Origin of the sequence: Methylomonas sp. MS20 (assembly GCF_050275925.1) — a bacterium.
Lineage (GTDB): Bacteria > Pseudomonadota > Gammaproteobacteria > Methylococcales > Methylomonadaceae > Methylomonas > Methylomonas koyamae_A.
On the sequence record NZ_CP189962.1, the window covers coordinates 1,029,427 to 1,087,097 of the forward strand.

40 protein-coding genes and 1 riboswitch (2 of these 41 only partly in view) are annotated in these 57,671 nt (G+C 56.7%); of the genes, 24 read left to right on the top strand and 16 right to left on the bottom strand.

The window, feature by feature from the left end:
- The 11 genes from ACQE3D_RS04605 to ACQE3D_RS04655 all read right to left on the bottom strand — a co-directional run.
- Nucleotides 1-534, bottom strand: partial view of an HDOD domain-containing protein gene (locus ACQE3D_RS04605; protein WP_064026102.1) — the 5' portion only. 324 nt of this gene lie to the left of the window's left edge; only the first 534 of its 858 coding nucleotides appear in the window; it begins with the start codon at nt 532-534; the stop codon falls past the left edge of the window.
- A 5-nt stretch (nt 535-539) separates the two neighbouring features.
- The gene (locus ACQE3D_RS04610; protein WP_409521091.1) at nt 540-1,121 is read right to left on the bottom strand and encodes a lytic transglycosylase domain-containing protein; all 582 of its coding nucleotides are present in this window, start codon (nt 1,119-1,121) and stop codon (nt 540-542) included.
- A 6-nt stretch (nt 1,122-1,127) separates the two neighbouring features.
- Complete coding sequence (gene purT, locus ACQE3D_RS04615; RefSeq protein WP_313728946.1) at nt 1,128-2,330, bottom strand: formate-dependent phosphoribosylglycinamide formyltransferase; 1,203 nt, start codon at nt 2,328-2,330, stop codon at nt 1,128-1,130.
- Nucleotides 2,330-3,922, bottom strand: a complete 1,593-nt coding sequence (locus ACQE3D_RS04620; RefSeq protein WP_064026109.1) for a MutS-related protein — start codon at nt 3,920-3,922, stop codon at nt 2,330-2,332. Before ACQE3D_RS04620 ends, purT begins: the two co-directional genes overlap by 1 nt.
- 36 nt (nt 3,923-3,958) lie before the next feature.
- Nucleotides 3,959-4,936: a ferrochelatase gene (gene hemH, locus ACQE3D_RS04625; protein WP_313728945.1), complete on the bottom strand. Its 978-nt coding sequence runs from the start codon at nt 4,934-4,936 to the stop codon at nt 3,959-3,961.
- A gap of 1 nt (nt 4,937) precedes the next feature.
- Nucleotides 4,938-5,483, bottom strand: coding sequence for a GTP cyclohydrolase I FolE (folE, locus tag ACQE3D_RS04630; RefSeq protein WP_064026113.1), 546 nt, complete (start codon nt 5,481-5,483; stop codon nt 4,938-4,940).
- Between the two features lie 40 nt (nt 5,484-5,523).
- Nucleotides 5,524-6,510, bottom strand: coding sequence for a tRNA dihydrouridine(20/20a) synthase DusA (dusA, locus tag ACQE3D_RS04635; protein ID WP_313728944.1), 987 nt, complete (start codon nt 6,508-6,510; stop codon nt 5,524-5,526).
- A gap of 127 nt (nt 6,511-6,637) precedes the next feature.
- Complete coding sequence (locus ACQE3D_RS04640; RefSeq protein WP_313728943.1) at nt 6,638-8,017, bottom strand: DUF1302 family protein; 1,380 nt, start codon at nt 8,015-8,017, stop codon at nt 6,638-6,640.
- Nucleotides 8,018-8,082: 65 nt separating this feature from the next.
- Nucleotides 8,083-8,985, bottom strand: a complete 903-nt coding sequence (locus ACQE3D_RS04645) for an outer membrane lipoprotein-sorting protein (protein WP_313728942.1) — start codon at nt 8,983-8,985, stop codon at nt 8,083-8,085.
- A 9-nt stretch (nt 8,986-8,994) separates the two neighbouring features.
- On the bottom strand, nt 8,995-11,709 hold the full coding sequence (locus ACQE3D_RS04650; RefSeq protein ID WP_313728941.1) for an efflux RND transporter permease subunit: 2,715 nt from the start codon (nt 11,707-11,709) through the stop codon (nt 8,995-8,997).
- 386 nt (nt 11,710-12,095) lie between these two features.
- Nucleotides 12,096-14,579 (bottom strand): penicillin acylase family protein, encoded by a 2,484-nt coding sequence (locus ACQE3D_RS04655; protein ID WP_313728940.1) that lies wholly within the window; start codon nt 14,577-14,579, stop codon nt 12,096-12,098.
- 884 nt (nt 14,580-15,463) lie between these two features.
- On the opposite strand from ACQE3D_RS04655, the gene ACQE3D_RS04660 reads away from it, so the two are divergent.
- From ACQE3D_RS04660 to ACQE3D_RS04690, 7 genes are all read left to right on the top strand, one after another.
- Nucleotides 15,464-16,468 (top strand): hypothetical protein, encoded by a 1,005-nt coding sequence (locus tag ACQE3D_RS04660; RefSeq protein WP_313728939.1) that lies wholly within the window; start codon nt 15,464-15,466, stop codon nt 16,466-16,468.
- A 151-nt stretch (nt 16,469-16,619) separates the two neighbouring features.
- Nucleotides 16,620-17,600 (top strand): hypothetical protein, encoded by a 981-nt coding sequence (locus tag ACQE3D_RS04665; protein WP_313728938.1) that lies wholly within the window; start codon nt 16,620-16,622, stop codon nt 17,598-17,600.
- A 200-nt stretch (nt 17,601-17,800) separates the two neighbouring features.
- The gene (locus tag ACQE3D_RS04670) at nt 17,801-18,748 is read left to right on the top strand and encodes a HEAT repeat domain-containing protein (protein ID WP_427551413.1); all 948 of its coding nucleotides are present in this window, start codon (nt 17,801-17,803) and stop codon (nt 18,746-18,748) included.
- 796 nt (nt 18,749-19,544) lie between these two features.
- Entirely contained in the window at nt 19,545-20,135 is a 591-nt protein-coding gene (locus ACQE3D_RS04675; protein ID WP_313728936.1) for a hypothetical protein, read from the top strand.
- Nucleotides 20,132-20,527, top strand: a complete 396-nt coding sequence (locus tag ACQE3D_RS04680; RefSeq protein WP_313728935.1) for a hypothetical protein — start codon at nt 20,132-20,134, stop codon at nt 20,525-20,527. The genes ACQE3D_RS04675 and ACQE3D_RS04680 overlap by 4 nt, the downstream gene beginning before the upstream one ends.
- A gap of 140 nt (nt 20,528-20,667) precedes the next feature.
- The gene (locus ACQE3D_RS04685; RefSeq protein ID WP_064026125.1) at nt 20,668-21,642 is read left to right on the top strand and encodes a hypothetical protein; all 975 of its coding nucleotides are present in this window, start codon (nt 20,668-20,670) and stop codon (nt 21,640-21,642) included.
- A gap of 388 nt (nt 21,643-22,030) precedes the next feature.
- A complete protein-coding gene (locus ACQE3D_RS04690) occupies nt 22,031-23,104 on the top strand; it encodes a HEAT repeat domain-containing protein (protein ID WP_197471732.1) in 1,074 nt (357 codons plus the stop codon).
- Nucleotides 23,105-23,195: 91 nt separating this feature from the next.
- On the opposite strand, the gene ACQE3D_RS04695 is transcribed toward ACQE3D_RS04690, so the two are convergent.
- Nucleotides 23,196-23,402, bottom strand: coding sequence for a hypothetical protein (locus ACQE3D_RS04695; protein WP_313728934.1), 207 nt, complete (start codon nt 23,400-23,402; stop codon nt 23,196-23,198).
- A gap of 514 nt (nt 23,403-23,916) precedes the next feature.
- Here ACQE3D_RS04695 and ACQE3D_RS04700 point away from each other — a divergent pair.
- From ACQE3D_RS04700 to ACQE3D_RS04765, 14 genes are all read left to right on the top strand, one after another.
- Complete coding sequence (locus ACQE3D_RS04700; protein WP_313728933.1) at nt 23,917-25,494, top strand: fatty acid--CoA ligase; 1,578 nt, start codon at nt 23,917-23,919, stop codon at nt 25,492-25,494.
- Between the two features lie 119 nt (nt 25,495-25,613).
- Nucleotides 25,614-26,510 carry a TauD/TfdA dioxygenase family protein gene (locus ACQE3D_RS04705; protein ID WP_217631657.1) on the top strand — a complete coding sequence of 299 codons (897 nt, stop codon included), beginning with the start codon at nt 25,614-25,616 and terminating at the stop codon, nt 26,508-26,510.
- A gap of 64 nt (nt 26,511-26,574) precedes the next feature.
- A complete protein-coding gene (locus tag ACQE3D_RS04710; protein ID WP_313728932.1) occupies nt 26,575-27,468 on the top strand; it encodes a TauD/TfdA dioxygenase family protein in 894 nt (297 codons plus the stop codon).
- Nucleotides 27,468-28,013 (top strand): FcoT family thioesterase, encoded by a 546-nt coding sequence (locus tag ACQE3D_RS04715; protein WP_071155185.1) that lies wholly within the window; start codon nt 27,468-27,470, stop codon nt 28,011-28,013. The genes ACQE3D_RS04710 and ACQE3D_RS04715 overlap by 1 nt, the downstream gene beginning before the upstream one ends.
- Before the next feature lie 400 nt (nt 28,014-28,413).
- Nucleotides 28,414-33,579 (top strand): non-ribosomal peptide synthetase, encoded by a 5,166-nt coding sequence (locus tag ACQE3D_RS04720; protein WP_313728931.1) that lies wholly within the window; start codon nt 28,414-28,416, stop codon nt 33,577-33,579.
- A 75-nt stretch (nt 33,580-33,654) separates the two neighbouring features.
- Nucleotides 33,655-38,667 (top strand): non-ribosomal peptide synthetase, encoded by a 5,013-nt coding sequence (locus tag ACQE3D_RS04725; protein WP_313728930.1) that lies wholly within the window; start codon nt 33,655-33,657, stop codon nt 38,665-38,667.
- A gap of 1 nt (nt 38,668) precedes the next feature.
- On the top strand, nt 38,669-39,676 hold the full coding sequence (locus ACQE3D_RS04730; protein WP_313728929.1) for an ABC transporter permease: 1,008 nt from the start codon (nt 38,669-38,671) through the stop codon (nt 39,674-39,676).
- A gap of 421 nt (nt 39,677-40,097) precedes the next feature.
- Nucleotides 40,098-40,174, top strand: a riboswitch (cyclic di-GMP riboswitch).
- Between the two features lie 100 nt (nt 40,175-40,274).
- Complete coding sequence (locus ACQE3D_RS04735) at nt 40,275-41,045, top strand: hypothetical protein (protein WP_313728928.1); 771 nt, start codon at nt 40,275-40,277, stop codon at nt 41,043-41,045.
- Nucleotides 41,046-41,178: 133 nt separating this feature from the next.
- Nucleotides 41,179-41,964 (top strand): VPLPA-CTERM sorting domain-containing protein, encoded by a 786-nt coding sequence (locus tag ACQE3D_RS04740; protein ID WP_313728927.1) that lies wholly within the window; start codon nt 41,179-41,181, stop codon nt 41,962-41,964.
- Between the two features lie 28 nt (nt 41,965-41,992).
- Nucleotides 41,993-42,853, top strand: a complete 861-nt coding sequence (locus ACQE3D_RS04745; protein WP_313728926.1) for a hypothetical protein — start codon at nt 41,993-41,995, stop codon at nt 42,851-42,853.
- Nucleotides 42,853-44,535 (top strand): sialidase family protein, encoded by a 1,683-nt coding sequence (locus ACQE3D_RS04750; RefSeq protein ID WP_313728925.1) that lies wholly within the window; start codon nt 42,853-42,855, stop codon nt 44,533-44,535. Before ACQE3D_RS04745 ends, ACQE3D_RS04750 begins: the two co-directional genes overlap by 1 nt.
- 539 nt (nt 44,536-45,074) lie before the next feature.
- On the top strand, nt 45,075-45,281 hold the full coding sequence (locus ACQE3D_RS04755; protein ID WP_064024387.1) for a DUF6494 family protein: 207 nt from the start codon (nt 45,075-45,077) through the stop codon (nt 45,279-45,281).
- Nucleotides 45,282-45,405: 124 nt separating this feature from the next.
- On the top strand, nt 45,406-46,941 hold the full coding sequence (locus tag ACQE3D_RS04760) for a cation:proton antiporter family protein (RefSeq protein WP_313728924.1): 1,536 nt from the start codon (nt 45,406-45,408) through the stop codon (nt 46,939-46,941).
- Nucleotides 46,942-46,992: 51 nt separating this feature from the next.
- The gene (locus ACQE3D_RS04765) at nt 46,993-47,370 is read left to right on the top strand and encodes a VanZ family protein (protein WP_313728923.1); all 378 of its coding nucleotides are present in this window, start codon (nt 46,993-46,995) and stop codon (nt 47,368-47,370) included.
- Between the two features lie 4 nt (nt 47,371-47,374).
- Here ACQE3D_RS04765 and ACQE3D_RS04770 read toward each other — a convergent pair whose 3' ends face one another.
- Nucleotides 47,375-48,727: a DUF3999 family protein gene (locus ACQE3D_RS04770; protein ID WP_427551414.1), complete on the bottom strand. Its 1,353-nt coding sequence runs from the start codon at nt 48,725-48,727 to the stop codon at nt 47,375-47,377.
- Entirely contained in the window at nt 48,724-51,246 is a 2,523-nt protein-coding gene (locus tag ACQE3D_RS04775) for a DUF2339 domain-containing protein (RefSeq protein ID WP_313728862.1), read from the bottom strand. The genes ACQE3D_RS04770 and ACQE3D_RS04775 overlap by 4 nt, the downstream gene beginning before the upstream one ends.
- A 253-nt stretch (nt 51,247-51,499) precedes the next feature.
- Here ACQE3D_RS04775 and ACQE3D_RS04780 point away from each other — a divergent pair, with 253 nt between their 5' ends.
- Both ACQE3D_RS04780 and ACQE3D_RS04785 read left to right on the top strand, forming a co-directional pair.
- Nucleotides 51,500-53,107: a methyl-accepting chemotaxis protein gene (locus ACQE3D_RS04780; RefSeq protein WP_313728861.1), complete on the top strand. Its 1,608-nt coding sequence runs from the start codon at nt 51,500-51,502 to the stop codon at nt 53,105-53,107.
- A gap of 208 nt (nt 53,108-53,315) precedes the next feature.
- A complete protein-coding gene (locus tag ACQE3D_RS04785; RefSeq protein ID WP_064024374.1) occupies nt 53,316-54,218 on the top strand; it encodes a DMT family transporter in 903 nt (300 codons plus the stop codon).
- 10 nt (nt 54,219-54,228) lie between these two features.
- Here ACQE3D_RS04785 and recN read toward each other — a convergent pair whose 3' ends face one another.
- A complete protein-coding gene (gene recN, locus ACQE3D_RS04790) occupies nt 54,229-55,908 on the bottom strand; it encodes a DNA repair protein RecN (protein WP_313728860.1) in 1,680 nt (559 codons plus the stop codon).
- 1 nt (nt 55,909) lies between these two features.
- Nucleotides 55,910-56,797 (bottom strand): NAD(+) kinase, encoded by an 888-nt coding sequence (locus ACQE3D_RS04795; RefSeq protein WP_168031899.1) that lies wholly within the window; start codon nt 56,795-56,797, stop codon nt 55,910-55,912.
- Between the two features lie 380 nt (nt 56,798-57,177).
- Between ACQE3D_RS04795 and hrcA the strand changes: the two genes are divergently transcribed.
- A protein-coding gene (gene hrcA, locus ACQE3D_RS04800; RefSeq protein WP_313728859.1) for a heat-inducible transcriptional repressor HrcA crosses the window boundary here: on the top strand, nt 57,178-57,671 show its beginning. 547 nt of this gene lie beyond the right edge of the window; the window shows 494 of its 1,041 coding nt (coding positions 1-494); it begins with the start codon at nt 57,178-57,180; its stop codon lies off the right edge, out of view.

The window sequence follows — 57,671 nt, forward strand, 5'->3', positions numbered from 1 at the left end:
GATAATCTGGTATTCGAAGCCGGGTACCAAGCCGCGGTCGTGGTTGGCCGCCAGCAATACGGTCCGTGCCGCGTCCGGCATTCGTATATACAACACCAGCGAGCCGATGTCGTGCAGCAGGCCGGCCAGAAACAGCCGCTCGGCGTGTAACACGCCGCTGCGTTTGGCGAGCAGCCGAGCGATGACGCCGCAGTGCACGCTGCGCATCCAGTAGGCGGTCATATCCACCAGCTCGCAGGGAATCCGGCTGAATTCGTCGACGACCGACGTTGCCAGGATTAGATTGTTCAGATCGTCGACGCCGATAATGGTGATGGCGCGCGAAATTGTGTCTACCTTGGACTGAAAACCGTAAAACGGGCTGTTGACGATGCGCAGCAGCCGGGCGCTCAGTGCCGGGTCCTTGGAAATCACCTTGCCGAAATCCGTCATCGTGTAACGCGGATCGCGCACCATTTCGTTGAGTTGGAAATAGATGTCCGGCAGCGAGAACAGCTTGGTCGTGTCGTTGACCAGACTTTGTAGCGAGGACACGGGCACTAGCCTTTTCCGTAGAGCGACATCACATGTTGGACATAATTTTGAGTCTCGGGGTAGGGCGGAATCGTGTAGTTATACTTCATCACCGCACCTTCGCCGGCGTTGTAACCGGCCACGGCCAATTTCAGGTTGGAATTGAACATCGCTAATAGATCCTTCAGGTAGCGGGTGCCGCCGTCCACGTTTTGTTCGGCGTCGCGCCGGTCGCTGACGCCGTAACGCCGCGCGGTGTCCGGCATCAGCTGCATCAAGCCGACGGCTCCGGCGGACGACACGGCATTGGGGTTGTAGGCCGATTCGGCCTGAATCACCGCATGCAACAATTTGGGGTCCATCTGATGCTTGGCGGCGGCTTTGGCGATCAAGTCGTTGAACTTGCTTTTGTTCGCCGACAGATATTTTAGATCGTGATTGTAAGTTTTGGGGCGGGTGCGGATGATCAGCCGGTAGTCGAAGCCTTTTTTCGGCTCGTCGGTGTAATACACCCGGCCGTCAGGCGCGACGTATTTGTAGATATCGGCCTGACCCGACCCGACGGCGAACAGCAGAAACCAAGCGGCGGGCAAGCGTTTCATCGCCATATTCGGCTAATCCGCCGCTAAGATCCTGATCGCGGCGGCGGCCCGCACCGCGTTGGCGGTGGCTTCCTCGACATCGGCGGCGGTCGCCAGCGCGACCCCCATCCGCCGGGCCGCGAAGGCTTCCGGTTTGCCAAACAGTCGCACTTCGCTGTCCGGCACCGCCAATGCTTGCGCCAAGCCGTGATAGACCACGTTTTTCGCATCAATGCCGCCCAAAATGACCGCGCTGGCCGCGACCTTGTCCAAGCCGGTGTTGACCGGCAGACCTAAAATCGCTCTGGCGTGCAAATCGAATTCGCTCTGGCGTTGGCTGACCATCGTTACCATGCCGGTATCGTGCGGGCGCGGGCTGACTTCGCTAAACCAGACTTGATCGCCGCTGACGAAGAGTTCGACGCCGAACAAGCCCAAGCCGCCCAAGGCTTCGGTGACGTTGCCGGCAATCTGCCGGGCCAGTGCCAGCGCCGCGTCGCTCATGGCCTGCGGTTGCCAGCTTTCCCGGTAGTCGCCGTTTTCCTGGCGGTGGCCGATCGGCGCGCAAAAATGGGTTTGGACGGTACCGTCGGCGTCCAACGCGCGTACCGTCAGCAAGGTAATCTCGAAATCGAAATCGATTTTGGCCTCGACGATGACCTTGCCGGTATCGGTTCGGCCGCCGGCCTTGGCGTAATCCCAGGCGGCCTGGAGTTGATCGGCGGATTTAACCATCGATTGGCCCTTGCCCGACGACGACATGGTCGGTTTGATGAAGCAGGGATAGCCGATACCGTTTTCGACCGCTGATTTTAACTGTTCGAAGGTTTCGGCGAAGGCGTATCGGGACGTGGGCAAGCCCAGATGCTCGGCGGCCAGTTGGCGGATGCCTTCGCGGTTCATCGTTAGTTGGATCGCCCTGGCGTTGGGTACCACGGTTGCCGAGCCTTGCGCTTCGATGTCGGCCAGGGCGCCGGTGGCGATGGCTTCCAGTTCCGGAATGATGTAGCGCGGCTGCTCCCTGGCGATCAGGGCCGTTACCGCCGCCGCGTCGGTCATGTCGATGACGTGGCTGCGATGGGCGACCTGCATCGCCGGGGCATTGGCGTAGCGGTCCACCGCGATGACTTCGACGCCGTAACGTTGCAGCGAAATTGCGATTTCCTTGCCCAATTCGCCGCTGCCCAGCAACAGGGCTTTAGTGGCGGCGGCGCTGATGGGGGTTCCTAGTGTCATCACGATTGGGCTAAATAGTGGTCGATATCTTGTTTGGAAAAGCCGATTTTCTTGGCCACCCGGTCGGCATGGCTGATCCGGGAAATGCCGGCTACCAACTTGAAGGTCGGCAGATCGTCGGCGAATTCGACTTGTTTGGGATCGGCGATTTTGCGTTTGACGAATTCGTCCACCAGTTGATGGTTGTGGGTAATCAGGATCGTACTGTTGCCTTTGCGGTAAAAACCGTCCAAGACATCGATCGACGATTGCATCTTCTCTTCAAAAGTAGTGCCTTCCGCCATTTCGTCAAGCACGACCAAGCTTTTCGCACTGCTGGCCAGGAAAATGTCCCGGGTGCGTTTCAGCTCGGTGCCGAAGCGGCCCTCGCCGTCGTCGAGGTGGCTGATTTCCGGCGCCTGGTAGAAAATTCGGTCGGCGACGCTGAGTTTGGCCGACTTGGCCGGTACGAAGCAGCCCACCTGAGCCAACAACTGGATTTGGGTAACGGTCTTGCAAAAAGCGGTCTTGCCGCCGCTGTTCGGTCCGGTGACGCAGACCAGACGGGCTTGATCCATCGTAAAATCGTTGCCGACATAGTCCGGGTTTTTATTGCCGAGTACCGGATTTTTAGCGTCGGTCAATACCATGTCGTGGCGCTCGCCGCCGTGCAGTTCCGGCAGCACCATATCGCTGCCGTAATGTTCGGCGTATTTGATGAAGGCCAGCAATTCGTCGAGTTGGCCCAAGGCGTCCAGCAAATCGCCCAGCGCCTTGGATTGGCGGAAGATATTGCGCAACGGAATGATGCAGTTGTCGCGGTCGTAACCGCCGACCACCGGAATATACACCAAGGCCAGCGGCAAAAAGAATACCGAGGCGATCGACAGGCCGTCGCGGGTCACTTCGAATATATTGGACGGGAAGACTTTGGTTATGCCCCAGATCACCGCGACGATCATGGCGATCAGTAGCGGCTTGAACAAGGTCGGTCGGAATATCGTCGCCGGCGCGAACGAGTGCTTGCGCTCTTCCTTGCTTTGGATGCCTTTTTCGCTGTTGTACACCGGGCCGACCATTAGCGAGTATTCGTTGCTGTCGGCAAACGCGGCGATTTTGTCGAAGATGGCTTGCAAGTACGGTGTTTTCGGCTTTCCGGAATTGTGGATGGCGCCGACCAGTTCCAGCGGAAGGCGGATGCCGCGACTATAGGGTTTGTAGCCGTAGCCTTCGATTTGATGGTCTTGGCGGGCGGTGCCGAAACTGCCCAGAAACTCGCCGAACAACAATACGTAGAGGCGTTTTTCGGTTTCGGCGGCGCGGGCCACGATCGTTTCGATGTTGTCGCGTACCGCCGGATTGTCCTGAATTTCCCGCACCGCCGCTTGTTTGGCGGCAATCGCGTCGGCGTCGGCCAACGGCTGGGTCAGCGAGCGGTACAGCACCGATTGGCCGGCGGTCGTCGCGGCGTAATTGACGTGGTCGAACAATTCGTCCACTTCGATGGTGTTGAACGCGCCTTGGTCGATGACGCCGGCGCCGGTCGGCGGCGGGGTGCTGGATCGCACCGTGGGCCATTGGTCATTCCAGCTTTCTAAGATATTCGCTTGCATGCTGCCTCCCCGGTTTTATTTTATGGTTCCGCGTTTCTAACGCGCGGTTTCGATCAAAGCTTGCATCACCTCGACGTGGGCGTCGCTGTCGTTCAAGGCCGGAATATAGCGGTAGGTTTCGCCGCCGGCTTCCAGAAAAATCTCCCGGTTGGCGATGGCGATTTCTTCCAAGGTTTCCAAACAGTCTACCGAGAATCCGGGGCACAGCACATCGATGTTGCGTATTCCCTGGGTCGGCAGTTCCGCCAAGACTTCCACGCAATAAGGTTTCAGCCATTCGGCGCGGCCAAAACGCGATTGGAATACCAGACGCCATTGGCCGTCGGCCAGTTCCAATTGCTCGGCAATCCGTTTAGCGGTGGCTTGGCATTGGTAAAAATACGGGTCGCCGAGTTCGGTCAGTTTAGCCGGCAGGCCGTGGAAGGACATTAGCAGACAGTCGGCTTGGCCGTGTTCGGCCCAATGCGTGCGTACCGAATCGGCCACGGCCCGAATGTAGGCCGGGTGTTGGTGGAATTCGCCGATAAAACGCAGCGACGGCAGATGCCGCCAGCCGACGAAGACTTCGGCGACCACGTCGAAAATCGACGCGGTGGTGGTCGAGGAATATTGCGGATACAGCGGCACGACGACGATGTCTTCGACGCCGTTTTGCTTGAATTCGGCCAGTTTCTCGGCCAGCGCGGGTTTGCCGTAACGCATCGCATATTCGACTTGAATGTCGGTGCCGGCCAGGCGCGCGGCCAGTTTTTCGGCCAGCCGTCGGGTGAACACGATCAGCGGCGAGCCTTGCTCGGTCCAGATCGCGCGATAGGCGTGGGCCGATTTTTTCGGGCGGAACGGCAGAATGAACAAATTCAGGATCAGCCACCACAACGGCCGAGGCAGATTGACGACGCGCGGGTCGCCCAGAAACTCGCGCAGAAAGCGGCGCACGTCGCCGATCTTGGTCGAGGCCGGCGAGCCCAGATTGACCAGCAGAACGCCGGTTTTGCGTAGCGCTTGCCGGCTCATGTTATTTGCGGTTGATCAGATTGAGGAATTCGGAACGGGTGCTGATTTCCTGACGGAAAATCCCGGTCATTACCGACGTGGTCATTACCGAGTTTTGCTTTTCGACGCCGCGCATCATCATGCACAAATGCTTGGCTTCGACAACCACCGCCACGCCGCGCGCGCCGATCGCGGTTTCCACCGCCGTGGCGATCTGCCGGGTCAGTTGTTCCTGGATTTGCAGGCGGCGGCCATACATGTCGACGATCCGCGCCAGTTTGGACAGTCCCAGCACCCGGCCCTGCGGCAGATAACCGATGTGGCATTTGCCGATGAAGGGCAGTAAGTGGTGCTCGCACAACGAATACAGTTCGATGTCCTTGACGATGACCATGTCCTCGGTGTCGGCCTGAAAAATGGCATCGTTCAGCACGTCGTCCAGCGTTTGCTGGTAGCCCTTGTTCAGGAATTTGAAGGCTTCGGCGGCGCGTTTGGGCGTGTCGCGCAAACCTTCGCGGTTGACGTCTTCGCCTATCGCTTGAATGATTTTGGAAAAGTATTCTTCCATTGCCGTCCCCCAGGTAAAAAAATGCGGTGAGTATACCGTATCACCGGGTAAATTCTAAGGCGTCCAGCAAGACCCCGGCGCCGGCGCCGGGTTTGTTGGCATTCTCGCTGAGATGGCGCCGCCAGGCCCTGGCGCCGTCGACCCCGTGGAACAAGCCCAGGATATGCTTGGTGATCGCGTGCGGGCGCACGCCCAACCCGGCCTGTTGTTCGAGATAGGGCAGCATGGCTATCGCAATCTCGCGGCGGCTGGGAATCGTGCCGCTATTCCCGAACAGCTGGCGGTCGACTTCGGCCAGAATATAAGGGTTGTGATAGGCCTCGCGGCCCATCATCACACCGTCGATTTCTTGCAATAACTCGGCGGCGCTGTCCAGCGATGTCACGCCACCGTTGATGGCGATCGTCAAATGCGGAAAATCCTGTTTCAGTCGAAACACCACGTCGTATTGCAGTGGCGGAATCTCGCGGTTTTCCTTAGGCGACAGGCCCGACAGCCAGGCTTTGCGGGCGTGGACGATGAAGGTTTCGCAACCGGCAGCCGCCACCGTCGCGACGAACTGCGCGAGCTCTTCATAGGAGTCCCGGTCGTCGATGCCGATGCGCGACTTGACCGTTACCGGTATCGTCACCGCCGCGCGCATCGCCGCGACGCAATCGGCCACCAGTCCCGGCTCGGCCATCAGACAAGCGCCGAATCGGCCGTTTTGGACCCGGTCGCTCGGACAACCGACGTTCAGATTGACTTCGTCGTAGCCGTAGTCTTCGGCGATTTTTGCGCACAGCGCCAAATCGGCCGGATCGCTGCCGCCCAGTTGCAGGGCCAGCGGATGTTCCTCGGCGTTATAACGCAAATGCCGCTCCCGCCCGCCCTGCAAAATCGCTCCGGTGGTGACCATTTCGGTATACAGCAAGGCCTCGCGGGTCAGCAGACGATGAAAGTAGCGGCAATGCCGGTCGGTCCAATCCAGCATAGGCGCAACGCTGAAGCGGTGACTTGCGAACGGCCGGTTTTCGGTGTTTTGCATTCCTCAATATTCCACGAAATTTCAGACTAAGGGGGACAATCGTATCGCAACACGGTGCCGCCTACCGAAACTGGCGCGTTTAGTTGTCATCCGCGCGGGACCGCGCCGGCTTGGCGGGCAGACGGCTTTACAGCGAGTAACTGATGCTGAATCCGAGCCTGACGTCCTGGTCAAGAACCGGTAGCGAGCTTTGTTTGTTGGCGAACGTGCCGACTACGGTACCCATCACCGACCAATGGTCGTCGATCGAATAGGTCAGCATCGCGCTGGTCAAGGCTTGGCCGGCGTTGAGCGTGCCTTGGTTGTAGGAGATGAAGGTTAGGGTGTCGTTCCAAAAGCGGCAGTTGTAGCGTATCAGCCAGGTACCGAAGATGTCGCCGTTGCTGGTGCGCTCGCTGGCGGCCAAGCCGGTGTCGTGGTCCAGAAACGAGCGTGCCTGTACCGAGGCATTGATGTTCTGGTCGTTGGTCAGCGCGTAGTCGAAGCCGAAGGATGCGCCGATTTGATCCTTGCGCGCGGTCGAGGTATGCGGGATCGGCGCAAGGATGTTCGTGTCCTCGAGCAGGCCCACGCTGTAGGCCAAGTCCAGCTTCAGCAACAACTTGCCGATGGCCCGGTTGGCGCTGGCGCCCAGCAGCCAATAACCGTTGTTCTTGGACTGGATGTGGCCGTTCAGCGTGGTCGGCGTCAGATAATGCAATTGGTTTTCCTGCAAATAGGCCGCCATCAGGGACAGGTCGCTGTGTTCGACCGACCATTGCATCCGCGCGCCGACTTCAATCGGGTGCCGGTCCGGGCTGGGATCGTCGATCGGAAATAGCGGTGCCGAGTAAGCCGGGCTGCCCTGACGCGGCAGCGGATTGAATTGCGGATTCAGATTGACGAACATGGCCCACCGCCGATTGGCGGCGAAATGCTCCCAAACCGCGAACCATTGGTTGATGCGGGCGTCCTCCACCTCTATCGTGCTCAGGTCGCGGTATTCCAACACGTTCAAGGTGTCCAGCACCGAATTGCCCTCGGCCTCGCCCCACACCAAGGTCTGTCTGCCCAGCTTGAAGGTGTGGCTGCCGAAGGTCTTGCTCAGATACAACTCGTTTAGCCGCATTTCGACGTTGTCCAGGCGCTGTTCCATTTCGATGGACTGGCTGCTCAAGCCCTCGAAATCGTAATCCGACGGCCAGTACAGCTTGGCCTGACCGCTGCCTTGCAGATTCCAGCCGGGGGCGAAGGGGTTTTGATATTTGACCAGCAGGCCGAGACGGTTGTCTTCGACGGTGGCTTGTTTGTGGACGCCGGAACCGGTTTTGTGGTCGTGAACTTGCGCGTAAAGCAGTTGGGTGAATTTGAAGGTAAATCGGTCCAGCCAGCCTGAATCGGTATCGGCCGGCGGCGATGCCGAGGCGTCGTCGAATGCTAGCGAGCCAGTGTCCGGCAAGTCCAGCACCGGTTCGGACGCCAACGCCGCCGCGCCGGGTTCGGCTCTCGCCGGGAGCGCCAGACTCAAGACGACGGCCAAATACAGCCGTGACCGCTTAGGGCCAGGTTTGCGCGGTGGGCAAGCAATCACCGTCAGTTCGTTTGGGCCCGCAATTGTTCCAGCGTGGTTTCTCTAAAAGCCACGTCGGTTAACGTGCGCTGGGTCAGAAAGTCGTCGGGGATTTTTACGCTGCTGTTGATTTCGCTGCGGGCCATATTCGATAAACGATTGGTGACCAGATTCATCATGGTTTGCGAACGCGCCGTCCAGACGCCTTTGATTTCCTCGACCTTGGAAGTCAGCAGGCGCTTGATTTCCTTGTTTTGCTTGTCGTACAGCTCGACCCGCAACGACACGTAGCGCTCCTTGTCGACGTACATTACCCGGCGGCCGTAACGGGTCTTGCGGGCGCGCTCGGCATTGGGGATGGTTTCGATTTTCCAGACCGGCCGGCCCGCTTCCACGGTGTCGCCGAGCACGTTGATCGTGTAGTCGTCCAGTTTGCCGGTTTCGGTGTCCTCGGTGGTGAATTCCGAGCCGAACAGCGAGGCCGGTTCGGAATCGTCGTCGGAATTACCGCTGGCAATACGCTTGACCTTACCCAGCGCCGACAGGTAGAGCCAGGTTTCGTTGTCCTTGCCGGTTTCGTCGTAGGTGTAATTCAACATGCCGACGCCTTTTTCGGAGGCCGGTTCCAGTACGATGGTCACCGCCTTGGTGTCTTTTTTGTTCTTGCCGTCGTTGATGCCGACCGCTTCCAATAGTTTTTCCCGAGGCGTTTCGGCGCAGGTGATTTTGTTGTCCTTGATGCCGTACTGGCAACTGGACAGGCGCGATTTGACGAAGGCCGAGTCGGTGATGCTGCGCTGGTAATCCGACAGTTTTTCCAATATGGCCCGCCCGTCCGGCGCGCCGCCTTCCTCGGCCGCCGCCGGCTGAGCCAGTAAGGCGCAGACAGTCGCCAGAATCAGCCGATTTGCAAAGCGATTACACATGCTTGAACCTCATAAATTGACGGTCGTATCGACCTGTTTGAGACCGAATTTCGGTTTGAAAGCCACCAGCAACGCCGGTAGCAAGAACAGTTCGCACAAGATGCCGACGAAAATCGCCAAGCCGCCGAAGATGCCCATCTTCGCGGTGCCGAGGTAGTCGGAAAAACCTTGAATCGAAAAACCCAAGCCCAACACCATGCCGGTAAACAGTATCGATGGGCCGACTTCCTCTATCGTCTCCCGCAAGGCTTCGGCCATGTGCCGGGTCTTGATCAGCGCCTGTCGGTAATGGGTCATGAAATGGATGGTGTCGTCCACCGCCAAGCCGATGATGACCGGCGCCAACAGCAAGGTGTCGGTATCGAGCGGTATGTCCAGCAAGCCCATCAGGCCGTAAGTGAACAAGGCCGGAATCACGTTGGGAATCAACGACAGCAAACCGGCCTGCACCGAACCCAGCGTCAGGAAAATGATCACGCTGATGACGCCCAGCGCCAACAAAAAGCCGTCGTATTGCGAATGGGCGATGATGGCCTGGGTGCGCATCGCCAGCGGAACCGTGCCGGTCAAGGTGACTTCCAGATCGGGAAACTCGTTCTTCACGTCGCCGAACACTTGTGCAATTTCCCGGTTCACTTCGTCGAAGAAGGCTTGATATTGCGAAGAACCGGCGCTGTACACGTTGACGCTGATATGCGACTGGCTATAGTCGTCGGACACGATGCCGCGCCGATCGGCCGGATTGACGCTGTTGAACAGATACAACAATTGCGCCACCATCGTTTGGGAATCCGGGATACGGTAAAACTCCGGCCGGTCTTCGTTCAAAACCCGGTATGTATCCTTGACCAGATTCGCCAGCGAATACGTCCGGCTGACCTTGTCCGGATATTTTTCGGCGATTTTTTGTTGCAGGCTATCGATGCGGGTCAGGATTTTCGGGTCGAGAATGCCGTCCGCCGTTTTGGTATCCAGCATGATTTCCATGTTTTGGGTGCCGGCCATCTTGCCGTCGGCGGTTTGGTAGGCGACCCGGATGGCGCTGCCCTCGCGGGTCAGTTCGGTGACGTTGGAGTCGATGCGCAGCCGGCTTTCGCCGTACCAGCAGGCCGCCACCAACGCGCCGAACAACAGCAAGGACAGCCGAAATTGCCGCGAGGCCAAGCGCGGCACGGCGCTCAACAAACGTTTCTGGCCGCGGATCACCGCGTAGGTCAATACTGAAATCAGCGCGATATAGCCGCCCACGCTAAAGCCCAAGGCCAGCATGACCAAGCCGACGTAGGCAATGGTGCAGACCGAGCGGGTCGCGGTAGACAATGCCAGCCAACGATTCGCCATGCGCCGCGGCCAGCCTGGTTTGACCGACGCGTCGGCCACGCCGGGATGCCAGAAATCCAACAGGATCGGCAACAGCAGCACCGAAAATAAGTAGGCCAGCCCGACGCCCAAGGTGGACATCGCGGCGAACACCCGGATCGGATAAAGCTCGGACGAAATCAGCGAAAAAGTACCGGTCATATTGGTGATGCTGGTAATCAACATCGGCAAGCCGGCGGTCGCGTAGGCATCCGAGAGCGCCTGTCGGTGGTGGTCGCCTTGCTGGCGGCGCGCTTGGTAAATGCTGATGACGTGGATGCAATCGGCCATGCAGCAAACGAACACCAGCATCACGGTCAGACTGATCATCGTCGATAGACTCTTGCCGGCCCAGGCGACCGCGCCGGTGACCCAGACGATGCTGAACAACACGATCAACACCGGCCACAGCACCGCGCTGAACGAGCGGAACAGCACCCACAGCAGTACCACGTTGATCAGTATCATGCCCAGATTCAAACCGGCCGATTGCTGCAGCACTTGCTGAACGAATTCCATCAGCGGCGGATAACCGACTGAATAAAATTCGAAGTCGTGGTCGTAGCGTTGGTACACCGCTTTCAAGGCCTTGACGAAGCGGGCGTAAACAAAATTATCGACCTTCTCGTATTGGATGGCCTGCACTTCGGCACTGTCGTCGAATTTCAAGGTTTCGGCGCCGCCGGCCACATCGCCGAAGCTGTCGTCCAAGGCCACGCCGTCGGCGTTGACCTTGGGCACGTAGTCCTTGACCGGTATCGCGCCGAAATCGGTTTGGATCAACACCGCCGCGTATTGGCCGTCCGGCGAGTAAAACGCCAAGCGATAGTCTTTTTGCGCCAGGGCCTGGGCTTTGATTTCGGCCAATTCGGCTGGATTGTCGGGCAATTGGCGCGGCACCAAGCGGTTGGAATGCAGGGTATCGCCGTCCGCGCTCTGCACGCGGAGGTTGCTTAAGGATTGTACCCGGCGAATATGGCGCAGTTCGTCCAAGTTCGCGGTCTGTCCGCCGGCATCCTTGACCTTGTCGCCGAGTTCACGCCAGTTTTCCAAGTCGTCGGTCAAGGTTTGCAAGGCGGCCAACGAACGCCGCGAGAAGACGTCGCCGTCCTTGGCCCGGTAAACCAAAAACACCGAGTCGTCGCTACCGAACTGGCGGCGAAACTTATCCAAGGCGACGATGGCCGGGTCGCTTCTATCCAGAAAGCTGTTCGCGGCGGTGTTAATGCTGGTGCGGGTCAGCGCCCCGAATAGCAAAAACAGGGTTAGCGCGAGGGTTGACAGCAAAATCCACCATTTAAACCGTATCACCCGTGTCGGGACACCGGCAAAATATCCGTTCAGACTGTCGAACAATTTTTCCATCGCTACTCCATTGCGCCGCTGCCGAAAGCGGGGAATCGATTTCGGCGGTTAAGTTTTTAGGTGTCTGAAGGCGCGGGTGTTGCCGGGGGGGAGCTGAAAAAAATCGCGCCGCTTACGCCCGCAAGCAATTACCAAGCCAAGCAAAAGGCACCGAATAGCAAGGCTTCCGGACTCTCGACGGGTGTCCGAATCACTAAACTACGTTATTTGACTCAGGCAGCGCGTGAAATGGCGCGATTGAGCGGCTAGGAATAATCGATGAGCTGGGTTGTGCGCGGCCCGGCCAGCGGTTTGGAGTACAAGCCGAGGTTTGTACTCCGCCGTTCGTCGGCGCCCATCGGGCATAGAGGCGACACCACTCCGCCTCGAAGACGGTAGGACCGGTGTTACGGCGTTGCTACTTGGTAGCGCCGCAAGCTCGGATCGGCTTCGATATCGGCATCCCGGAACAAACAAGGTCGCCAGCCTTTCTTGGAGAACAATTCAGTCTGGTCCGCGAAATGCGGCGACTCGGGGTCGGTCGATTGCGAGAAGGCCAGCACCGCTTGACCATGCGGGCCTTGCGGCGTTAATTCGACAGCCAGCAAAAACGAGGTGCCGTAATTGACCACGTAGCCTTGGTCGGTCAAACCGGTGGCCGGATTCAGCACTTTTCCCCGCTGGGTACCCGGTAGCAAGGTGTCGTTCGAGCCGCTGTAAGCCGCCATGTTCAAAATGCCTTCCTGGCCTTGACCACCGTGGATAGGAATCTTGGCGGCGTTTTTCTGGCTGAATTGCAGATCGCCCAATTTGGCATCCAATGCGATGCCGGCTTGCCGCAGCGTCTGCACGGCCTTGCCCAGCGCCAGCAGCGCTGGGTCCGGACCGTGTTTCGGCGCGGGGGCGAGGCCGTCGGGCGTCGTGAGCGGCGCGGCCGGGTCGAAGGCCCGGGCAAAGATTTTGTCCTTGGCCGACATCATCGTGTCTTCGTGGCCGCCGGCTTCCGGGCGAAACGTGCTCAGAAACTCGCGAAACAACACCGCGCCGCGGCTTTCCAAATCGAAGCGTTCGTCCCAGTTGGCCAGTATTCGGCACGCTTGGCTCAAATCGACGCGCTCGGTGCCGATTTTGACCGATTTGGCGGCGCGGCAACGCTCCACCAGGCCGGTTCTGAACAAGCGGCCGGCCAGCGATTGGTTGGACAAGGCCGCCTCCTTGACCGATTGCAGCGAAAATTTGCCGGTTTGCCGGGTCAAGGCCAGCGCGTTCATCCGGGTCCGCAGCGACGGCGGCTGACGCTCGTCGCCGTACAGCGCGTAAAAGCCTTCCAGCGGCTGCTTGGGATTGTTCAGCCAGTGGCTGTCGTTGGCGTTGAACACGAAATCGCTACGCAGCAGTTGCGGCGCGCGCTCGAACGGTAGCAAGCCCGGCTTGCGGGCGGCCGGGGCGTTAAGCCATTCGTCGCGCGATGTGCTGCCGTCCAGCAAATAGATGCCGTGAAACGCGTATAGCGCCGCGACACCCGGATCGCTTTGCTTGGCCTGTTGCCAGGCCTGCAACGCGGCCGGCGACAAATGCGGTACCGGCGAACTGTCGGCGTACCAAGCTTTGCCTTCCACGGACGTGGCGATGGTGTTCGAGAACGGTATGCTACCTGCCCAACGCCGGTGGGCGTCGATCAGGCCTTCCAAGTTCGTTGCCTTGGCCATGTCGAAAAATTGGGCGAGCATCGAATCGTTGTCGATATTGGCGTCGCGGTAAGTCAGAACGTGTTGGTTATTCCATGCCAGATCGGCCATGCCGCCGGTCAAGGCGGCCGGAATAGACAGGATCGGTCCGTAGTGGCTGCGCCACAGCTTGCGGGTTCTGGGTTCCAGTACGCCCGCGCCGTTCAGCACTTCTATCGTGTAATCGGTCGATTCCATCGCCTTGATTCCGTCGTCGTAACGATAGCGAGTTGGATCGCCCGGATCCAGCGCTAATCGGTAGAGCGTGGCTTTCGGCGACGTCGTTACGGTCAAGGTCCAGGCGACCGCGGCATTGAAGCCGACCAGCGTGTTCGGTACGCCGGGGACGGTAATGCCGTAGACGTCGAGTTTGCCCGGCACCGTGACGTGCGACTCCCAAGCCTGCAATGCGCCTTCCCACGGAAAATGCGGTTGGGCCAGCAATAGGCCGTGGCCGGACTCGCTCAAATCGCCGCCGATCGCCCAGCCGTTGCTGCCGGGCTTTGCCGAGTCGGCCGGGACTGCCGGTGGCGATACCGGCGCGCCGGCCGCTTGCGGCGGTTGGGCGTTACTCAGAAAGGAGGTCAGAAACCGGCCGCTTAAAAAGATGCTGAAATCGGTGGCAATCGCCAACAAATCAGCTGGCGTAACCGTCACGTGCCGCTTCGGGTCGCGGCAGGCGCCGGGCAATTTACCGGAATCGGCGACAGCCACAAAACGGTTGATGCCGGCGGCATGCGCGGCCAGCATGTCTTGAATATCCGCGGGTAAGCCGGCCAATTTTTTTTCCGCATCGGCCACTAAACGCAGATGTCGGTAAGCAAAATCGCTTTCGACGTTAGCTTCGTAATCGCCGGCGCCGAAATAACGCGAACGTTGGCCGCGCACCTTGATGACTTGATCCAGCAACACGCAAATCCGGTCTTCGGCCATCGCATAGCCTTGGCCGAACCAGGCGCCGGGTAGATCCGGGGCGGAGATGTGCGGAACACCGTAACTGGTGCGCCGAATGGTTGCCGAATAGGCGCGTTCGCCGACCGTGGTCGGCATGGTGTTAGGTTCCATGTTTTTCAACGACTCCGAATGACAGGTACCGCTTAAAAACGGAATGAATATAAAAGCCGCCAACGCGCAAGCGTTTGTAAATGATCGATTGGCATTCATGGTTTCTCAAGAAAACTATAAAAAACGAATAATTGAATAAGCGCTTATTTAAAGCGGGAAAGTTTTTTCGTAATAAATGATGAGGTGATTATAACGGTCCTGGATGGATCTCGTTCTGAAAATAGCGTGCGGCTGAATTGTAGTTAAATTTTTGAAAGTCATCAATCGCGGCTTTAAATTCATAACAGCTGGCGGATTAAGAATCGATGCTGAGTTTTCGCGAAAAAAATTAGCTTTTAAGCTCAGCGATTGTTCTTGATTTTAGTTGGGTGTCGCTAGGCGGCTGGGCGCCGGTAACAACAATATCTGGTGTGCATGGCGGGCTAAAAGCTGTTCGTCCTAAGCCGGCAGTAGAGCATCTTACATGGCGTATAGAACCGGATCAATCCGAATAGTCATTCTGATCTCGGCGGCCGTCGGCTGGTGTTTTCCGGTTCAATTGTCTCCGCTTCAAGCCGTCTTGGAGCAAAAAAACGACGGATTCGGCGATGCGTGTCGGCGTTTTTTTAGCACTAGGCAGGTTCGACGGAAAAATAAATTTAATATTAAATGGTATGGCATATGCCGCAAAGCGCTAAAAATTGCGTGATATGCCTTAAAAAATATTAACTTTTTGGTCAAATAAACTAGTTATTTAACACAGATTTTTAGTCGGTATGCGACAAATCGCCGCGCGACAATTTGTCTCATTGCGAATTGTTTATTCTCGCTTGAAGATGCGCCCGGCTCGAAAAAAGCCAAAGAGAGTGTTAGAGGTGTTTTTTGAACGATTAAGGGTTCTGTCTTTAAAATGCCGATTAATGCTGATTTTATTTAAAGCTGTTTAAATTATTTTTGATAATCCGCGCGCAAGCGAGCAGGTTATTCAAAACCAGGAGTTATAAATGAAAAAAAGCAATAAAATCAAAGTAGGAATATTCGCTTTAACCGCGCTATCCAGTGCATTGACGGCGATGGAGGCGAATGCGGCGATATGTACGAATGGCTCCACGAACGCCGCGACGATCACGCTAAATCAAGCGGTATTAGCCACGATGCAAGGCGATGCGTCTAGGCGAGTCCCCGCCGGAGGCACGCTTGAAACGCCTTCCGACTCGGACGTACCAACCCGGCCATGGAACGCGGGGACTAACGACTACGGCGACCGTTTCATCTACCTCAATAAGTTCTATGCCGATAGCGCATTTTCCTACGCGACTGGCGTCTCTAATACCTACCCCACCAATTACACGACCGTGACTCCTGACTCCGGTACTAAAACCCTGCCTGTCGTATGTACAACCGGCACTCCAGGTTACCAAACAGGCAATGTCGTATCCACCTACAACGGCACGTCGGGCAAGCTTGGTTTGGCCGGATTGTTTAAATTGCGTAGCTCCTTTCAAAACCCGACCTTGTCGAATCGCTTCGGGAAACTGAATTTGAGATACAACAACACGGCAGGCAGCGGATGGGAGCTATGGGAAGGCATTTACGGCGAGAGCTTTCTCAAACTAACCGAAGTCTATGAGTCTAAGTCTCCGGCGGGATGCGTGGCCGGTACCGGCGCTTGCACGCTGACCTTGAAGGCTAATCTGCGCTTCGCCAACGGTGGGGCCGCGGCCAACGCGACAGGCTGGGGCAAGTGCTATGGCGGCTTTGCCGGAGGAAATGCCGTTTGCTTGTCACCCGGCGGTGGCACAGGTGCCGGTTGGTGGATAGGTTTGGGCTTGGATACTTCTTATAACATCTTATTGATGGGAGCCGGAACCGGCACCATTACGCCTACTTCCACTGGCGTATTGAATACCGGCGTAAGCCCGGCGAGATATTGGAACGGCACGACGTTGCCAACCGGAACGGAAGCCCAGGCCTTGGTGGGAAGAATTGAAGTGACCACCAAGTATTAATCTAGGCGGTTTGCTTCGGCGATCCGGGCATGGTCATCCACCCGGATCGTTCGTTTGCCAATCAATCGCCTGGGTAAACATGCCTGTCTACTCGGGCGATTTCATCGCCAGCATCGAACTTATTAAACTCACAAGCTAAGCAGTCGCAATCATGGAAACTACAAACAAGCACACCCTAAATGCCATTACCTTCGTCGCACTGGCAACCCTAAGCATCTCCGCCAGCGCGGATATTGCCTTCTCCGGTATCGTCGACGGCACCGCCTATCTGACCTACGATCAAGCGGCCTGGGCGACGATGAAAGCCTTGTCGCCCCGCCTGGATATGAAAGGGCTGCCCATCGGCGTCAGCGAGGCGGAACCGGGCGGTCATTTGGAACAAACTTCAGATACTTTCGGAAACCGCTTCCTATATCCGCAGTTGTTTCGCTATCACGACGAGTCAGCAAGCATAAAGCTATCCATGCTGGCGTCGGACAAAAAAATCGCCGACGGCACGGCCGATCCCGAAGCGGTTGCGCAGTGGCGGCTTTTCGACCCAGCGCAGCGCGTCCCGACCGCTCAGCCGGTTGGGGGCTGGGCGATGCCGATAGATTCGTTCAAGCAGGGGCTGGATAGCTTAGATTACGTGTCAAGTATGCCCGAAGGCTGGGGGAGCGGTTACAACCCCAGTAACTACAACCCTGAACCTGGTGCTTCGCCTACACTTTCGATCAGCCTAGGCGGCTCCATGCGGGTTGCCAGCGATTTCATCTCCCCAGGTGGCTCCATCTGGTTTGCCGGATTGGATGTGCGCTTGGACAGCTGGGCGACCGGAGAGCCGAAGTGGTACATAGGCAGCAATGCCTACGCACTGTCGTCAGGCTCTATTTTCGAACTCATCAATCCGGTATTCGGCGTTAATGAATTAGGACTGATGACGCTGGAAGCGGACTACAAATGGGGCGATTCCGCTTGGAGTACTTTCCTGCAATTTGTCGGTAATCCCGAAATCGATTCAAAAGTGCTGGGCCATATTTCGTTCAATCCCGCTGCGTCAACCGCGCCGGTGCCATTGCCTTCGGCGGTTTGGCTGTTCGGCAGCGCGCTGCTGGGTTTGATCGGAGTCAAGCGGCGCGGCTATACGGGATGATTCGACGGGTTTTGGGCGAGGATAACCGTTAGTATTCTTTGTTGGAGTTAATACCAGACATGCGACGATTCAACATTTTTTTCCTCCCGGTTTTCCTGGTGGCGTGTTTGTCGATTTATTGGCTTGGCGGTAGCGGGTTCGATCGGCCCAATCCGCAACCAGCGCAGTCGGTAAAGCCGAGCATAGGACAGTTCAGCCCATTGGACAGGATTGTCCGGCTTGGGCCTAAAAGCCTGGCATTGCCAAGCGAGCAGGCGCTATCCGAATTGACCGACTTATTTTCCGATAGTGCCGAACCCGATGCCGATGGTGCCGGAAAAGTCCCGGATACGAGCGAGTTGCTGGCGGTATTGGAAGAGCAAGCCGCTCGCGGTCTTAGCTACGAGGACTTACTTAGCGGCAAAGAACTGCAACAGTTATCCTCTCGGCTACAATCGGATTCCGCGGCTCGCGGCCAGGTGTTAGAACAGTTTATCAAAGCCAGCGGTACGCCTTTGGGCAAGGCGTTAAGCCAAACCTTGGGAATGGTTGGCGCGGCTAACGATATGCCGGAACTCAAGGCGACCGCCGTTAAATTATTACAAAACGGTTCGGCGGAGCAGCGCTTTGATGCGTTGAGAATGCTGGGGCAGACAGTGAGTTATGATTCCAAAACGCGCGCTACCGTGCTGGATGTGTTGCGGCGGGACGCTACGACCGACCCGGAGTTGGCGATAGCGGCAATGGCTAATTTAAACCTGCAAACACCGGCATCGAAAACCGAGCAACAAGAGATCGTTAAAGCGGTTTATCCGTTTATCGGCAGCGACGACCCGCAAGTGCGGTTGAGCAGTTTGCAAGCGCTTTCGCAATGGGTTGGCGATGATCAGGACGCCATCCAGGTCTTCGCCAACGCGGCGAACGATGCGGACCCCAATGTCAGGCGTTGGGTGATTGCCGCGATGGGCAATGGCGAGTTTGCTTACGACAGCGTGCGCGAGCCGTTGCTGGCAACGTTGCAAAATCCGGATGAGGACCCGGCGGTGAAAGCCGTCGCGCAGCGGGCGCTGGAACGTTTTCCCTTGGACGAACAGGCGCAACAAATTTACCAGGAACATTTGGCTAGCGAATCTTACCAGGCGCCTACGGGCGGGTTTGGCTTCAATTAACGGCCTTGGCTGCATGCGCGTCTTTTCTTGATGCCACTACCATTATCAAAAAGGCCATTTCCTTGAAATATAGGGAATGGTGTTATTCCAGGAATGGTGATATAAAACTCAGTATTAATAGTTAAAACGCTGCTAATGTAAATGGGTGTTTTATTGTATTAAACGGTTTAACGCTTCACTCGTTTTTGCTGATTTCCGAGTTTGGCGTCCTGTTATTAATATCATTCAGTAAAGCGGTAAGTATTGATTTCAATTTAAATAAATCGCCGCCTTCCTCAAGTCTGAAAAGTCGTCATTGAATAATAAACATTAGCTCTTAAGCTGCGTTAACCAGTTGAGGCCGGTTGTCTACAATTCGACTATTCCAGCAGAATCGGGTCGAAGAGACGATCACGATTCATCCGCCAGGGCATCGTTTTTGGCGTTAGCTTGTTTCAGAAGTTGTTGGGGGTAAAAAATATTTTCATAATCAAAAATTCGCCTGTCATTGGTAATTGCGGCATATGCCGTAAAATCGACCGAAATTGCGGTATATAAAATAGTTATTTAACACAGTATCGATATTATGGCTGAGATAATTTGTCCTGCGACAATTTGTCTCATTGCGAATTGTTTATTCTCGCTTGAAGATGCGCCCGGCTCGAAAAAAGCCAAAGAGAGTGTTAGAGGTGTTTTTTGAACGATTAAGGGTTCTGTCTTTAAAATGCCGATTAATGCTGATTTTATTTAAAGCTGTTTAAATTATTTTGATAATCCGCGCGCAAGCGAGCAGGTTATTCAAAACCGGGAGTTATAAATGAAAAAAAGCAATAAAATCAAAGTAGGAATATTCGCTTTAACCGCGCTATCCAGTGCGTTGACGGCGATGGAGGCGAATGCGGCGTGTACGACGGGTAATAACGCCACGCTCACCTTGCATAAAACCGCTTTAGCGACGATGGCGGGTGGGGGCAGGGCCGGTGGCCTGACGCTACCGTCTGCGGACTCGGATACGGGGCAGGCGCTTTGGGGAGGGGTGGATTACGGTAAACGTTTTATCTATCTCAATGCATTTCTTGCCGATAATGCTTTCAGCTACTCCACTCTGAATAATGCCACACCGAGCACCGGTACCGGCGGAGCTGCGGTGGTTGCGGGCACGACGACCTACAATGCTCAGACTTTGCCTGTGGTCTGTGCGACCTCGGCGACACCCAATTACACCACTACGTTTCAAACCGGAAATAAAGTCTCTACATGGAATAACGCTTCAACGGGCATAATCGGTTTAGCAGGGGTGTTGAAGGTGCGTAGCGCATTTCAAAACCCTGCGTTATCGCTCAGATGGGGTAAGCTTTCCCTGGAGAATACGGGCAATACGGGGGGGGCAACGGCACTTGGGTGTTGAAAGAGTATTTGACGGGTAATACTCTTTTCAAACTGACCGAAGTCTATACCTCGCTGTCCGGAACCACCTTGACGTTGAAAGCCAATTTGCGCTTTGCCAATTCCAGCACTGATACCGATGGAACCGATTGGGGAAGATGCTTTAAAGGGACGAAGACAGGAACGGTTTGCGATGACTTCTACGGTATCAATGTAGCGCCGGCCAATGGTGCCAATTGGTGGCAATATACGGCCGATTCAGTCAATAACATGACCATGTTGACCGGTAGCGGTACTTACACCACTCCAACCTCGACAAAATCCGGCACTCCGGCTGTGTATGGTTCGCCGGCGCCAACAGGCTCTGAGTCGCAAGCCATCATAGGCACCATCGAAGTAACCCATCAATATTAACCATTGAAAGCGTGGGCGGCGATGGGTGACTAAGGCTACCTTCGCCTTCGTTGATAAGCATCAGGGAAAGCCTTTCGCCGCCCCTGATGGTTTTCCGGTAACAGTAAAGATAAAAAAATTTGATATTCAGGAAGAACCGCATGAAAAAACAATTACCTAACGTTAAGAAAATAACCCTGCTTTCCGTCAACCTGGCCGCGTTGATGATTCTATCCGCGCCCGCTGACGCCAGCACCTTGAACGGCACTATCGGCGGTATGGCTTACTTGACTTATGACCAGCAGGTCTGGGCGACGATGAAAAGCGAGTGGTTTCGAAGCGATATACACGGTATTCCGTTAAATAATGGTGCCATGGAGCCCACCTCCAACACCTACGGCAACCGCTTCTTTTATCCGCAATTGTTCGTTGGCAACGAGGTGCCGTCCGAAATTCCCAATTCGATAACCGCCTCGGATCGATCTATTCAGCGTGGCCAGTCCACGCCGGAAGCTATCGCGGCTTGGCGGATTGACGACCCAGCGCAGCGAGTGCCACTCGAGCAGCCGGTTGGCGGCTGGGCGATGCCGGTGGAATCGGCCGATTCGCCGGGGTTGGATCCTGGTTGGGGGGCAGGGTATGCGCCGGGTTCGTACGGGCCGTTGATGGCCGACGGCATGGGTTATAGCGATCCCGACTTTCCGGATTTTGTCCATTACATTAGCTTGGGCGGTTCCTTGCGCTTTGCCAGCGACTTTGCTGCGCCTGGCGGTACGCTCTGGCTGCGGGGTATTGATATTCGAGAATATCAAAGCGGTGATACTAATAGATGGTATATAGGTGCCAGCGGCCATGCGGAAACAGCCAAATATACGGCATTCCAGCTATTGAACCCTGTGTTTGGCGTTAATGCCCAAGGCATGCTGACCCTGGAATCTGATTACATTTGGGGGGACAGTTCGTGGGCCAGCTTTTTTCAACTTGGGGATCCAGAAGTCAATTTGGTTCTGGGTCACCTTTCCATCAACCCCGATGTTACCTCTACGCCGGCGGTCCCGGTGCCGGGAGCGGTCTGGCTGTTCGGTACCGGCTTGCTGGGGCTGCTAGGCCTTAAGAGGCGGGGCCGCGCCGGCTAAGCGTCAAAGCCGTGGGACGTGCTGAACGACGCGCGGCACACCCTATAGGCTGAGTCGTAAGCAATCATAAGCGCGCCATCGAAGTAAGCTATCAATATCGACCGTTGAAAGCGTGGTGGGCGATGGGTGGCTAAGGCTCCCATCGCCTTCGTTGGTAACCGCCAGGGAACTCTTTCGGCGGGGTCGAATAGATTTTATCGTTCCCACGCACCTGCGTGGGAATGCATCCCCTACCTCTCTAGTGGTGCGGCTTGGTACGCAGGAGCGTCTGTTTTGTGTTCCCACACTGGAGCTGGGAACACAATAAATTGATGCGGGGTGCTTGCTGCCCGCTAGGGCGCGGGCAATCTGGCTTGGGTTGAGTTCTTTGATGGAGTTAAAACTAGACATGCGGAAATTCAGTGTTTTTTTTGTTCCGGTTTTCCTGGTGGCGTGTTTGTCGATTTATGTGCTCAAGGGGGCCGGGTTTGATCGGCCTGAATCGCAGACTGGGCAACCGGCCGGTTCGGCGACTGCTCCGCTGAGCCAATTGCTGGATGTTAACCCGCTTGGGCCTAAAATCCGGACCTTTACCGACGAGCAAGCCTGGCTGGATTTTTCCGACGACACCTCCACCGACGAGGTTGCCGACACTCAAAGTACAAGCCAGTTGCTGGTGGCATTGGAAGACAAGGCTGGGCAAGGGCTAAGCTACGAAGTGCTGCGGGACGGCGAGGAATTTCAACTGATCATGGCCCAGATCCAATCCGACCCCGCCGCCCGGCAGCAAGTGTTGGCGCACATTATGAAGTTCAGCGGCACGCCGTTGGGCAAAACCCTGAGTTTGGCCTTGGCGACCTCCGGTGCCGCCGTGGGCATGTCGAAGCTTAAAGCGGCGGCCGTCCAGTTATTGCGGAAAGGTTCCGAGGAGCAACGGCTGGATGCCCTGCAATTGTTGGGCGCGACGGCCAGTTACGATGCTCCGACCCGCGCCGGTCTGCTGGATGTATTACGCGGAGACGGGGCGGCAAATTCGGAATTAGCGGTGGCGGCCATGGCTAATTTGGTTAAGCAAAGTGGAGGTGCTTCGCCGGCCGAGCAACAAGAGATCGTTAAGGCGGTTTATCCGTTTGTCGGCAACAGCGATCCGCAACTGCGGCTGAACGGCCTGCAAGTGCTGTCCAAGCTGGCGGGTAGCGATCAGGATGCCCAGCGGATTTTCGCCGAAGGGGTCAACGATGCCGATCCCGAGGTCAGACGTTGGGTGATTGCCGCGATGGGCAATGGCGAGTTTGCTTACGACAGCGTGCGCGAGCCGTTGCTGGCAACCTTGCAAAATCCGGATGAAGACCCGGCGGTGAAAGCCGTCGCGCAGCGGGCGCTGGAACGTTTTCCGTTGGACGATCAGGCGCGACAAATTTACCAGGAACATCTGGCTAGCGAGTCTTACCAGGCGCCTACGGGCGGCTTTGGTTTCAATTAACGGGTTTGATATCCAGTCCGGTCAGGCGCTGAAAACGCCAAAATGCGAATTGGGTTTGCCCAATATCGTTTATTGAGGTTCTTCCGCCTTTTCAAAATGAGGATCGAAGGGGATATATTTGGAAAATCTCTCCAGCCCTCTTTTGCAAAGAGCGGAACAAATGGCGGGAGTTTTCCTCCGGAAGGATGACGATTAACAAAAGACTCGCCTGCCAATAATCAGCTTCACCCACTGACAAAGCGCCGCAGCTGCAACGGCTGGCGGCGTATGTTTCGTCCATCTCTTTTCGGTTGGTCATTTACCTCTTCTCCGGCAACACCTTTCCGAGTTAGTTAAGCCGGTATGACTCACATCAATGGGCCTTCGAAATTCCCGGGGCAGTTCACTCTGTGTTGTCGTCCGATAGGCGTTGACTACAAAACGCGGCGCATCAGTGTCTCATCGCGATTGGGTGCGGTGCCAGACCGCGACGCAATTCGTCGATTATCCTGGTTTTGTGAGAGTCGCGTTGAATAAGGCGGTAGGTTGAAGGGCTCAAACGCTCGGCGAGGTTTCTTAAGCTATGTGTTTTAACGCAATAAAAACAGGTGAAATCACTTACTTTTTTTACTAGTCGATTCGCAAAGCATTTCAGCAAACCCATTTTACGGTTTTGCTAGGCGAACATAGGGGTTTTTGGTAGTCTTTATTTAAAAAAATACACTAATTTTCAATTGGTTATATTTTTGATGATGGCTCGGTTGTTTCTTGTTTTTCTAAGTGGCGCGTTTGTTGCATTTAGTTGAAGCAATCTTATTGCTGCATAGATAACCATGATCTTAACGTCGCCTCAAACTCTCGCCGAAATCTCTACATGGCAAGCGCAATACCAGGGGAATTCAATTGCCTTCGTATTCGAAGAGCAGAGTTTGACGTTTCGCGAATTCGATCAACGGGCTAATCAAGTAGCGGCGGGGCTGTTAGCTGTCGGGATAGAGCCTGGGGCGCGCGTTGCGATATTGAGCAAGGACAGTATTAATAGCTACGAAGTGCTGTTCGGTTGCGCAAAATCCAGAGCGGTTTTAATCGGAATTAACTGGCGGCTGACGCCGCAGGAAATTCATTACATTCTGCAGCACGGCAACGCCGAGATTTTGTTTGTCTCTAGGGAGTTCTTAGAAAGAATCGAGGCCGTTAAAAGCGAATTGCCGAGTTTGCGCAAGATTATCGTATTGGATGGCGAATTCGAGGATTATTCGGGTTTCCAAAATTGGCGGGATCAATTTTCGCCGAATGGCGTCGGTCTGACTTATTCGCCGGATGAAGTCGTTGTGCAAATGTATACCAGCGGCACTACCGGCCATCCAAAAGGCGTGCAACTGCCGAATTATTCGTTCTTTAGATTGATGCAGGGAATGCGCGAGCAAGGCGATCATTGGATGAACTTGAATCCGGACGACAAATTGCTGATTTCGCTGCCGCAATTTCACATGGGCGGAATTTGGTGGGCGATTCAGGGCTTCATCGCCGGCGCGCAAGGTTTCATTATCGATACGTTTATTGCTTGGAAGGTGTTGGAACTGATCGAACGTCACCGGATTAGCAAAGTGCCGATGGTACCCGCGATGATTCAAACCACTTTGGCGGAACCTTCTTGCGAAACCACCGATTTATCGTCGGTACGGGGTTTTTTATACGGTGGATCGCCCATCGCGCCTGCGTTGCTGCAAAAGGCGATGCAGCGTTTCAACTGCGGATTTTTCCAAATCTACGGTATGACCGAAACCGGCAATATGGCGGTTTGCCTGCGCCCCGAAGATCACTCGCCGGCACATCCAAAACGTCAAGAATCCGCGGGCAGACCTTTGCCCGGTGTGGAAATACGCGTATCGGATATATCAGGAAATGCCTTGCCGGCTAATGCGGTCGGCGAAATCTCGATTAAGTCGCCCGCTAACATGATTGGTTATTGGAACAACGACGAGGCAACCCGGGAGTGCCTGTCCGAAGGCGGATGGATTAGAACCGGAGACGCCGGTTACGTCGACGAGGAAGGCTATTTGTATATCTGCGACAGGATCAAGGACATGATTATTTACGGCGGCGAAAACATTTATCCCGCCGAAATAGAAGCGGCGCTGTGCGAGCACGAAGCTGTCGCCGAAGCAGCGGTCATCGGTATACCAGACGAGCGTTGGGGCGAGGTCGTCAAGGCGTTTGTCGTATTGCGGCCCGGCCAAGCGATTAAGGCGCGCGAACTGATTAACTTTACCCGAAATCGAATCGCCGACTTCAAGGCGCCAAAGTCGATCGATTTTCTCGAAAAGCTGCCTCGGAACCCGAGCGGCAAAATATTAAAACGAGAATTAAGAATGCCTTATTGGGCTGGCCAAGTTCGGCAAGTCAATTAGCGCGAGGCGGATTTTCGCCGCGACCGGGTTTCGTTAAAGCGTATTGGCGGAGCATTTTATGAGCTGTTATCCGCCGGGAAATTTATAAAACCTTCACCTTTGGTTAGAGGAGAGTATGTATGAGCGTTGAGACCTTGGAAATGGAAGTGATCGAATCAAAATCCGGAAAAATAGGCGCCGAAATCCGTGGCCTGGATATCAATGGGTTGGCGGATGACGCGCCGGAACTGGGCATGATTCGTAGCTTGATCTACAAGAATAAACTGGTTGTACTGCGCGATCAGGAATTGGATGAACAAAAATACGTTGCATTCGCCCGTAAACTTGGGCGGCCGCAAGTCTATTTTCAGCCGCAATATCATCATCCGGATCATCCCGAGATATTTGTTTCTTCGAATGTGCCGGACCAAAACGGTAACAAAATCGGCGTTTCCGGTACCGGAAAATATTGGCATACCGACTGCGCGTTCGAAAAGAACCCCTTGTCGTTTACCTCGGTTTATCCCTTGATTTTCCCGAAAATGTCTAGGGAAACCTCTTACATCGATATGGTAACGGTATTGGAAAATCTGCCTACGGATTTAAGACAGTATGTCGACGATAAAATCTATATCCATGCGGGGCAATTACGATACAAAGTTCAAGCGTCCGATATCGATAAATCGCTGGCCGAGCTTCTCGATAGGATTAATAGCGAGGTGCCGCCGGTCGAGCATCCCGCCGTTATTCAGCACCCGGTAACCGGTGAGTTTTCGCTTTACATCAGTAGCGGCTTTACGACAAAAATCGCAGGATTGACTCACGAGGAAAATCAGCGCGCGTTGACGGCGCTATTTGATTTTATCGAACGTCCCGAACACGTGCATACTCACTATTGGGAAGAAGGCGATTTGATTATATGGGATAACCGCTCGGTTATACACAAGGCATCCGGCGTCAAGCCGGGAGAAACCAGCAAAATGTATCGGGTCGGTATTTACGATGACTTGCCGTTTTACGTGGGTATCGGCAATTAACATTCGATACGGTTAGTTTGGTCGAAACTTGTTCTATTAACATTACTATTATTAAGGGTAGCGCATGATTACTAAGAGTAAGGGATTGGAAATTAACGAAGCGAAACAGGGTAAAATCGGTGCGGAAATTATTGGCTTGGATGTCAATAGTTTGTCCGAAAACGCGCCGGAACTGGCGCTGATTAGACAATTAATATATAAAAATAAATTGGTGGTCTTGCGCGGTCAGGAGCTGAATGCCGAAAGATATGTTGCATTCACTCGGAAACTCGGTCGTCCGCAAGTGTATTTCCAGCCTCAATACCATCATCCTGATCACCCGGAAGTATTCGTTTCGTCGAATGTGATCGAAGCGGACGGCAAAAAACTGGGCGTTTCCGGCACGGGGCGGTATTGGCACACCGATTGCGCTTTCGAAAAGCATCCATTGTCGTTTACTTCGATTTATCCGTTGGTTTTTCCCAAATCGGCGAGAGAAACCTCTTACATCGATATGGCGGCGGTTTACAGAAAACTGCCGGATGAACTCAGGTCTTACGTCGAAACGGCTACCGCGGTTCATGAAGGTAAAATGCGCTATAAGGTTCAAGCGTCGGATATCGACAAATCGCTTGCCGAATTGCTCGATCGTATTCACAACGAAGTCCCGCCGGTTAACCATCCGGCCGTAATCCAACATCCGGTCACGGGCGAGAAAATCCTATATATCAGTAGCGGCTTTACCACCAAGCTGGCCGGTCTGAGTTACGAAGAAAATGAACGGGTGATGCAGGCCTTATTCGACTTTGCGGAAAAACCGGAACATATTCACACGCATTATTGGGAAGAGGGCGATCTGATTATCTGGGATAACCGACCCCTGGTACACAAAGCGTCATCCATACAACCCGGAGAGAAAAGCAAAAGTTACAGAATCGGGATTTACGACGACTTGCCTTTTTATGTGGGAATTAACTAATGACTTCTATTTTGGAATTGCCGGAGCGGGAAGCGCTCAGTTTAACGGATATTGACGCTTCGTTTGTAAAAACGGTGTTGACGCCTTATCGGGAGAGTTGTCGGTACTTAAAAAAGGCGTATTTTCAACAGCAGGAAGACTTGGGTATTCAGGGTATGCTGATGAATGGCGAGTTTTCAATTCCGGAGTCTTGTTACATCGACGATACCGGGCATTTCAATGCCGTAGAATATAATATCTGCTACAACCAGATTGCTTACGTTCATTTGGGTTATTGCATAAAAAATGGATTAATTCCGGAGTTGGGCGACTACGATCCCGATTTGTTTTTTGAAAAACAGCTTTCGAATTTCTTGATTGCCAATCTTAATTCCGGTTTTCAAAGTCTGATTAACGCGAAGCACTTCTACGGCACATTCGGTATTCATACCGTAAAAAAAACGTCCCGCTGTGTGTTTCTGAAAACATTTTGTCATTTTCACGATGACGAGGTCGGTAAATCCAAGGGTGAAGTGATGCTGGCTATATTGCGTCCCGGTCCTTAATAGCGTGAGCTCCGGCATTTTCTGACTATAGCTAAAGGTGCTTCGAAACATTGAAAGCCGGCGGAATTAACGCGAGCAATGGTGTATCGGCAAAGGCTTGCTATCCGGGTTGGGACTGTCGCGATTTTGATGTTGGGGTATGAATAGCTTCCGGCATGGAATTCAAATTAAAACGGTATCGGATATGGCTAGTTATTTGCTGTTTATTTTTGCCGGACTTGGCATGGGTTGAGCGATTAATTTCCGGCGCCTGGTGAACAGATAACCGTCCGCACGCCCGCGTTTCAAGCTGCTTCGTATTTTGCCAAGACGCGCCAATGTGGCGGTCATCTTTAATTCGGGTTTTTTAGCTGTTTTCGCGCTAATTTTCGATCATTCTTAAATTATTTACTTATATATCATGGGGACGGATATACAGTTTCCGCGAACGCGCGACGAGTTCATCGACGCCAGCAGCGTTTTAGATCGGCTCGCCGTCGCGGGTTCCGGTTCGCGCCAAGCCCTATTGACCGACTTCATTCGCGATTTGTTGGTTGAGTTTCTGGAGTTGGACAGCCCCAACGAGGTGGCCGACGATCAGAATTTCGCAGCCTTGGGCGCGGATTCGATGCAGGCGGTCGACTTCAAGGTAGAGCTTGAAAAGCGCTTGCAGTGCGCTTTGAGGTCGACGGTGCTGTTCGATTATCCCAGTTTGGATTTGCTCACGCGGTATTTGCTGGATGAGGTCTTGTCCTTCGGCGACGTTTCGTCGGTTGACGATCCCTTGGAATCAATCCCGACAGCCGTGAAGGGGCAGGGTCCCGAGCTCGATCCGTTCGCTATCGCCGTGATAGGCATGGCCGGCATATTTCCGGAAGCCGAGAATGCCGCCGCGTTGTGGCGGAAAGTCATTTCAGGTTCGCCGTTGCACGTCGCCAGCCATCCGGGAAAGTCGGAATTGACCTATGCTCGGGTCGATCCGGGCAGATTGCAGGCCCTGGAATGCGTGAAGATGTCGCGGGCCGACTTCGCGGCTTTACCGCGTCAGGAGCAGTTACTTTATCAATGCATCGAAGACGCGTTGCATGACTATCGGCTTGATCTGTCCGCGCTGATAAAAAGTACGACTGCTGTTTACATCGGCAGCCGGGATACGGTGCCGACACCGGACGTGGCCTACCAAATTCCGCTCGCCAACAAGGTTTCGTTTCAATTGAACCTGAAAGGTCCCAGTGAAACGATCAACACGTTTTGCACCAGTGTATATGTTGCCTTACATCGGGCCATACAGAGCCTGCGAGCCGGCGAATGTCAACAAGCGCTGGTCGGCGGCGTCAACGTGATCGGTGCCGACGAATTTACCGAAGCTTCCCGTCAGGGTCTGTACCGGGACATCTTGAGTCCGGACAATCAAACCAAAAGCTTTGGCGATGCCGCCAACGGCTATTTGCGCAGCGAAGGGGCCGGGGTGTTGATCGTAAAACCGTTGGCTGAGGCGGTGCGGGACGGCAACACGATTCTGGGCTTGGTCAGGGGCTCGGCGGTTTATCACGGCGGCCGAGGTTATTCGTTCGAGGCACCGAATTCGCAGGGTCTTAAGGAAGCGATACGCTTGTGCTTAACGCGTGCCGATCTGGACTCGGATTCGATCGACTATGTCGAAGCGCACGGCATCGGCAACCTGATGGCCGATGCGCTGGAGCTAGGCGCTATCGATCAAGCTTACCGGCAGGCCGGCGCCGATTCCGCCAAACGCTGGCATATCAGCAGCGTGAAGCCCAGTATCGGCCATCCGGAAGCCGCTTCTGGTATCGCGTCGATCATCAAGGTGTTGAAAGCCTTCGAGCACGGAGTGCTGCCTGGCGTGGCCGGCCTGGACGCGATCAATAGCGACTTTCCCGCTGGGCACGCCTTGACGCTGCAACACGAAAATCGTCCTTGGCCGGGAGCCGACCGGCCGAAACGCGCGGCCCTGAATAGTTACGCCATCGGTGGGGTAAACGCTCACATTGTTCTCGAGGAATACCGGCCCGATGCCGAGTTGCAAGCTCGGGCCGCCGGTCATTCAGCGCCGGTGACGGTAAAACCGCTGGATGGCTTGAGTCCGGATACGCCGACTTTGGCGGTCGTAGCCAAGCTGGTGAAAGACATTTTTAAGCTGGACTTGGCCACGCTCGATTTATCGCTGTCCCTGATCGATTACGGCTTCGATTCCATCGACGTGGTGCAGTTCGTCGGCCGCTTGAACGAATCTCTGGATTTGGACATCAAATTCAGCCAGGTGTTGGGGATAGACGATTTCGCCGGTTTTTTCGATTTGTTGGCTCGCCGACAGCAGCAAAAGCGCAAGGTGGCGCATGACACCAGCTCCGCGCGCTCGCTGAGTTTGGCGTCGGAGATTCGCAGTCCGTTGTCCGAAGTGCAAAAAGGTCTGTGGTATGTCAACGAACTCGCCCCGGAGTCGATCGCGTTTAACGTGCCGTTGACCTTCAAGGTCTCTGGCGGCGTCGAGGTCGAAAAACTACAGCAAGCGCTCGCCGCGATGTTGGCGGAGTATCCGCTGCTTAGGGCGGCGATTATTCAGCGGAGCGACACCGGCGATAGCGAGCAAGTGATTCGGCCACCGGATGACGGTCCTCTCTGCCATGAAATTCGCCTCGAGTCCGGGGCAATGCTGGATGATTGTTTGTGGGCGCTGTTGAGGCAGCCGTTCGATCTAGCCACGGAGGCATTGGTCAGGCTGTATGCGATCGACGCGGCGGATGCCGGCGCTTACGTGTTTTTCGTGATCCATCACATCGTCTTCGATGGTACCTCGGGCGCGTTGTTTATTGCGTCGTTTTGGCGGAAATATCATGCTTTGCTGGCTGGCGAAACCTTGGTTTGCCAAGCCCCGGACTTGGCTTTTCTGGACTACGTCGAATGGGAGCGCCGCTATCTGGCCGGTAGCGCCGGAGACGAGGATAGGCGTTGGTGGCGCGCATTATTGGCCGATCAAGCGGCGACCTTGAATCTGCCCTACGATCGTATGCCGCAAGCCAGTTTGTCGGCCGACGGCATCGGCTGTCGTAAATATACGCTGGACGACGCGACGCTGGCGGCTCTCAAACAATTGGCGACGCGCTGCAAAACCAGTTTGGCGGTGCTGTTTCTGGCGACATTCCAGATTTTTTTGCACAAGCTCACTCAGGAGTCGGCGCTTACGGTTACCACGCCGGTGCGAGGACGGCCCAAGCAGGCGCACGAGCAGAGTATCGGTTGTTACATCAATGTGATGGTGGTGCCTTACACGATGCAAACCGAGTTGGCCTTCGTGCAATGGGTCCAACAAGCCCGCCAACAATTTTTCGATTGCCTGGACCATGCGCACTATCCGTTTCCCCGCTTGTTGGCGGATTTGGGATTGAATCTGGCCAACCCGCAAGAAAATCCGTTTCCGGTGTCCTACACCTACCAAAATTTCTTCGACGAACTGTTGAATAACGCCGATGTGTTGCAAGGCGTGACGACCTTGTACGAGGTGTTTCAGCAGACCGAAGATCATTACACGCTGGAGATTTACGATTTCCGGCAGAGTCTGCAGATCAATATCAAGTACAAACGCAGTTTGTTCGACGACGCCACGATCACGCGGCATTTGGCTTGCTTCAAGCAGTTGTTGACCAGCGTAATCACCGACCCCGAGCAGGCTATCGGCGGCATCGAAATCGTTCCGCCGGCGGAAAAGCAATGCTTGTTGAGCGATTTCAACGCGACTCAGACCGCGCCGCTTGGCGAATTTTGCATCCACGACCTATTCGTTCGCCAAGCCCTGAAAAGCCCCGATCAGTTGGCGGTGATCGGAGAGGATCGGTCACTCAGCTACCGGGAGTTGCACGAGCAAAGCGACCGGCTGGCGAGCTATCTGCAAGAACGCGGCGTGGCGCCGGATACTGTCGTGGCGGTGTGTCTGCGCCGCTCGCCGCTGATGCTGGTCGGCTTGTTGGGCATCCTCAAGGCCGGCGGCGCCTATTTGCCGCTGGACGCCAATACCCCCGTCGAACGCAGCAAAGCCTTGCTGCTGGACAGCGGCGCCCAAATGCTGCTGACCGAAGCCGGCTTGGCCGACGGCTTGGCTGAAATCCGCGCCGGTTTGGCGATTCAGACCCTGGTGTTGGATAGCGACTGGCCGCTGATCGCCCAAAGCGCCGCGCAACCGCGCCCCAGCGCGCGTCCCGAACATCTGGCCTACGTCATCTATACCTCAGGTTCCACCGGTCAGCCCAAGGGCGTGATGGTCGAACATCGCAACGTCGTCAATCACAATCTGGCGGTGATAGCCGCCTATGCTCTCGACGACCGCGACCGGGTGCTGCAGTTTTCGACGATCAGCTTCGACATCTTCGTCGAAGAAGTCTTCCCGACCCTGCTCAGCGGCGGCGCGGTGGTGATGATGGACGGCGAGCGCTTCACCGACGTGGCGTATCTGAAAAGCCTGCTGGAACGCCACCGGGTCAGTCTGATCAACCTGCCCACCGCCTACTGGCATACGCTGGTGGACCAAGACTTTAGCCACACCGCATTGAGCCGGGTCGTGATCGGCGGCGAAAAGGCCGAGGCGCAAAAATATCGGGCCTGGCGGCAACGCAACCCGAACATCGCGGTGATCAACACCTACGGTCCGACCGAAACCACGGTGATCTCGCTACTGCACCCGATAGATCCGGCCCAAAATGCCGACCAAGCGATACCGCTCGGCAAACCGTTGGCCAACACCCAGGTCTACGTGCTGGACAGCGAACTCAAACCGGTGCCGATCGGCGTGCCCGGCGAACTGCACGTCGCCGGCGCCGGCGTCGCTCGCGGCTATCTCAACCAACCGGAACTGACCGCCGAGAAGTTCATCGCCAACCCGTTCGGTGCCGGCAAGCTGTATAAAACCGGCGATCTGGTGCGCTGGCTGGACGGCGGCAACCTGGCCTTCATCGGCCGCCGCGACCATCAGGTCAAGATTCGCGGGTTTCGGGTGGAAATCGGCGAAATCGAAAATGCCTTGCTGAGTAATCCGAGTGTCCGCAACGCGGTCGTTCTTGCCCAAGAACATGCCGGTGGCAAACAATTGGTCGCGTTCTACCAGCTCGGTCAGGCAATTGACGCAACCGAGTTGAGCCGATTTTTACGCGAGCGCTTGCCCGATTACATGGTGCCGGCCGCCTGGGTCGAGTTGGAGGAAATGCCGTTAACCAGCAACGGCAAGATCAATCGCAAGGTTCTGGAGGATAGGCCGGTCGATCTGTCCGCTCGGACCCATTACGTCGCGCCCGGCAACGCCGTCGAAGCGACCTTGTCCGAGATATGGCGGGATGTGTTGGATCTGGACCAAGTCGGCGTGCAAGACAACTTTTTCGCGCTAGGGGGGCATTCCCTACTGGCGATCCAAATTGTGCTCCGCATCAAGGCCGCGCTAGGCGTGGAACTACCGCTCAGCCGCTTTTTCGAGGCGGCTGACATTCAGCAACTGGCCCTCGCCGTCGCCGGCGGCGCGCAAGTCCAACAGGAAGATTCGCTGGCTAGTTATTTGAAGCACATGGAGGTGTTCATTGTTTAAACACGCTCGATCGCGGCGGAAGGCGTTCGTCCGGATTCAGCGCTTAAGATTTTTGCCATTACCACAGCCAATAGCATGTTGAGTGAATTGATAGCAAAGGGCGCGCGGTTCAGTGCCACATCCGCCGGGGATTTGCAGGTACAGGCAGGCCATGGCCTGCTGACCGAGGCGGTTAAATCCGCGCTGACCGCCGATAAACCCAATGTTCTAGCTTACTTGGCCGGCGACAAAATCGCCTGCCAGTCCTTTTCCCAGGAGCGCTTGTGGTTTCTGGATAGACTGGGGTTTGGCGGCCAGTACCACGTGCCGGGCGTGGGGAAAATCGACGGTCCTTTGGATGTCGACGCGCTGGCGAAGGCGCTGAACTGCATTTATGCCCGCCATGACGCGTTGCGCACCAATTTCACGGCGCTGGACAATATTCCGTTACAAAGAATCCGCCCGGTATCGGAAGTCCTAATCGAGCAGCACGATCTGAGCGGGCTCGGCGAAGAAGCGCGCCAGCACGAACAAAAGCAAAGGTTGAAAAGCTTTATCGAGCAGGCGTTCAACTTGGAACATTCGCCGTTATTCAGGGCGATGCTATTGCGTTTGGACAGCGAAAGCCACGTGCTGGCTCTGTGTCTGCACCACATCATCACCGACGGTTGGTCGATGCGGGTTTTGCTGAACGATCTCACGGCCGCCTACACGGCATTTATCGAAGGCCGGCAGCCGGTATTGCCGGCGTTGGCGGTGGACTACGCGCTGTTCGCCGGCTGGGAACGCGAAACTCAAACGGACGCCAGATTGGCCCGCGAACTGTCTTATTGGCAACGCCAGTTGTCCGGCTATCAAAATCTGGAAATGCCGTTGGATTTCGCGCGTCCGGCCGCCGCCAGCGGAAAGGGTGCTTACCTGTCATTCGAGTTCAGCACGGCCCAGGGGCTAGCGATCAAACAAGCCGCGCGGGCGAGAAAAACCACGCCGTTTACCGTGTTCATGACTGCGGTGTATCTGTTGTTAAGAAAATACAGCGGCCAGGACGATATTTGCTTAGGTATGCCGGTGGCTAACCGCAATCAGCGCGAAATCGAAGACATCGTCGGTTTTTTCGTGAACACCGTCGTGATGCGCATTCATCCCGAGGCGCAATCCAACTTGTCGGTCGATGCGCTACTGGATCATGTGCATGGCGTAATCGTCGACGGCCAGGACAATCAGCACGTGCCGATCGAGAAAATTTTCGACTTATTGCAGCCTGAGCGGGATTTGAGCCGAAGCCCGGTGTTTCAAGTGCTGATCAATTACACGCCGTTACGGCTTGGCGCGGTGCCTTTCGGCAATTGCCGCTTGCAGCCGGTATTCGACTTCGAAATCAACGAAGCAAAATTCGAATTAACCTTCACTTATAACGAGTATGAAGACGATCATGCCGTTATCGGTATCGAGTATGCCTCGGATCTATATTTGCCGGCGACTGTGCAACGGCTGGCGGCGCATCTGTCTCGAATCATGCAGTTTTTGGTCGAGTCGCCGAACGGTACGCTGGCGGAACTGGATCTGCTGGATGCCTACGAACGGCGCAAGATCCTGGAAGATTGGAGCCGGACGGCCGGCAAGCCAGTCCCGGATGCCTGCATCCACGACCTATTCGTCCGCCAAGCGCTGAAAAGCCCCGATCAGTTGGCGGTGATCGGAGAGGATCGGTCACTCAGCTATCGAGAGTTGCACGAGCAAAGCGACCGGCTGGCCGTATATCTGCAAAAGCTAGGCGTCCAGGCCGATACCATCGTGGCGGTGTGTCTGCGCCGCTCGCCGCCGATGCTGGTCGGCTTGTTGGGCATCCTCAAGGCCGGCGGCGCCTATCTGCCGCTGGACGCCAATACCCCCGTCGAACGTAGCAAAGCCTTGCTACTGGACAGCGGGGCCAAGCTGTTGTTGACCGAAGCCGGTCTGGCCGACGGCTTGCATGAAATCCGCGCGGGCCTGGCGATTCAGACCCTGGCGCTGGATAGCGACTGGCCGCTGATCGCCCAAAGCGCCGCGCAACCGCGCCCCAGTGCGGGTCCCGAACATCTGGCCTACGTCATCTATACCTCAGGTTCCACCGGCCAGCCCAAGGGCGTGATGGTCGAACATCGCAACGTCGTCAATCACAATCTGGCGGTGATAGCCGCCTACCATCTCAGCGAGCGCGACCGGGTGTTGCAGTTTTCGACGATCAGCTTCGACATTTTCGTCGAAGAAGTCTTCCCGACCCTGCTCAGCGGCGGCGCGGTGGTGATGATGGACGGCGAGCGCTTCACCGACGTGGCGTATCTGAAAAGCCTGCTGGAACGCCATCGGGTCAGTCTGATCAACCTGCCCACTGCCTACTGGCATACGCTGGTGGATCAAGACTTCAGCGACACCGCGTTGAGCCGGGTCGTGATCGGCGGCGAAAAAGCCGAGGCGCAAAAATACCGGGCCTGGCGGCAACGTAACCCGAACGTCGTGGTGATCAACACCTACGGTCCGACCGAAACCACCGTCATCTCGTTGCTGCACCCGATAGACCCGGCCCAGAATCCCGACCAAGCGATACCGCTCGGCAAACCGCTGGCCAACACCCAAGTCTACGTGCTGGATAGCGAACTCAAACCGGTGCCGATCGGCGTGCCCGGCGAACTGCACATCGCCGGCGCCGGCGTCGCCCGCGGCTATCTGAACCAGCCCGAATTGACCGCCGCGCAATTCATCGCCAACCCGTTCGGCGCCGGCAAGCTGTATAAAACCGGCGATCTGGTGCGCTGGCTGGACGACGGCAACCTGGCCTTCATCGGCCGCCGCGACCATCAGGTCAAGATTCGCGGCTTTCGGGTGGAGTTGGGCGAAATCGAGACCGCCCTGGCCAGGCATCCGGCGGTCAAGTTGGCGGTGGTGGTGGTCGGCGAACACTCTCATAACAAACAACTGCTGGCTTTTTATACCCACGACGGCAAGCCGCCCGAGCAGGAGGTGCTGAAAGCGTTTTTGCGTGAAAGCTTGCCGGAATACATGGTGCCACTCGCACTGTTTGCCGTCGAGGTTTTGCCGATGACGCCCGGCGGGAAAATCGACCGGAACGCCTTGGCGCGGCAAGCGAGCGGCGTACAGATCGGCAATGCCGATTTTAGTCCGCCGAGCGGCCAACTGGAGCAACAACTAGCCGACATTTGGCGGGCGCTGTTGAACATCGAGCGGGTTGGCGTGCGCGACAATTTCTTTCAATTGGGCGGCCACTCCTTGTTGACCGTGCAACTGATTAGTCGTATCAACGCCATTCTCCCCGACAGCTCGTTGAATCTCGCCGATATTTTCAAATACCCGACGATAAAAGCGTTGACCGACTACTTAGAAAGCTCGATGGATAAACCAACGAATTCAGTATATTTGCTTAATCTGCGCTCGGGGATTCCGACGTTTATCGTGCCGGGCATGCCCGGCTTGAGCGACGGCTATGTTGAACTGGCGGAATGCCTCAAGCGCGAAGGGCCGGTTTACGGCTTGCAAATGAAAGGCTATGCGGGCGATCAGCCGGCGGCCACGGTCGAGGAAATGGCGGCGCACAATATCGAGCAGATCGGGCGCGTCTGGCCGCAAGGGCGAATCAATTTATACGCGCACAGTTACGGTGGCACCGTCGTCTACGAAATGCTGCGCCAGTTGCAAGATTCGGCCTACGAAATCGGCGAAGTGGTGTTGATCGATAGCGGTTTGTTGTTGAGGCAAAGCCGCGTGGACAAAGCCTCGGTCAAGGCCTTTTGCAACTTCATGCTGACTAGCGCCGGCATTTCGCCCGAGCCTTATCGCGCCGCCATCGCCGACGTTTTAAAAACCAAGCCCTACTCGGAATGGAAAGACTGCTTTGCGTTGCTGTTGGCGGATATCGTTCCTAATCTGGATGCCGGGGATTTTCGGAAAATCTGGCAGGTGACCGAGGCGTCGATTACCGCTAATTACCGTTACACTGCCAAGTTGCCGTATTCGGTGACGCTGGTGATTGCCGACGGCAGTAAAGGTTGGTTGGCGGCCAACGAGTGGGACGATTATTACCAAACCGTCAACGTCATCAAGGCCAAGGGCGAGCACTTCACGGTGGTCAAGCAGCCATTTTGCGCGGCTTGGTTGCGCGAACTGAGTCCGGAGCCGGCGGCTTCGCCGTCAACGCTAGCCGCGCCGCCGCTTGCCGAGTCTGGCGCGATCGCTAGCCTGCTGAGCGTTAGGGGGCTGGAGAAGCATTACGGAAAAGTCACGGCGGTCGCTGGCGTCAGCTTTGAATTGCAAGCCGGGACGTGTTTCGGCTTGCTGGGTCCGAACGGCGCGGGCAAGACCTCCACGCTGGAAATGATGGAGGGCATACTCAAGCCCAGCAAAGGCGAGATCTTGTTTCGCGGCGAGCCTATCGACCGGCGTTATAGCCAACATATCGGCATTCAGTTTCAGCATACGGCCTTGCCGGACACCCTGACGGTCAAGGAATCCCTGCAACTGTTTCAAAAGCTGTATCCGCGCGGTTTGCCGCTGGAAGAGATTATCGAAGCCTGTGCCTTGCAAGACTATATCAATCGCGATTCCCGTAAATTGTCCGGCGGTCAGCGGCAACGCTTGTTGCTGGGCATCGCCTTGATCAACGATCCCGACATTTTATTTCTGGACGAACCGACCACCGGTCTGGACCCGCAATCGCGCCACAACTTCTGGAGCTTGATTCGGGAGATTAAAACGCGCGGCAAGACCATTGTGCTGACCACGCATTACATGGAGGAAGCGGAGCAGCTTTGCGACGAAATCGCCATCATGGATCAAGGCAGGATTATCGTCCAGGACACGCCACAGAATCTATTGCAGGAGCATTTCGACGGCGTACTGATCCGTTTACCGAGTGCCAGCGGCCTGGCGGACATTCCGGGCTTGCCGTTCGCGGTGACTGCCGGCGCCGAAACGGTCGAGTTCGTCACCGCCAATGTGGAAGCGGCGATCGCCCAATTGACGCGCTTGCATGTCTCGCTGGAAGGCTTGACGGTCGCCACGCCGAATCTGGAAAACCTGTTTCTTAAATTAACCGGCCACTCCTTGAGAAATTGAGATGAAGCATTTTTTGGCATTGCTAAAAGCCCGCAATATCGAATTGATCCGCGACAAAGCCACCTGGATCTGGAATTTCGTGTTTCCGGTGATTTTGATCGTCGGCATAGCGGCGATATTCGACGATCAGGACAGCGCGCTGTTTAAAGTGGGCGTGACCGGCGAGGCTAATTCGCAGATTACCGCGTTTAAGACCACCCAATATCTGCAATTCATCGACTACCCGGAACTGGATAAGGCGTTAGCCAAACTCCAGCATCATCAACTGGATATGGTGGTGCAAGGGGGGGCGGAAAACGGGTATTGGATAAACGACAGTTCCGGGCAGGGCTATCTGCTGGAAAAAGTCCTGCTGGCCGGCGATCCAGCCGCCACCTGGAAAAAGCAAGTGGTTTCCGGGCGGCGGGTACGCTACCTCGATTGGGTTTTGCCCGGCATTTTAGCCATCAACATCATGCACGGCAGTTTGTTCGGAGTCGGATTTACGATCGTCAGGTATCGCAAAAGCGGCGTGCTTAAACGCTTGAAAGCCTCGCCGGTCAACGCTTTTGAGTTCCTGTCGGCGCAAGTCGTCAGCCGGCTGGGGCTGTTGATGCTGGCGGTCGTGCTGCAATTTGTCGCGATGAACGTCTTGTTCGACTTTTTAGTGCAGGGGGCTTATGCCTTGTTGGCGCTGATAGCGGTACTCGGTTCGGTAACTTTGATCAGTCTAGGTTTGTTGATGGCGAGCCGGACCGGTAGCGAGGAGTTGGCCTTGGGCATCCTGAACCTGCTGACCTTGCCGATGATACTGCTGTCCGGGGTTTGGTTTTCGCTGGAAGGCGCACCGGCGCTGTTGCAGAACCTGACGCTGATTTTCCCGCTAACCCACATGCTGCAAGCGGCTCGCGCGGTCATGATCGACGGCGCCGGTTTGGCCGAGATAGCACCGGCGTTGATGAGCCTGGCCGCGATGACGCTGTTGTTTCTAACGACCGCCGCGCTGCGGTTTAAATGGGTGGAAGATTGAGGATCGGTCAATCCATGGAGGTCCGTGCGACTCACCGGGAGCTGGCGCATTCCGCCCGTTGATTCGACGCGGCTTAGGTTTCAATTGTTACAAATACCGGCAAATCGTTTGAATAGGTGATTTCACGCAGTTGCTGAGGCAAATCACGTGGTTTGGGTTTGTTTGGCCGTCGGTAAAAATGTTAGTCGTTGTAAAACAATGACTTTTTAATTGGCCTGGTCTTTGCTGTTAGATCAGCAACTCGGGAAATGACGATAGGTTTATGTCGGCGGGTTTGCGTTTCGCGACGCCCTCTCTAAGCCAGTATCGTTGGGTTTCGAGCCTTGGCGGCTGCCCAATGACGGCATCTTGCGCCGTTCGGAAAAGCCGCCGGAAATCTAGGAAAACCTCGCTCAAGGATTCGGGCGATGCCGCACGGAAGCGGCAATTTCGCCACATCCGCCGCGAGGCGGAGCCGGAAAGCCACGGGTCTTGGAATAAGACGGCCGGGTTGCCTTCGAACTTTGGGCTCTGCAATGGGATGTGACGCGCTTCCATCCGTATCGGGGCCTGGATTTTGCCCATTAAATCAATCTTAGATCGTTTTGTAAGGAAAACAATGAACCTATTAAACAAACACAGTTTGAAAGCGGCCTATGCCGGCGTTCTGGCAATCAGCGTATTCGGCGGCGGTCTGTTAACGGCAGGCGATGCCAACGCGGCCCTCGTTAGCGGCGTCGCGAATATGACCATCGACAATTCAGCATTTACCTCGGCCGTTGGCGGTTCCGAAGGTTGGTATATCGCCAATTTTTGGGACGAGACTTATAACGCAACGCCGATCGATCTGGACACGACCGGCGGTGTTGCTCTCAGTCAGACCGAGACCTTCAGCGTTTCGTTGCCGGTGAACGCCAATGGCACCACCATCAGCTACGGCGCGAGAAAGCAGGAGGCCACGACGATGGATGCCAGCAACACGGCGGCAGGCCAAATCGGCTTGAGCGGTGCATTTCGGATGGAACCCGCCGGTGGCGGCTCCTACCTGAACCCCGGTGATTTTTACCTGAAAAAAGCCGGTGGGACGTGGAATATCTTTACCTACAGCGCCGGTTTTAGTAGCCCCGCGCAAGATCCAGCCTTGTTCCGCTTGGTGAATGCCACCGAGTCGGTAAACGGTAACGGCGAATTATCGCTAAGCGGCGATTTGTATCTTTCCACTTTGGGTTACTCCTGGAATTTGCTGTTTAACGGCAGCACATCGGTCAAAGTGGGTACCTTCAATCTGGCGCCCGCCGCAGTGCCGCTGCCGGCCGGCGTGTGGTTGTTCGGGAGCGGATTGGTTGGCCTGTTAGGCGCTTCCAGAGGTAAATCGGGCTTATCCGCCTAAGCCTACCAGACCGCTCAACCTTCCGTCGCAAAAGGCTGCGGGGCGCTTTGCTTTCCGTTAACGGACGGGGGTAGAGCCTGAACTTGGCCGGTAAGCGACTTATTAGAAACCCAATTTTTTTCAAGGAATACGCATGAAATTTCTATACCTGATCGTGCTGTCGTTAACCCTTGCCGCGACATCCGCGCATGGCGCTACCGTATCCGGAGGTTCGCTGATTATCAATATCGATCGAGACGCTTTCGAGAACGGTATCGATTTGGATAGGACCGCTGCGCCATCCATATACGTCGAGGAATACTACGACGCTTCGCTGGCCTCAAAAACCTTTGAAGAGTTGCGCGATTACAATACGCCCGTCGATCTGACCGATTACGCGGCGAACGAAATTCCGGCCACCGGATTGAAATTTACCGTCAATGGCGCGCATGTGGCTGACAACCCGTCGGGTCGGCACAATAGCGCCACTACCTTCACGTTCGACCCTAACGACATTACCGGCACCGCGTCGGGCTCTATCGGCCTGGCCGGCGGCCTGCGCTATCGAGTGGATGTCACGCCCCCCACTAACCGGGTATTAATGGGCGACATGACGCTGACCTATAATCCCGCGGAAGCGCTAAAAACGCCGGAAAGTTCGGATTGGGTCATTTACAACACCCTCGGCTTTAAAGCGGTGGCTTTCGAGTTGTTTAACGTGGTTTCCGAGATCAACGGAAACGTGCTGTCTTTGAGCGGCGAGTTGGGTTACGGTTGGGGATTCGATCATCTTGGGGCCGGTCCGGCCCGCAATGCTAATGCGCGCATCGGTACCTTCAGCTTTCAAACCTCCGTGGTCCCGCTGCCGGCCGCCGTCTGGATGTTTATGACCGGCTTAATCGGCATGGGCGTGAGCGGTTTTCGCAACAGATCCGCTTGATCGGGATATCAGTTAACAGGAGGTTTCGATGACATGCCATCGCCTTGAAACATCAAAATACTTGACCGTGGTTTCGACGGTTTTCGCGCTGGTCGCCGGCGGATTCGTTACGCAGGCCGATGCCGCGTTGTTAAACGCGAATTCCGGAGGCACCTTCACGATGAATCTGGACCGCGATGCTTTAGCGCTCTCCAACTTCGGCTCGTTGACCCAGCCGGGATACTTTCTGGCGCAATATTTCGACACCATCGAGTCCGACTACACGGTTCGCACCGATTCGTCGTTTTACTTCAATAATCCGACGCGTGTCGAAATTTCAGCCGTGAACTTGGTACACGACATCACCCCCGTCAGTGCCAGCAACCCCAGCGGTCAGCTTTCCGGCCGCAACGTCCAAGCCACGACGCCGGACTTCTCAATCGATTCGGACACCTTGGCGGGTACCGGCACGATGGGCATGACCGGCGTCGAGATGTTTCGAGGAAGCTTTTCCGGCACCTTGCTGAACGGCGATTACTCGCTGAAATACGACCCGGAGGCGCGGCAGACCATGTGGGATGCCTTTGGCGTTTCGGGCACGCCGGGCGGCTGGTATTTGCAGAATAACGTTTCGTTTAGCGCGGTGGCTTACGAATTGGCTAATTTGCGGTTGCAGTACAGCAGTGCCGGCGATTGGATGCTCAGCGGCGATTTATTACTGTCCCCCGAAAACGCGTTCTTTTTGAAAAATACCGTCTTGGCCGATTTGGGGGATTTTTGTTTAGGCGTGGGTGCCTATAGCGGTTGCGGCCAAGTGGCCGCCGTTCCATTGCCTTCGGCGGTTTGGTTCTTCGCTTCGGGGATTGCCGGTATCGGTATCAACGGCTATCGCCGATTCAGGAGGGCGTGATGGACGTTCGCCTAGGTCGCGTCGTGCCGTTGCCGCGAGGGATTTTCGCCCATTGCTTGGGCTTGAGCGTGTTAGCGGTCTGCGGCGCGATGCCGGAAAGCGCCGCTGCGCAATCGCTGTTTCCGTACGGACCGTATTCGAGCATTCAAATGAATGTGGACCCGGCCGGCGACAATATCGCCGGCGACGCGGCTCACGAGCCGACGATCGCTCTCGATCCGAATAACCCAGACCGGTTGGTCGCGGGCTGGAAGCAATTTGCCAGTATCGCTTCGGGCAGCCGGGAAGGCGGTTGGACTTATAGCGACGACGGCGGTAAGCACTGGCATTTTCAAGGCGTGGTGACGCCGGGCGAACAACGGACCAACATCATGGTGGATGTCGATTCGGCGGGCAATTTCTACTACCAGAGTCTGCATTACGACAGCACCGGCAACTTCGCGGCGGACGTGCAGGTCTTCAAGTCGCTGGATGGCGGCGTCAGCTGGCAAGCGCCGGTCTACGCACACGGCGAAGGCGCGGATAAAGGCCGAATCGGCATAGACCGGAGCGGAACCGCCAGCGACGGCCATATTTATTTACACTGGCGGGAAGGTTTGGACGACAAGCGTTTTACCCGCTCGGTTGACGGCGGCCTGAGCTACGAAGCGCCGGTCAGCGTGCCGGAAAACCCGTCGTTCGGTACCATCGGCGTAGGTGCCAACGGCGAAGTGTATCTGGCCGGTCGTAAGGAAAGCGGCAGCTTGGTGGGTACCAAGCTGGTCTACGACGGTTATTTGTTCGCCACCTCGTTGAACGCTCGCGATCCCAACGCAATACCAAGTTTCACGACCCAAGCCATCGATATGGGCGGTTCGCCGATCACCTTCATGATTCCCAACAATCCCAACCCGCTTGGTCCGATCGGCGATATTCAAGTCGCCGTCGATCATTCGGCAGGTGCGTTGCGCAACAACATTTATCTGCTGGCTCCGGTCGATCCGCCGGGCACGGACAATCTGGACGTCAACTTTATCCGCAGCAGCGACGGCGGGCTGACCTGGTCGGCGCCGCTACGCATCAACACGGATACGGCGGACCGGAACGCCTTTCAATGGTTTCCGATGTTGGGCGTTGCCGACAACTCGCGGATCGATGCGGTTTGGTACGACACCCGAGAAAAACTCCAAGCCGGCACATCCCAGTTGTTTTATTCCTACTCATGGGACGGCGGGGCGACTTGGAGTCCGAATCGAGCGGTCACCGCGACCTTCAACACCCAAACCGGTTATCCGTTGGGCGTCGATAAAATCGGCGACTATAGCCATCTGGTTTCCGACAAATACGGCGCTCACGTGTCCTACACCGCGACCTACAACGGCGAGCAGGATGTGTACTATTTGAACGTATTTCCGGATTGCAATAACAACGGCAAATCCGACGTCTTGGACATCGAGCAACGCCAAAGCGGCGATACCAACCAAAATCATCTGCCCGACGCTTGCGAAAACATGACCGTGACCGGCGATCAAGACGGCGACCGCGATGTCGATTTACTCGACCTCAATGTCGTGCTGGCCGCTCGAAACAAACCGGCGAGCGGTGCCGGCGACCCCAGGGATTTGGATCATAACGGCACGATCAATGTGCTCGACTCGCGCAAACTGGCCCTGTTGTGTACGCGACCGCAATGCGCGAAGTAAGCTCGCGGGATTCGATACACACGTCTTGGATACGATCGCTTTAACCGTTCCCCTTCACTTCCGATTGACGTCACCGACCTGCCGCTCGGTGACGGCTTGTTCGAATCGCCGTTCCCTGCTCTCGAGAAATCGGAACTGGCATGCTTTCATGTTTGTGCAAATCATCGGTTTTATCCTACTGACACGGCTACTTGTTCTGTACCGGCGAGTAGATAAAAGACGTCACACGATGATGACCGGCCTGCTAAAACGCTCCAATCCTTCGAATCGTAGCCGTTTGGCAGCGTAGCGACTTACCACCGCTGCCAAGGTCATTGATCTATTGACTCGCGATATCGGGATCACGGCCCGACGAGTCGGCGAATTTCGGCGGAATCCTTTTCAATGTTCATGATCCGGCCGATGGCTCGGCCTCTTCGCCTATCGCTAAGCCGAGAATGCACCGATCCGTGATAATCTGCTAGCCGAGGCGATGGCGCCGCGAGTTCCGCGCGTCGATTCGTCGCTTCGACTTTTTATAACGTGCCCGGGGGATGACGATGAACGAAGATACCTTGAATTTGGAAGTCCGTAAGTTCCTGAAAACCGTTGGGATCGCTTCGCAGCGCGAACTGGAGCACGCGGTGTTGAAAGCGGTCGAGGCCGGCATACTCGAGGGTTCGGAGACTCTCGCGGTGGCGATGACCTTGGAGGCGCCCGCGCTGGGGATACGTCACACCATCGAGGGCAGTATCGCGCTGGAATAGTTTCCGCGCCTAACGTTGCGATTGGCGTCGGCGCGAGACGGCCGACGGTCCTTGACTTGTCCAGCGACTCTATTTTTAAGACCGGCCCGCATGGCTGGCCGTTTTGACTCAGCATGATTGATTTATGACCGAACTGATCTGGATCGCCGCCGCTTATTTGGCTGGCATGGTCGCCAGCCGCTTGTCGTTTCCACCCTTGGTCGGCTACTTGGCCGCCGGCTATGCCCTACATGGTTTGCAAATCGCGCCGTTGCCGAATCTTGGTCACGTGGCGGAAATCGGCATCGAACTGTTGCTGTTTTCGGTCGGTTTGAAGCTGAAGCCTTCGTCGCTGATCCGCCGCGAGGTGTTAAGCGTCGGCGGTTTGCACCTGTTGCTGACGGCGGTGACATCGGCGTTGGTGTTTTTCTGGCTGGAACAAAAGGTGACCGGCGGTTTGGTGTTGGGAGTCAGTTTGGCGTTTTCCAGCACCGTGTTGGCGATCAAGGTATTGGAAGACAACGGCGAATTGTCGACGCTGCACGGCCGCGACGTGCTGAGTATTCTAATTTTGCAGGACATTGTCGCGATCGTCTTGTTGGCGGTGGCGGACGGCAAACAACCCCAGCCTTGGGCTTTGGCCTTGTTGGCCTTGCCGCTGTTGCGGCCCCTGGCGCATCGGATTTTGTCGGCCAGTCGCGCCTCCGAATTGAAACTGCTGCTGGGAGTCTGCTTGGCGCTGGCCGGCGGCGTCGCGGCCGAACGGGTCGGCATTTCCGCCGACATCGGCGCGCTGCTGACCGGCGTGATGCTGGCGACCCATCCCAAGATCGACGAATTGACCGATCGGCTGTGGAGCTTGAAGGAGTTGTTTCTGGTGGCCTTCTTTCTGCAAATCGGTCTGGCCGATCTGCCGAATCGCGAACAGGTGACGCTGGCCTTAAGTTTACTCGGCTTGCTGCCGCTGCAAGGCGTGTTATTTTTCGGGTTGTTTCTGTTCGCCGGCTTGCGCGCGCGCACCGCTTTCGTGTCGTCGTTGGCCTTGATGACTTATAGCGAATTTGCATTGATCACGACCGGCGCGGTGGTCAACGCCGGTTTGCTGACCGAGGATTGGAAGGCGATTATCAGTTTGGCCGTGGCGGGCTCACTGGCGGTGGCGGCGCCGCTGAACCGCTACTCGCACCGCTTGTTCGGCTGGGCCGAGTGCTGGCTGGTGCGTTTCGAAAAACAATCCGGGAATCCCGACCGCTTGCCGGAATCCTTCGGTGCTGCCGAATGGCTGGTGATCGGCATGGGCCGCACCGGCGTCGCCGCCTATCGGGCGTTGTGCGAGCGCGAACAACGGGTGGTCGGGCTGGACGCCGACCCGACCGTGCTGGAAACCCTGTTGGGTAATGGGCGGCGCGTGGTCTACGGCGATGCCGAGGACAGCGAGCTGTGGAGCGGTTTGCCGCTGGAGCGCGTCAGGGGGATTTTATTGACGGTGCCGGCGTACGAGGTGCGCTGCGCCGCGATCGAGCAATTGAGGCGGCGCGGCTATCTTGGCCAGATCGGCGCGATTTGCTATCACGCCGAGGAAGCCGATCACATGAAAACGCTGGGTGCCGATTTTGTGATACATCCGCTGGTCGAGGCCGGCAATCAATTGGCCAAACAATTGCTCGAAGGCGGCGCGTAGGCTTGGCCGACATCGAACCCTGGGTAAATTACGATAAATGGATAGAAAAAGATGAGAGCATTCCGGGACTGGACCGCGTTGGCGGCGTTTTGCGGCTTGATTTTCTGGTTGTCGGCGCAGGAGAGTTTGCCGGTCAAGATGCACTTCGAGTTTCAGGACAAAGTCCAGCACGCGCTAGCTTATTTCGTGATGGAGGTGTGCAGTTGGCGGGCGTTTTGGCATCGGCTGGCCGAGCGCCGCTTACTAGGCTTGGTCAGCGTCGCCTATTGCAGTTTGTACGGGATCAGCGACGAATGGCACCAGTCCTTCGTGCCGGGGCGCGAGCCGGGCGTCGGCGATTGGTTGGCCGACAGCTTGGGCGCGGCGTTGGCGGCCGGAGCGCTTTACGTCGCCGGCCACAGATCGGTTCTGGCCTGGATCGCGCGCTGACCGTTTATTTCGGCAAGTCGCCGAGCCGCTTGCCGGCCCGGTAAAGGCTCCAGGCCAATATCGGCACCACCAACGCGATCGCGCCGAGCAGAAATGCTCGGCTGTTCAGCAAGTTTCTCAGGGAATTGTCGGCGCCAGTCTGGCCAGTTGCGAGCGCCTCGCCCAAGTTGGCCGGCGTCGGGACGATACCTTGCCGCAGCAATTCGCCGATCGCGGCGGTGTCGTACCGGGCCGGCGCCAGGCCGGCGTTTCCGTAAGTCAGGCGATACGCGCTATTGGGGTTGGCGATAAACAACAAGCGATAGTTTTTGCCCAGTCCGGTCAGCGCGGTGATTTGCAGTCGCGGATTGTCTTGATTGTGAATCACCAAGCGATATCGCTCTCCGCGTTGTTCCGGAAAGTCGATCCGGGTCTCGGCTTGCTGGATGTCACCGAAGCGCAAAGCCCGCAGTTGCCCGCTGCTTAGGGTTTGCCAAGCCGAGTCGCCGCCGCCGGTTCGAGGCGTCTGCAGTTCGACATCGCGTTGAAAGCTGGGCGTGGCGACGTCCAGCCGCAGCCCGGTCAGCGGCAGTTTGCGGCTGTCGATGTCGATTAGGGTGGCGCGTCGCTCGGCGTCTTCGTGTACCTGAAAGTCCGGCAACGGATAGTCGACGACGGTTTCGGCCTCGGCGCGGCTTTCCGAGCGCAGATGCCAGAACTCGATCCGCTCGACATGTAGTGGCTCCCGATACAGGGTTTGCGTTTCGCTGCGTTCCAATTCCTCGTGGCCTTGCATACGCCGGGTCAGCGCCGTGATTTCCGCGATCCGGGTTTGGCCGGTCTTGCCGACCAGGATTTTGAAATAGCGGTCGCCGTTGGCGGGCAAGGACACGTCGAGATTGGCGATCGCCAAGTGCCGGGAGTAATCGTAAACCGCCGCGTGCTCGGTCAGCGTCCGCCAGTGTTCGCCGTCGTTCGAGCCTTGTACCGTGAGTTCGTACTCGAAATCGTGTTGAGCGGTGATCAGCGTCAAGCCGTCGGCGGGTTCGGCGTTGTCGGCGAGGTGGACTTCGAAGCTCAGGCTGTCGCCAGCGGTTTGCAGCGCGGTGATCTGGCCGAGGCTGGGGCGGCGGCTACGGACCGTTTTGGTCGCGGCGGCCGGGCGCAACAGAAACGGTGTCTCGACGGCTTGGCCGTCGAGCAGACGTAGATCGCCGAAGTCGGCGGCGCTGGCGGCGTAGATTTGGCTGTCCAATTCCACGGCCAACAGCGCCTGACCGTTACCGGGCGCTTGCTGGACGGGGCGGCTGAATTCGGTCGCGCCCACCGGGGCGGACAGCGACAGCCAGCAGACTAAAAAGGCGTTACGGGGGCTCATCGTTTGCTCTCGGTCTCGGCGTTAGCGGCGAAGTTTTGCCGGTAGCGCATGTAGAAAAACGCGCCGCCGAGTACCAGCATGCCCAGTACGATGAAGGCGACGATTCGGTAAATTTGTTCCAGGCGGGCCAGGTCGACGAAGAACACTTTCCAGGCCACGATCGCAAACAAGACCAAACCGGCCAAGCGCAGTGCGGCGACTTCGCGGCGGATGCCGTGGTAGACCGACGTCAACGCGAACAGCGACCATAGAATCGTCACGCCGCCGGAGCGCAAGCCGGGCAAATAATGCAGCAACAGCGAATTGGTTTCCAGGCTGAGAAACGCGAACAACAATACCAGCGCCGCCGTGCCCAGCCAGCGGCGCACGTCGGCGGCGCTGCCTTCGTCGCCTTCCAGCCGGCGGAAAGCCAGGGCCAGAAACAGGATAATCGCGCCGAAGTCCAGCAGCCGCATCAGCGCCGATTCGAAGCGGTAAGTGCCGCCGTAATGCAAAGTCAGCAAACTGTCGCCGATCGCGGCGTGACCCAGCGTCAGGCCCCAGGAAGGCAAATCGAAAAACGTCAGTTTGATCGCCAGGCCGATCAGCAGCCAACGCAGGCCGGCTAACATGAGCTGGCCGGAGCCGGTCATGTAGCGATTCAGCAGTAGCGCGCCCAAGCCTAGCCAGACCAGCGTCAATGCCGGCGCTTGCAGTGGCGGATACAAGTAGGCCAGGCTGCGGTAGAGTTCCAATTGCAGCGTGACGAATACCAGGGCTACAACGATTAGTGCGATGACGGCCAAGACGCCGCCGTCCTTCAGCCAGACCGGCACGTCCTGGGCCGGCGAACAAGCCAATTCCGTCGCCGGTGCCGGTTTTTCGATCAGTGTATAGGCCAGCGCCATCGACAGTATCGGGATGCCGAAGCTGACCAGGCGTTCTATCAGCCCGAACCAGAATTCGCCCGGCGCGGCGTCCCCAGTCGCCCCTTCCGCGTATTGGCCGGGCAAATCGATGAAAGCGTAGCGGGCGACGACCAGCAAATACAACAGGTAGGCGGTTTGGCGTAAAAACGCGCTACGCACTTTGCCGGCCATCCAAATCATCACCAGTGCTTGCAACGACCAACTGACGGTGATCCATTGCTTGGACAAGATTAACGGCACCGCCACGCTCAGAAAGAACGCCGCCAAGCCGATAAACCCGACTACCAACTCTCTATCCTCGATGCGGCGGGCCAAGCAGTAATACACGTGGCCGACATAGAATGCCGACAGGGCGAGGCACGGCAACGCGGTCCAGACTTGCCCGTATTCGGTGGCGATCAACTCGTAAGCGGTGCCGAAATAGATCGCCGCGTTGACCGCCAGCGCGACCAAGTCCAGCAGCGTCGAGCGTTGCCGATTGACCAGGCAAAACAAAAACACCGTCGTCGAATACAACACGAAAAATCCGGTCAGAAACGGCAGCACTTGCCAAAAGTAGCCGGACTCGTAGCGTTGCATCGCCGCGAAAAACAGCAGATAGTTGAAGGCGAAGCCGAGAAAATTCAGTACATGCCATTGCTTGTACCAGTTCACCGCCAGAATGCCGCCGCCCAGCAACAGCATATAGCTGAACAAGCCGACGAAATTCACTTGACCGGTGGACAGCAAAATCGGCGTGCAATAGCCGCCGATGATGGCGAAGATCGCCACCAGCATCGCGTCCAGCCGGATCGCCAACGCGGCGGCGCTGGCGGTAACCGTCAACATCAAGCCGAAGGCCGGATAGGCGCCGAGCAGGTGGTAAAAGGCGTAAGCGGCGAACACGCTGAAATACAGCACCGCTATGCCGCCGCCCAACAAGCCCTGGCTGAACAAATGGTACTGGCCGCCGACTAGGCGCACGCCGCCGACGATCATCGCCAGTCCGGTCAATACGCTGAGCGCGACCCGTGCCTGTTCGCCGAGCAAGCCGTTATCGATCGAATATTTCAGAAAAAAGCCGATGCCGGTGACCAGGATTAGGACGCCGATGCGCAGCAACCAGTTGCTGGCGACCGCGTATTCGATCGAAACGCCGTCCGGACGGTGGCCCTCGCCAACTACGATCCAGTTCCAGATTTGTTGGAGTGCTTGCCTTGCCGCCAATTCGAAACGGCTCGGTTCGGCGACTTGCCAGCCGGCGGTTTGCCAAGCGTCGTTGGGAGCGGGTGTGCTCGCCGTCGGTTCGGTGTCGGCCGGTTCCGCTCGGCTGGGTTCGGGTGCCGTCGTCTCCACCGATGCGGCGCGGGGTTCGAACAATATCTGCTCCCGCGCCGGCGTTTGCGCGTCGAAACTGGCTGGCGCGGCGGCCGGACGCTCGGTGCCGACGCGTTCCGTCAACGTCAGCAGCAGTTTGCGGTCCTCGCGCAAAGCGGCGTGCAGGTCGGCGAGCGAATCCTTGATTTCCCGGTTGATTTCGCGTTGCCGGTTGAGCAGTAGAACCAGCAGTACGATTACGACGATCGGCACGACGACCGCAACCACGGCGAGCAGTTCGAAAATATCGTCCAAGGTGGGACTCCCGGTCTATAGTTAAAGCGAGCGGAGGCTGTGGCCGGCAGGGCCGGTTTCGAGCCGTTTCGCAACCTTAGCATATTTATGAAAAATGACCGGGCGGCCGCTGGAGTGGTCGTTGCCACCTGATTGCGGAGACCGGCGGAAAAATGACCAGGAACGCAATTTTTCGCATGGGTCGTTCAGGTTTCCCCGCGCGGTGCCGATGACTCGTGATAAATTTCCAAGGAATGTTAAGCGGCCCAGAACTATGAACAGTCAAACTACTATCCAATCAAAAATTCTGCTCAGCATCGCCAGCGTGTTTGTGGTGTTGATGTTGGTCAGTAACGTGTTCATGGCCGGCCGCCAGAAAGATATGGTGCAAGCGCTGGCAACCGACAAAGCTAAAAATATCGCCGCCGGCTATTTCGACGGTATCAACACCCTGATGCTGACCGGCTCGATGTCTCAGGTCGAAGTGTTGCGGGAAAAGGCTTTGTCGCATCCCGGCGTCAGCGAGGTGCGCCTGATTCGCGGCAACGGGATCGTCGAGTTGCACGGTAAAGGCAAGCCCGAGCAAGCGGTCGTCGACGAACTCGATCGGCGCGGCCTGAGCGGTGAAGCGCTGATACGCCACGGCAACGATGCCAACGGGCGTTGGGTGACCGTGGTCGAGCCGATCCTGGCCAGCAGCAATTTTCGCGGCACCAATTGCCTGACCTGCCATCCGGTCAAGGAAGGCGAGGTGTTGGGCGCGGTGCGGGTATCCTATTCGCTGGCGAGCCTGGACGACCAAATTAACCAAGATCTGATCGCCGGATCGGCGATTTCGTTGGCGATGTTCGCCGCCGGCTTGTTGCTGGTCAATATTCTGATGCGGCGCATCGTCGTCAACCCGCTGGTGACGATGCGCGACACCGTCGATGCCATCGCTCGCCATTCGGATTTGACCGCGCGCTTGCCGGTCAACAGCGGCGATGAAATCGGCCAGGTCAGCACCTCGTTTAACTCGATGTTGGCTAATTTCGCGGCGAGTTTGAACCGGGTGTCTGACGTCAGCCGTTTACTGACCGACGCCACCGATCGCATCGCCACCGTATCGAGGCAAACCTCGCAGGCGGCCAGTCAGCAGCAGAGGGAAACCGAAAACGTCATTCAGGCGATCCACGAACTGGAGGAATCGGTGAGGGATGTGCGGCACGGCGCTGACGGTGCGGCGCGGGCTTCGGTCGAGGCCGACCAGCAAGCCGCCCAGGGCGCGGAAACCACCAAAAACGCCATCGACGGCATCTATGTGCTGGTCAGCGAAATCGAGCGGGCCTCGGAAGTCATCAAGCGCCTGGACCAAAAAAGCAACGGCGTCGGCGCGGTGTTGGACGTGATCAAGGGCTTGGCCGAACAAACGAACTTGCTGGCGCTGAACGCCGCGATCGAGGCGGCTAGGGCCGGCGAACAAGGCCGGGGCTTCGCGGTAGTGGCCGACGAGGTCAGAACGCTGGCGACCCGCTCGCATCAGGCGACTGAAGAGATCGAGAAAATCATCGACCAATTGCAGCGCGAGGCCAAGGAGGCGGTGACGGTGATGGATAAAGCCAAAACCAGCGCCGAGCAACGCCGCGAACAAGTCCAAAGCGCCGATCTAGGTTTAAGCGCGATTGCCGAGCGGGTGACTCAGATTCGCTCGTTGAATTCGCAAATGGCCTTGGTGGCCGACAATCAAAGCCGTGTCGCGCAACATGTCGGCCAAAGCATCGGCAACATTGGCGGCTTGACCGATCGCACTTCGCAAGATGCCGCGCAAACCAGCGACGCCAGCCGCGAGTTGGTGCAACTGGCCGTGCAGTTGAATGAATTGGTCGGTAAATTCCGCCGTTAACGCGCTACGTTTGACAGTTTTGGCCGGTCCGGCTTATAGTCGCCCCATGAGTCGTTTTTTTTCGTCACGTTTTGCAAACAAGTCATGGCTATGGGCTTTGCTCACGGCCGTGGTGTTTGCGTTGTTCTAATATCAGTTCAAACCACCGCGGGCTCGACCGCGGTGGCTTTGTCATTTGCCTAGGGCTCGCACCAGCACAGGAGCCCTAATGAAGTCCCTTAGCACCACCTCCACTCAAACCCTGCTCGGTTACGGCCTGGCGGCCTTGGCCGCGATCGGTTTTTCCGCCAAGACGATATTGGTCAAGCTTGCCTATGTGCAAGCCGTCGATGCCGTGACGTTATTGGCGTTGCGGATGGCGTTTTCGGTGCCGTTTTTCCTGATCGTCGCGTTTCAGCAACGCGGACCCGCCGCGCGGCCGTCCCTGACGGCTCGGGATTATTGGGTCGTCGGTGTGCTCGGTTTGCTTGGCTATTACCTGTCCAGTCTGCTCGATTTCACCGGTTTGCAATATATCTCCGCCGGTCTGGAACGCTTGATTTTGTTCTTGTACCCAACCTTGGTGCTGGCGATGTCGGCACTGTGGTTGAAAAAGCCGTTCGGGTTCAGGGAACTGACGGCAGTCTTGCTGAGTTATAGCGGGATCGCACTGGTGTTCGTCGGCGAGTTGGATGGGGGCGGCGATACATTGTGGTTGGGGGCCGCTTACGTGTTTGCCGGCACGGTCAGCTATGCGCTGTACTTGCTGGGCGCGGGCCAGGCCATCGCTCGCTTGGGCGCGATGCGCTTTACCGCGTACGCAATGTTGGTCGCGTGCGCGGCGTCGATCTTACAGTTCGTGTTGACGCATCCGCCGGAGGCCTTGCTGTTGCCGATGCCGGTATACCAGTTGAGTTTGGCAATGGCGATCGTCTCGACGGTGTTGCCGGTGTTCATGCTGTCGGCGGCGATCCGCCGGATCGGTTCGGGCCATGCCTCGCTGGTCGGCACGATAGGGCCGGTTTCGACGTTGCTGATGGCGGCGGTATTCCTCGGCGAACCGATGACGCTATGGCAGGTCGGCGGGGCAGCTCTGGTACTAATGGGCGTACTGAGTTTGTCGGTGCGTTGATGCCCGCCGGCTAGGCTTCGCCGCCGCCCAGGCTCAGCATTTCTCGGGCGTGCGCCAAGGTGTTTTCGGTGATGGTGACGCCGCCCAGCATTCGCGCCACCTCCGCGACCCGTTCGTCCTCGCAGAGTTTGCGAACCGTCGACGAGGTGACTGCGGCATTTTGGTTTTTGGCGACGAATAAATGCTGATGGGCTTGCGAAGCGACTTGCGGCAAGTGCGTGACGCACAGCACTTGCCGGTTCAAACTCAGCCGGCGCAGCTTTTGGCCGACGATCTCGGCGATGCCGCCGCCGATGCCGGAATCGACCTCGTCGAAGATCATCGTCGGCGTGGTCTTATCGGTGCTGGTCGTGACTTGTATCGCCAAGCTGATCCTAGACAGTTCGCCGCCCGACGCCACCTTGGCCAAGGGTTTGGCGGGCAAGCCCGGATTGGTGCTGATCAGAAACTCGATGCGATCCAGGCCGTTGCGTTGCGGCTCGTTGCCATCCTCCCGGTCGAGCTTGACCAGGAACTCGCCGTGCGGCAGGCCCAATTCCTTGATTGCGTCGGAAATGCGGTGCTGCAACTCGTCGCCGGCCCGGCGCCGGCTGGCGGATAATGCCGTCGCCAATTCGCGGTATTGCGCCAGCAGACGCTCGCAATCGGCTTGCAGAACTTCGATGCGCTCGCCGCTATGGCTGAGATTGTTCAACTCCAGCGCGAATTGCTCGGCCAGCGCCGGTAATTCCTCGGCTGGTACCTTGTGTTTGCGGCTCAGGCGTTGAATCACGCCAATCTGGTTTTCCAGCCAGCTCAGTTGGCCGGGATCGGCTTCCTGATTCTCCAGGAAGCGCCGCAGTTGTTGGGTGGCTTCGCCGATCTGGATTTCGGCGTCGCTCAGCAATTCGACGATGCCGTTCAATTCGGCGGCGTATTGGCTTAATTCGCCGACCGAGTGGATCACGTGACCCAGCATGTCGGCGACCGATTGCTGGTCGTTGTCGTAGAGGATGTCGAGCTGTTGTTGACCGACGCCCAAAATTCTACCCAGGTTAGCCAGTTTGTTGTGCTCGTCGGCCAGGGCCTGATAATCGAAATTTTCCAGATCCAGTTGCTGCAACTCTTCTAGCTGATAACGCAGCAGCTCCTCGCGTTCGGCTTGGTCACTACCGGACTTTTGCAGTTGTTGCAGTTCTTTATGGGCTAGCCGCCAGTTTTGTTGGCAGGCGTTCAGATCGTTGAGCAATTCGGCGTGGTCGGCGAATCCGTCCAGCAGCAGACGCTGTTCGTCGGCATCGAGCAGCGTCAAATGGGCATGTTGGCCGTGGATCTCGACCAATTGCCGGCTCAGCGTTTGCAGTGTTTGCAGATTGACCGGCCGGTTGTTGATATAGGCCTTGGAGCGGCCGTCTTCGCTAACGGTGCGACGGACCAGGCATTGGCCGTCGTCGTCCAATTCGTGGTCGATCAGCCATTGGCTAACCAGCGGTGCCTTGGATAGATCGAATTCGATGTTGATTTCGGCGCGCTTGCTGCCGGGGCGCACGTAGCCGGAATCGGCGCGATCGCCCAACGCCAAGCCCAGCGCGGTCAGCAATATCGATTTGCCGGCCCCGGTTTCGCCGGTCAGCACCGACATACCGGGTTCCAGGTCCAGGTCCAGTTTGTCGACCACGGCCAGATCGAGAATGTTCAGGTTCAACAGCATGTCATTTGGCGGAATAACCGCCGCTCCAGTTCAGTTTGCTTCGCAGAATGTGGAAGAAATCGTGGTCTTCCGGGTGCAGAATGTTAATCGGTTTGTCGGCTTTTCGAATGACGATCGTGTCGTTAATGCGCACGTCCGGGATTTCTAAATGATCGCAGGTGACCAGGGCGTTGATTTGCTTGGTCTGGCTGAAACGGATCTCGATCGTGGCTTTGTCGTCGATGACGATGGACCGATTGGACAGCATGTGCGGATTCAGCGGGACCAGTACCAGCGCATTTAGGGTTGGATGCAGAATCGGTCCGCCGGCCGACAGCGCATAGGCGGTCGAACCGGTCGGTGTCGCGACGATCAGGCCGTCGGAACGCTGGGTGTTTAGGAACACGCCGTCGATGCTGGTGACGATTTCGATCATGCTCGGCGTGACCCAACGATGCACGACGACCTCGTTGACCGCGGTCTGGCGATGGATGAGTTCGCCGTCGCGGATGATGGCGGCCTGTAACAAATGACGCTGTTCGGTCTGGTAGCGGCCGTCGAGGATTTGCGCCAGGCGGCTCAGCAACTGGTCCGGAGAAATGTCCACCAGAAATCCCAGTCGGCCGAGGTTGACGCCGAGCAGCGGAGTGTCGAAATCGGCGGCGGCGCGGGCGGCGGTCAGGAACGTGCCGTCGCCGCCGACCGCGATCAGCAGATCGCAGCATTCCGGCAGCCGGTTGATGTGCATGCCGACGACGCCTTCGGCTTCGATTAGCTCGGCGCTTCGGCTATCGGTGGCCACCGAGTGACCGCGCTGCAGCAAAAAGCGGTAGAGCTCGCTGAGCGTGGCGGCGATACCCGGATCGCCGAATTTGCCGATGATGCCGATGCGTTGAAAGGGTGAAGGCATGTTTGAGCCGGGATTCAAAAATGCCTGGGATTATACAAACAATTCGAGCAGGCACTAGCGAAGCTTCGCCCTCGGCGTCGCGAGTACGTCGGTCGGCGCGGCCGGAATATCGGCGTCGGCCAAATTCCGTGCGGTTCGGTGTCGTTAACACCCTGAATTTGTTGCCAGGTAATGGCCGTGCCGCGACCAGGCATTCCCGTAGGCGTCGGGCCAATGTCTGAAATCGGGCGCTATCCACCGGCATTGCGAATGCCCGAGATCCCCGACAGGCTTGGGTTCGCACGGATTTTAGGCGGATTGACAAGGCTCCGGGCACCTGTTAGCTTTCCCCTCTGGCACTCGTTACGTTGGAGTGCTAACGAATTTTCTAGGGTGTCAATGTGGCTAGCGGACCGGATTTAAACGAAAGATCGGCGTATTTGCTGAAGGCCTTGGTTGAGCGTTACATACAAGACGGTCAGCCGGTCGGCTCGCGGGTATTGTCCAAGGATCCGCTGCTTAAGCTCAGTCCGGCCAGCATTCGCAACGTCATGGCCGATCTCGAGGAAATGGGCTTGATCCATTCGCCGCACACCTCGGCGGGCCGGGTGCCGACCGTGGCCGGATACCGTTTGTTTGTCGATAGTCTGTTGACGGTCAAGCCGCTGGCGTCCAGTGATCTGGATCAATTGCAAAGCGGTTTGCTGGCCGATGCGGACAAAACCGGCGACGTGCTCAGCAAGGCCTCCAGGCTGCTGTCGGATATGACCCATATGGCTGGTGTCGTCACCCTGCCGCGCCGTGAGATGGTCACGTTGCGACACATCGAATTCCTGCCGATGTCCAGCATGCGCGTACTGGTGATTTTTGTCACCGATGGCGAGGAAGTTCATAA

Excerpts from the sequence above, each read along its gene's own strand:
- ACQE3D_RS04610 (WP_409521091.1), bottom strand. The coding sequence starts at position 1,121 with ATGGCGATGAAACGCTTGCCCGCCGCTTGGTTTCTGCTGTTCGCCGTC.
- purT (WP_313728946.1), bottom strand. The coding sequence starts at position 2,330 with ATGACACTAGGAACCCCCATCAGCGCCGCCGCCACTAAAGCCCTGTTG.
- ACQE3D_RS04620 (WP_064026109.1), bottom strand. The coding sequence starts at position 3,922 with ATGCAAGCGAATATCTTAGAAAGCTGGAATGACCAATGGCCCACGGTG.
- hemH (WP_313728945.1), bottom strand. The coding sequence starts at position 4,936 with ATGAGCCGGCAAGCGCTACGCAAAACCGGCGTTCTGCTGGTCAATCTG.
- folE (WP_064026113.1), bottom strand. The coding sequence starts at position 5,483 with ATGGAAGAATACTTTTCCAAAATCATTCAAGCGATAGGCGAAGACGTC.
- dusA (WP_313728944.1), bottom strand. The coding sequence starts at position 6,510 with ATGCAAAACACCGAAAACCGGCCGTTCGCAAGTCACCGCTTCAGCGTT.
- ACQE3D_RS04645 (WP_313728942.1), bottom strand. The coding sequence starts at position 8,985 with ATGTGTAATCGCTTTGCAAATCGGCTGATTCTGGCGACTGTCTGCGCC.
- ACQE3D_RS04650 (WP_313728941.1), bottom strand. The coding sequence starts at position 11,709 with ATGGAAAAATTGTTCGACAGTCTGAACGGATATTTTGCCGGTGTCCCG.
- ACQE3D_RS04655 (WP_313728940.1), bottom strand. The coding sequence starts at position 14,579 with ATGAATGCCAATCGATCATTTACAAACGCTTGCGCGTTGGCGGCTTTT.
- ACQE3D_RS04660 (WP_313728939.1), top strand. The coding sequence starts at position 15,464 with ATGAAAAAAAGCAATAAAATCAAAGTAGGAATATTCGCTTTAACCGCG.
- ACQE3D_RS04665 (WP_313728938.1), top strand. The coding sequence starts at position 16,620 with ATGGAAACTACAAACAAGCACACCCTAAATGCCATTACCTTCGTCGCA.
- ACQE3D_RS04675 (WP_313728936.1), top strand. The coding sequence starts at position 19,545 with ATGAAAAAAAGCAATAAAATCAAAGTAGGAATATTCGCTTTAACCGCG.
- ACQE3D_RS04685 (WP_064026125.1), top strand. The coding sequence starts at position 20,668 with ATGAAAAAACAATTACCTAACGTTAAGAAAATAACCCTGCTTTCCGTC.
- ACQE3D_RS04690 (WP_197471732.1), top strand. The coding sequence starts at position 22,031 with ATGCGGAAATTCAGTGTTTTTTTTGTTCCGGTTTTCCTGGTGGCGTGT.
- ACQE3D_RS04695 (WP_313728934.1), bottom strand. The coding sequence starts at position 23,402 with ATGACCAACCGAAAAGAGATGGACGAAACATACGCCGCCAGCCGTTGC.
- ACQE3D_RS04700 (WP_313728933.1), top strand. The coding sequence starts at position 23,917 with ATGATCTTAACGTCGCCTCAAACTCTCGCCGAAATCTCTACATGGCAA.
- ACQE3D_RS04705 (WP_217631657.1), top strand. The coding sequence starts at position 25,614 with ATGAGCGTTGAGACCTTGGAAATGGAAGTGATCGAATCAAAATCCGGA.
- ACQE3D_RS04710 (WP_313728932.1), top strand. The coding sequence starts at position 26,575 with ATGATTACTAAGAGTAAGGGATTGGAAATTAACGAAGCGAAACAGGGT.
- ACQE3D_RS04715 (WP_071155185.1), top strand. The coding sequence starts at position 27,468 with ATGACTTCTATTTTGGAATTGCCGGAGCGGGAAGCGCTCAGTTTAACG.
- ACQE3D_RS04720 (WP_313728931.1), top strand. The coding sequence starts at position 28,414 with ATGGGGACGGATATACAGTTTCCGCGAACGCGCGACGAGTTCATCGAC.
- ACQE3D_RS04725 (WP_313728930.1), top strand. The coding sequence starts at position 33,655 with ATGTTGAGTGAATTGATAGCAAAGGGCGCGCGGTTCAGTGCCACATCC.
- ACQE3D_RS04730 (WP_313728929.1), top strand. The coding sequence starts at position 38,669 with ATGAAGCATTTTTTGGCATTGCTAAAAGCCCGCAATATCGAATTGATC.
- ACQE3D_RS04735 (WP_313728928.1), top strand. The coding sequence starts at position 40,275 with ATGAACCTATTAAACAAACACAGTTTGAAAGCGGCCTATGCCGGCGTT.
- ACQE3D_RS04740 (WP_313728927.1), top strand. The coding sequence starts at position 41,179 with ATGAAATTTCTATACCTGATCGTGCTGTCGTTAACCCTTGCCGCGACA.
- ACQE3D_RS04745 (WP_313728926.1), top strand. The coding sequence starts at position 41,993 with ATGACATGCCATCGCCTTGAAACATCAAAATACTTGACCGTGGTTTCG.
- ACQE3D_RS04750 (WP_313728925.1), top strand. The coding sequence starts at position 42,853 with ATGGACGTTCGCCTAGGTCGCGTCGTGCCGTTGCCGCGAGGGATTTTC.
- ACQE3D_RS04755 (WP_064024387.1), top strand. The coding sequence starts at position 45,075 with ATGAACGAAGATACCTTGAATTTGGAAGTCCGTAAGTTCCTGAAAACC.
- ACQE3D_RS04760 (WP_313728924.1), top strand. The coding sequence starts at position 45,406 with ATGACCGAACTGATCTGGATCGCCGCCGCTTATTTGGCTGGCATGGTC.
- ACQE3D_RS04765 (WP_313728923.1), top strand. The coding sequence starts at position 46,993 with ATGAGAGCATTCCGGGACTGGACCGCGTTGGCGGCGTTTTGCGGCTTG.
- ACQE3D_RS04770 (WP_427551414.1), bottom strand. The coding sequence starts at position 48,727 with ATGAGCCCCCGTAACGCCTTTTTAGTCTGCTGGCTGTCGCTGTCCGCC.
- ACQE3D_RS04780 (WP_313728861.1), top strand. The coding sequence starts at position 51,500 with ATGAACAGTCAAACTACTATCCAATCAAAAATTCTGCTCAGCATCGCC.
- ACQE3D_RS04785 (WP_064024374.1), top strand. The coding sequence starts at position 53,316 with ATGAAGTCCCTTAGCACCACCTCCACTCAAACCCTGCTCGGTTACGGC.
- recN (WP_313728860.1), bottom strand. The coding sequence starts at position 55,908 with ATGCTGTTGAACCTGAACATTCTCGATCTGGCCGTGGTCGACAAACTG.
- ACQE3D_RS04795 (WP_168031899.1), bottom strand. The coding sequence starts at position 56,797 with ATGCCTTCACCCTTTCAACGCATCGGCATCATCGGCAAATTCGGCGAT.